Raw genomic sequence first — 57,671 nt, 5'->3', positions numbered from 1 at the left:
ACCCCGGGAACTTGGATCGTCAAAACTCTAAAAGGCTTGGATCTGCCCTTTTTTACACCCAGGCCGTGTCTTTTTGAATGACCCCCTCGGTCGTACCGATCCACAGTTCCTCATCAATCAGTCGCATGACACTTGCTGGCCCATAGGGGAGTCCGTGTGCACCGCTCCAAGCCTCGTGTTGCCCGTTTTGGCGGATCACCCCGATGGAATGGGGGGCACCGTAGTACAGCGCATCCCCCGTTGTGTTTAGGGCCAGGGAATGGTAATAGCGCTCATTACCAACCGCCATCAGCGTTTCGTCCAGGTTGATCCATTGCTTTTTTTTCGTTGCCAGAGACCGTCAGAGGTGGCAACCCACAGGGTACTATCGGCGTCCTGGACTAGTGCGTGGATAAGCCTTCCTTTTAGGGGGGTGATTGGCTGCCAGGTGTCAGCCATCCAGTATAACCCGTCGGTCGTGGCAGCATAAAGTTGGTTTTCTAAATCCCAAAAGAATTGGGTGACCGGGTCGGCGAGGGCCGATAAATCGATCACTTGCCGGTTATCCGTAGTAAATAGGTTTTTGGAGTTGGAAAGCCAAAGCGTTCCGCTTGGGTCGTAGACGGCTTGCTCTACCGGTACCCGCATGGAGTCACTACGCCAAACGCCGTCATGATAGGGGAACACGCCGTTTCGGGTGATGACGACGACACCCTCGTCGCTGGGCAGGATTCGCAAGACAGCCTTACCGGCTGACGGAGGTAGATCGATTATCCGGCTTCGTTTTTGCTGAAACGTTTTAGCAGGGGTGCTATTTTGAGGTCGGCAGCCGCATCCAACGGCCAACCAGAACAAGATTAGAAGCCTTGCGCTCATGCATTTGGGGTTTAAGGCGGATTGATCCTTAGGCTGTCCGCAGGTATAGTAGCTCCCAAATGGAAAATCGGGCTATTAACTGGCTACGAAAAAAAGCAGTAAGGAGTCTTCTCCGGGAGGGAAAGCAGGGGTAGGGTAAATCTTCCTGCTAGGATATGAGGTATGTCGAAAATGACGGAAGTAAACGAACTTATTGTTTATAAAATTACGAGTTCTTTTCATAGTTCATTGGGCTCTGGTAAGCAAAAGCAGAATGCCTCCTTTTGGTCTTGTAGTACATCTCAAGGTACTGCTAAGGCAACCCTGTCCAGGCGACCCTGTCAAAGATTTCTATCTGGGCATCCTGCCTGTTTTCAAAAGCACCGTCTTCGAGCAGCTCCACCTTGAAGCGGCCGCGAGCAGGACTCCATGCAGGCGTTGTCCTATTCCATAAGAGCATGAATCAAAATATCCGTTTCGAACTAGATTCCTTGGGGCTTATCGTGCATTTCGGTAGCCAGATCGGAAAGAGTTAGCTTCGAATCCACCTTAAAGAACTTCATGGTTTCCGGTGGTCCTCCATTTTCAGGAAGATTCTGGCAAATAGCCGGTTGTGGCTCCACCGCTTCCATGGTGATTATTACTTCCGGGTGGCCAAACATTGCCCGCACGGATTGGATAAAATGTGTATTGAGATGGCCCGTATGAAGCGGGAAGGTCTGTCGCAGGAAATTAACCTCCGTAGCAGCGGGCTACGGTACCCGCCACCTGCATTAGCCGGTTATTTTGATCATTCATAAAGCTAAAGTAGCCTGGTTGAACCGGCTGGGGATAGGCCGGTTATGCACGTAGCGGAGGATACCCAACGCGCATAAAGTACATAGCCCGGGTCGTGCAAAGAAAAGCCGGGAGCGGACAGCCCCCGGCCGGTGAACCGACTAGTGTGTAATGATAATAAGCCCATCATCGACGGTCACGGTGACCTGGTCCCCTACCCGGAAACCCGCCTTTGCCATCCAGGAACCGCTCAACAGCAGCGCCGGATTAAAGACCAGACCTTGGTAGGCCTTAACGCGTTTTTCGGCCTTAGATTGCAGTTTTCTGCTTAGCTGGAAAGGGAGCGGATTTTTGCTTTCCAACTGGTAGCAAGTGCGTACATACGTACCCTCGGTGTACTCCCGAACAATGTAGAGGATTGCGCCCGAAGGAAGTTCCAGGCGGCTGGTTTGAAATGCTTCCATGTTCGTAACTGGTTAAGAGACCCTGCTCCGTGCAGGGCTGGCAGCCTCCCCTCGTGGCAGAAACGACACGGGCCAGGGTTTGCCCGGCTAAAAATACAACCCGGAGGGTGGAGATTTTTAGCCAGGGATGGCCGATCGGCCACCCTGGCGGGTGTCGTTTCTGCCACGTACCTTTCGAAAGCCGTGTCGGGTCAGGGTCATAGCGCTACGGCCAACGGGGCGCGCCGCGGCCCCATGAAGGGCGGGCCTTTCCGGCCTTACCCGGCGGGAGTACCGGCCAAACGACCTGCCGAGGCTGCGTAGACCCAAAGGCAATCAGCCTACACAGCCGGAAAACGATACACCCGCCTTAAAAACAAATGGTCACAAGACAATTTAATGGTGGAGGGTTTGATAAGATTCAGAACTTTCCGTTGAATTGGCAATCCAATCCACTAACGTTGAACTGTATAAGTTAAAGCCAGCAAATTTGTTTTACGTAGCAAAAATTTTCTTATTGGTACTATATCTACTGATACCAAGTTTAGAATGAGCCCAGAGAATGATTACCTATTAAGCCGCTTAGCCGTCCGGGTAGAAGAGTCCGATACTCGTTTGCCGATCAGCAGTGGAATACTGTTTAGCAGCCCTCTCCTAATCGATTCTATTTATCTACTTACCGCAGCGCACTGCCTGTACGAGGATCAAGAAACGTTCGAACGCCCGAGGCCTGAAGTATTGATTAGTTTGTTTAATCCTGCACTTGCGAGCTATCAATCAATACACGTTGCAGTCAGTCACGACCTGGTTTCAAAAACAACTGCAAAAGATGTGGCCGTAATCAAACTTGAAAAGGTTCAGGTAGAAGCAATAACTGGTTTCTTGCCAGAAGTGCAGGCTATCAAAGAGCGGCACTCAATCACCACTTTTGCCTTGAAAGGCTTCCCAAGCGCCACCAAAGGCCAAGAACTCGTATTGACGAAGCCTGAATTTATGCAGGAAATGGCGGGCCAAAGCACATTTCAGTTGCGTTTGACGGATGACTTTACCACCGACACTAGCGCTGAATCCAAGGTAGATGGCTTTTCAGGCAGCGGTGTTTTTTTAGAGAGCTATAATAAACTCTATCTCTTCGGCCTTTTTACCCGCTTCCGGGAAGCGCAAAAAATCATCTATTGCCAGTACATTGAAGCTATCAACGAACTACTTACAGCGGCCTTTCTACCCAACATTCCCTTCTCGTATATCGGGGAGTACGGTTTGACGCCGGATTTTTTTGCAAAGCACAGTGCGAACATGATCAAAAATCTTGGTCCACGCTTTAGCGAACAATTGAATTTGCGATTGCCAATCGTCTCTAATTTTCACGACGCGGCGAGAAATGATACGTTTAAGCGTCGGCTATTGAGGTGCATTGATAGTTGGTTACAACGTAGCAACTCAAGCCATGATAAAAAGAAGGGGCTTCTCGCTGAGATTGCTGATGAACATGGCGCACTCAGGCAATCGACCATTGCTTGGGTTTCTGCTATTCAATGGGAAGCGGATAAACCCATTGACTTGGCTCCAATATGTGAGGGGCTGAACACTTTGGAAAAGCACCTTGATGAAAAGCAAAGTGAACTGTATGAACTGAGAAGGCAGGAACGACAAAGGAAAAGCGAGCTAGGAGAGGGAAAAAGGCATAATCACGGGAAAGAACGAGAACCGTACGAAAGCGAGCTACAGTGGTTGCGAGAAACGGAACGTGCCCTCTCGGCGCTCCAGGGAGCGTTAAGGGAAATATCCTTTACGCTCGCTAATTCACCAGTCCTCCTGATCAAAGGGGAGCCCGGAAGCGGGAAATCCCACCTGCTGGGTGATATGGCGAATGAGGCCACGAAGGCAGGAGTCGCAACGCTATTATTTCTAGGACAACTTTTTCAACGCGGCCAAACCATCTGGCAAAACATTCTGAACCAGCTTGGCTTAACATGCACCCAGTATGAGTTATTGACCTCCCTCAATAGCATCGGCAGACAGCAGGGGTCAAGGGTACTAATCATGATTGACGCACTTAATGAAGGGCCGGGCCGAGCGCTTTGGAAAGATGCGTTAGCAGGCTTTATTGAAGAAGTAAAGTCCTTTCCTTTTGTTGGCTTGGTACTGAGTGTACGAACTACCTATTTCAATGCCATCATTCCAAAGAACCTGCAAAAGGATGGACCAATTACCTACCGAGTTCATGCGGGTTTCCAAGGAAATGAATATGCGGCACTCCGGTTATTCTGTGAGCACTACGGATTGCAGACGCCAAACTTTCCGATGCTGGCCCCTGAATTTACCAATCCCCTCTTTTTACAACTGCTTTGCCAAGGAATGAAAGCCTCTGGTAAAAAGGTATTTCCGCAAGGTTTCCAGGGAGTCACCAACGTATTCAATCATTATGTGGATGCGGTTTATGAGAAGTTAGCCGAGAAAAGAGAAGATTATACGAACCGGAAGCACATCGTTCGCGAGGCAATACAGGCTGTGGCGAAAGCCTGCTTTGAGAAAGAAGGGCCACGAATGCTCACGATTGAGGAAGCTGATACGCTATTCCAAGAACGGTTCGATCGCTATCCTCATCTGTTGAATGACCTGATCCACGAGTACCTATTGATCCAAACCACGCAGACGGATTACCGAACTGAGACAGAATTCGAGATGCTCTATTTTGCCTTTGAGCGCTTGGGAGACTTTTTTATTACGGAACAATTGCTGGGTGAGTACACCACTACGGCCCAGGTCAGGCAAGCCTTCCAGAAAGACGGCCAACTGGGTCAATTACTCGAGGGTTATTCGTGGTCAAACAGCGGTATTCTGGATGCCATGGCTGTTCGTTTGCCCGAAAAATACGAGCTGGAGATAGTGGAGGCATGTGATTGGGCCTTTGGCTTAACCGATGACCCGCACCACGACGATGTTGGGGACTGCCTGACGCGGTGCTTGTGGGATAGTCTGAAATGGCGGCTCCCCTCACACATTGATGACAAGAAGATTACGGCTTGGCTACGAAGCGACCAATGCAGCCTTGATGACGACTCATACCTATTGCGATTGGTCGAGTTGACCACTGTGCACGCACACCCTTTCAACAGTGATCGGCTCTTCAAATTTATGAATCAATACTCCATGCCGGAGCGCGATGGCTTTTGGCAAGTGCATATGCATCATTTTTGTCACTACGGCGAGGATAGAAACGCTTTCCCAATCCGAAGACTCATCGATTGGGCTTGGCAAAAAGGTGTTTCTGCTTCCATTGACTCCGAGACGGCGCGATTGGCAGGACAAACCTTAGCCTGGCTTCTTTCCAGCACCGATAGACAGCTTCGTGATCAGACGACGAAAGCGATGGTTAACCTATTGGAGGAGCAACCCGATGCGCTGATTAGGATCATGCAGGCTTTTATTAACATTGATGACGCCTATATTGCGGAAAGGCTGTATGCCGTAGCCTATGGCTGCGCGCTTCGTACCAGTACCGATACCAAGCTGGAGCAGATAGCCTCGTACATCTATACCAGCACGTTTAAGGACGGCAACCCACCTGTTCACGTATTGCTGCGCGATTACGCCAGGAATATTGTGGAGTATGCTCACTATAAAGGACGGGCAACATCCATGGATATGGCGGTGGTACGCCCGCCCTACCAAAGCGAATTTCCCACTGTATTGCCTTCCGATGAGGAGGTGAGGCAGTACCAAAATAAGTCCATTGCTACGGATAGCAGGGGAGAAAAGGAAAAGAACCGAATTGATGGACAGATATACTTTTCCACGATCACTTGGGATTTTGGCCGTTATACGGTTGAAAGTGCGGTAAGGAACTTTGCCCCCGTAAGCTTTACCACGGAATCACGCTTCAAAGATTTTCAAAAGACGCTGAAAGGGGAGAGAAAATATAGGATGCGAATCATTGTAGCCCATGTTAAGCTAAAAGCCTTGTTGGAAGCAAGAAAAGCAGGTGGCACAAAAGTGCTTGCAGGCAAAGCTATTGAGGATAGGATTATTGAGTTAGACCATGATAATCAGCGCTATCTCCGCTCTCTGGTAGAGTTATTTGATGCTGAAGAAATCGCGGAGATAAACCAAAAGTTCCTACCTTTTCTCCAAGCGAAACATGCGGATAAAAAATACCCGCAGGATTCATTAGAATACGCGCCGATCAAGTATTGGATCGTTCAACGTGCCTTTGAACTAGGCTACGCGATTGAAAAGCATTATGAGTATGACAGTCTGGCAGAGCGCCATAGTGATCACTTCGCCGCCCACGGAAATAAAATTGAACGAATCGGCAAAAAGTACCAATGGATAGCGTTGCACGAAATTTTAGCCCGGCTGGGGGACAACTATTATTACAAGGAAGACAGATGGAACTCCCGTGCCCAATACTCGTTTTACCAAGGGCCTTGGCAACAGTACTTAAGGGACATCGATCCCATCTTCACGATCAAAAATCCCGAAGGAAAAGTCGACGAGGCAGGGAGCAGTACGCGCGTTCCCCTCCAAAAAGGCTGGTATTTTGATACAGAATACGCTTATTGGAATCAAGCCCCTTCCCAATGGGTGAACAACAAAAAGGATTTACCTGCGCCCGAAAATATCATTCTTCGCCAGGATGAACATGGGGAAGCCTGGGTTTATTTGAAAATGAGCACAACGTGGGAGGAACCCAAAGGAATTGGACAGGACCGGCACAACCGTCCTCGTAAAGCAATCCGGTACCTGATCAATGCTTACCTCGTCCGCAAAGGCAACACGAAGAAAATAACGGAATGGCTCTCCGGCAAGGATTTTTCTGACATACATATGCCGGAGACCCAAAGAACGAATGCGAGCCTATTCAACCGAGAAAATTACTGGTCGCCTACCGCCAGGCTAGAGGCCAAGCAACGGAAGACCTGGGAAGCGATTCCTGCTTCTACGCATAAAGTGAGCGTTACCACGCAGGAAGCGGTCGGCGAAATGAGCGGAGATAAATCCGGGGCCCATTTTCACTACGACATGCCTTCGAAAATCCTCTTCGAAGGCATGGGACTACAATACGCCCCGGAAGATGGTAGTTTTAAAAATAGCATGGGTCAGATGATAGTGACCCACATTAACGGCCGTGGGATTTTGATGAGGAAGAAAGAGCTTTTCATTTTTCTTGAACGAAGCAATTTTGATATTTTTTGGTCGCTAGAAGGCGAAAAGATTGCTACCACTGGGTTGTCTAACTCTGAGAACGATCAATATAGCGCTATTAGCGGCGTGTATCAAATTAGCGAAAACAAAGTTATGGGTAACTTATTCATTACTAAAAGGGAGTAAACACCATGCGCGTTCGGTTTTACCAAGTTGAGTGCGGCGATGCGGCAAGCATCAGCTACGAAGGTGACGACGGTAACGTACATTATCTATTCTTAGATGCCGGTTACGAAAGGACTTACCGGGATATTCTCGCGGATGAAGTTAAAACCATCGGTGCGGCTGGAGGCCAGATTGATATTTGGGTGATCTCACACATTCACGATGACCACATTGGTGGAATTATCGCTTACCTCAAGGCCATAGAAAAGGGCGAAGCCGAAGATATTGTTTCAAAATGGTGGTACAATCATCCCCATGTGCAAGTCAAGAACGCAGGGTTGAGAAAGTGTATTAATGCCATCAGCGAAGCCAAAAGTTTTGCCAAGGGCGAGCAGCTCACTTCCTACCTTGTCCGTACTGGACACCTTCCCCAGATGGATATGGTGCAACTGCATACGACGACAGGGCCTGCCGGACTAAAAGTTACCGTCCTTTCGCCCACGGCTAGGGCTCTACAACAATTGAGAGAAAAGTATAGAAATACAAGCCTTCGGGCTTTGGATTATCATGAGTTGACAGCCATCAGCGAGCCAACAGCATCCAAAGCCAGCGACTACCACCAAAAGGTGGATAGCTTTGTTTTGGATGCGTTCACCGAAGATACTTCTATAGAAAACGGCAGCAGTATCGCCGTGCTTATTGAGCAGGAAAAGAAAAAAGTGCTTTGGTTGGCCGATGCGTTGCCCAGCACGATTATGGACGCCCTAAGAGATTTAGGATATTCGGCGGACCATCCCTTGGAAGTTGACTTGGTGAAGGTTTCGCATCATGGCAGCTGTGGAAATAACAGCAGTGCATTATACAGCTTGATTCGCTGTAATACTTATGTCTTTTGTGCCAGCGGTGACAACAAGCATCAGCTCCCTACCAAGGAATGCCTGGTGCGAATTCTGAAAAACCAGCATAGACCTGAGCATAGTGAGTATGCATTCCTGTTTACCCATGATAATGCTACGCTTCGTAGTATTTTTGATGTGGATGGCAGCGCAATTTTTAAGAGCTTACGCTTCAAAATGAGCTTTTCTGCTTCAAAATGTTTGGAAGTGCATTGTTAGATAAAGCAACAATGATGCCCGTTGTACGTATCCAGGCTAACGGTCGCATTTCTAACAACGCCTTGCAGCATCCCTACAAGAACCAGGGCCGGCCTGCCACCCGCACGTCTCCCCTGGTACCACGCTCTCAAATTCGTTTAAGCCAACCGAGGCCCCGCCAATGGCAGCATTTCCACGGCGCTGGTGGTTCTCAACCGCCCGCGGCAGCACTACACCTTCGATTTCCGGCACCACGTGGCGGAGGGAGGAAGGTCAGGGGAACTGAGGTGCGGCGATCCTGAGACCGTTCGGTGAATGATTGGCCCTTTGCCCGCGCGGGTGTAAGAACCATCGCGGGGAGCCCGGCTTAGGTCAAGTCTCCGTGGATGCCCTTTAGCCTTGGAAACCCTGAAGCTGGAATACCGCAACCAGTTCCTCCGCCACATACAGAAATTTTGGGTGGATCGGGTTCGCGATTACCACAATTGGTAGACAGTCAGGCCGACCTACTATCTTACTTTTTCCACCTGGCACGTGGTTCATACCCTGCTGATCACCGCCACTCAGGAAGGGAAAGTTGGGACTAATTTACCGCTACAATCAGCGGGTCGAGGCGGTTGAAACGGATCAATCACTCAGGCGGAGGGACTCGTCTTCCCCCTGAATAGGCGGAAACCGAACGCTCCCTCGTCGCGCCACCAATACAGGGTCCCCCATTGTCAGACCGATCAATCCCCCTCCTTTTACCGATGGTGACCGTCGCGGGCGAGGAACGTATAGTTGCTACCGCCGAAAATCCTCCCCTAAACCAGGCCACGCAAAGGCCACACGCTTTCCAGTATCCATTATTTTACGGGCTAGCGTACTACCGACCGTCCACCCCTCCGCTCGTAATCAACTAGTTACCCAAAACGAACGGGGCCACTTTTTCGCTCCCTTAACCCGAATTTTCCATTTTTGTATTTTTTTACACTTTTAATGCGCTAACTACCAGGCATTTGCAGTGATTTAAAAGGGAGTGCCGCTGGGGGGCACCCATTTTGGCCCTTTTGGGGTGAGCAGCTTCCCTTTTACTTTGCCAACACAAGTTTAAAAAAGGAGAAGCCAAAAGGAAGCGGGGATGGAAGCAACGGAATTCTGGAGCGGGTACCTGAAACTGGTCATTCCGCTGCTCGTGGGATACTACGGATTGATCGTTTACTGGTTCTACCGGCAGGAGCTCAAGGTTTTCTGGGCCGGTACCCGCGGCCGGGCCCCGACCGATGCGGGTACCGCCGCCCCGCCGGTACCAACCGAGGGGGCCGGGGTGGAAAACGGGCCGGTTATCGCGTCGTCCCTGGCGGCGGCACCGGGTGGCGACCCACGGGAGGAGACCCTCCTACAGGTGGAAGAACTGGCCGCTTACCTCCGGCAAGCCATCGCCGAAGCCCACGAAAAAGCGTATGATCGTCAGGAACTGATCCTCCTGATCGAGCTGACTCTGAAAGAGTATCCGGGCCTGGTGGGCACCTCCTTCCGCCACGCGATCAACCACCTCATCGAGACCGAGTGCGCGAAATACGGCCGCATCCACCTGGAGGCAGAGGTAGTGGCTCAGATGTGGGAACAGGTGAACTGATGGGACCGGATCCGGCAGGGCTTCCCCCGGGAAGTTCCTGTCGAAACATGCACGAAAAATCATCCGAAGTAGATCGAACAAGGCTATGAAAACAAAGCAAATCCATCAAACCTCCCAGCGGGGCATGGCGCTGGCCGGTGTGCTGGCCCTCCTCGCACGGTTCGGGGCCCGGGCCCAGGACGTGGCCGCCGGCATCAACGAAGCCGACTCCCAGGTACGCTCCTACTTTGAGCCCGGCACCAACCTCATGTATGCCATCGGCGCGGTGCTGGGGTTGGTGGGGGCGGTAAAAGTCTTCCAGAAATGGAACGCGGGGGACCAGGACACCAGCAAAGTGGCGGCCGCCTGGTTTGGCAGCTGCATATTCCTGATCGTGGTAGCCACGGTCCTGAAATCGTTCTTCGGGCTCTAATGCCCCAAGAAACCAGGCAGGCGGCGGCGAAAGAAGGGCACTTGGGAGGCCTCTTCCAGCACCGTCCCGCGTTTTTTCGGCGCACAAAACGAGGGTCACCGCGCGGGGGCGGATCGGGGCGTGGACCCAAGACCGCCGGAAAGCGATTCGGGAAGGTAAACGGCCCTAGCACGCCCAGCCGCTCTGCGTGGAGGAACGGGTGGGGGTCCCAGGCCCCCTCCCGGTTCCCCTTGCCAACGGGCAAGCCATTAACCGCCCAGACCCGCCCCTCCGAGCAGGGCTGGCCTTGGCACCGAAAGGGGTAAGACCCCGAACCAGGAGTGCAACCTAGCTAAGAAAAACGGTACAAAAAGTAGGATTGACGTGGCGAACCAAAAGTATCCGATCAACAAGTCCATCAACCGGAGCATCGAATTCCATGGACTGAAGGCCCAGTACATCGGGTACATGGGCGGGAGCATGGGCACCCTGTTCGTGCTGTACGTGCTGCTCTATTCGGTGCTGGGTCTGTCCTCCTACCTGTGCATCGGGGTAGTACTGGTAGCCGGAACCGCGCTAACCCTTACGCTCTACAGCCTAAGTAACCGGTACGGGGAACACGGTCTGGTCAAAGTCCTGGTCCGTCGACGCGTTCCCGACCACCTCAGGGCCCGCGGTCGAAAGGCCTTTTTCTTTCCCCGTAAACGAGGAAATGGCCGGAGTCAGGCAGCCAACCGCGGGCGCCCCCAAGGAAAACCGGAGCGTCTCTAGCCACGGGCGCGGAACGAGTAGCCCCGCCGCGAAAGAGCCCGCCGAATCCCGCGCACGGGGAAGGGAACGGCTCACCCGGCCAACGAACCAAGACCATCAAAAAATAACCAGCCATGGAAAAAATATGGGACGAAATCTTACCGATCCTCGACGTGGAGCATGATTGCATCCTCAGCGCCTTTGGGGACCTGACCGTGGTTTTTCAGGCCGACCTACCCGAAATTTTCACGCTCGCCGACGAGGATTACGAGGCCTTTCACCAGGCCTGGGTCAAGGCCATCCGGGTGCTGCCCAAGCACAGTGTGCTTCTGAAGCAGGACTGGTTTCTGGAAAGCCACCACCAGGCCGATTTTAGCCCGGAGGAAACCAGCTTTCTGGGCCGCAGCAGCGAGCGTTTTTTCAACGAACGTCCCTTCCTGGATCACCGCTGTTACCTGCTACTGACCAAGAAACCGGAGGACCGCAAACCGGCACGGTCGCTGTTCTCGAATCTGCGCGGGGCCAGCCTGGTGCCAGAGCAAACGATCCAGTCGCAACGCCTGCAGGACTTTCTGGAAAGCGTCGGCCAATGCCAACGAATCCTCGAGGACAGCGGCTTTATGCGGCTTCGGCGGCTCACCAACGACGAGTTGGGGAGTCGGCCGCGGGCAGCGGGGCTCATCGAGCGTTACTGCTTCCTGGCCGAAAAGCCCGAACATCCCCTCCTCCGAGACATCAGCTTTCGGGAGGGCCTCACGGTGGGGGATCGCCACGCCCTGGTGTATACCCTCGGGGACGCGGCCGACCTGCCTTCCCTGTGCAGTAGCCGGATCGACTACCCCCGCTACAGTACGGACCGAACCAAATTCAGCGTGGGTTTTGCCGCCAGCCTGGGGCAGCTCCTGCCCTGTAACCACATCTACCACCAGTACGTCGTGGTGGAGGATGCCCAGAAGACCCTGCAAAAACTCGAAAGCAAACGGTTGCGCCTGCAATCGCTGTCGGCCTACTCCCGCGAGAACAGCATCGCCCGGGAGGCGACGAACGATTTCCTCAACGAAGCCATCAGCCAGCAGCGGTTGCCCGTCAAGGCGCACTTCAATATCCTGGCGTGGGCAGACAGTCCGGCCGGGTTGAAAGAAATCCGGAATCAGGTCTCTTCCGCCCTGGCGCAAATGGACGCGGTAGCCAAGCAGGAAACGGTGGGAGCCCCGCCCCTTTTTTGGGCGGGCATCCCCGGCAACCAAGGTGCGCTGCCCGCCTACGAGACCTTCGATACCTTTGCCGAGCAGGCGGCCTGCTTTTTCAACCTGGAAACCAGCTACCAATCTTCCCGCAGCCCGGTGGGACTGCGGCTGGGGGACCGGTTGACGGGGAAGCCGGTGCACGTCGACCTTTCCGACGAACCCGTCCAACGGGGGATCTGCACCAACCGGAACAAATTTATTTTAGGGCCTTCCGGTTCGGGAAAATCCTTTTTTACCAACCACCTGGTCCGAAGCTACTACGAACAAGGGACCCACATCGTCCTGGTGGACGTGGGGCACAGCTACCGGGGGCTGTGCGACCTGGTGCAGGGGTACTATTTTACTTATAGCGAAGACAACCCCATCCGTTTCAACCCCTTTTACCGGCCGGAAGGGGACGCGTTGGATACCGAAAAAAAGGAAAGCCTCAAGACGTTACTGCTGGCTTTGTGGAAAAAAGACGATGAGGTATACAAGCGCAGCGAATACGTCGCCTTGTCCAACGCCATCACGGGTTACTACGCTTTTTTGGATACCCACCCGGACGTATTTGCCAGCTTCGACAGTTTTTACACCTTTTTGCGGGACGAGTACGCGCCGGTGTTGGCCAGGGACCGCGTCAAGGAAAAGGATTTCGACATGGGCAATTTCTTGTACGTGCTTAAACCCTTTTACGCGGGCGGGGAGTTTGATTACCTCCTCAACGCCCGGGAAAACCTCAACCTGCTAGAGGAACGATTCATTGTCTTCGAACTGGACAACATCAAGGATCACCCCATCCTATTTCCGGTGGTAACCATCATCATCATGGAGGTATTCATCAACAAGATGCGCAAACTCAAGGGGGTACGCAAAATGATCCTGATCGAGGAAGCCTGGAAAGCCATTGCCAAGGAAGGCATGGCCGAGTACATCCGGTACCTGTTTAAAACCGTGCGTAAATTTTTCGGCGAAGCCATTGTCGTCACCCAGGAAGTGGAAGACATCCTTTCGTCCCCCGTCGTCAAACAGGCCATCCTCCACAATTCGGATTGCAAAATCTTGCTCGATCAGTCGAAATACCGCAACAATTTCGATCCGATTCAGGAACTACTGGGGCTTACGGAAAAGGAAAAGACGCTCGTCCTGTCGGTGAACCGGGCCAACGATCCGCTCCGGAAGTACAAGGAGGTCTTCATCAGCCTGGGCGGCACCCTCAGCCGGGTGTACCGGACCGAGGTAAGCCCGGAAGAATACCTCACCTACACGACCGAGGAGACGGAGAAGCTACAGGTAGCCGCCTACGCGACCCGTTACGGCAGCCTGGAAAAAGGGATCCGGGCGCTGGCGGAAGCCATGCGGACGAAGCAAAAGTACTAAACCAAAGACCGGTGTAATGAAAAAAGGCATCCGTATTCTATGGCTGTTCCTGGGTGGGCTCCTCCCCCTGCCAACGGCCGACGCTACGCCCCCCGCCGACCCCCTCACCGCCCTCATCCAGGAGGCAATCCGGCGGGTGGTCCGCCAGGTAGACCTGTCGATCCAGCGTCGCCAAAACGCGGTGATCCGCCTGCAAAATGCGCAGAAGGTCCTCGAAAACACGATGACCCGACTGCACCTGGACGAGATTGCCGACTGGGTCCGCCAGCAGCGCGACCTCTACCAGGAATACTACGAAGAGCTCAAAAAGGTCAAGGCGGTGATCGCCTCCTACTACCGCATCAAGGAAATTGCCGACAAGCAGGCACGGATCGTCACCCAGTACCGAACGGCCTGGGCCCGTTTCCAGCGGGACGACCATTTTAGCCCGGACGAACGGGCCTACCTGTTACGGGTATACACCGGCATGCTGGAGGAAACCGCCCGCAGCGTGGACCTGCTCACGCGGGTTGTGCGGTCGTTCACCACCCAGATGAGCGACGCCCAACGCCTGGCCCTCATCGACCAGGTGGCCCGGCAAGTAAATCGGATCGACGGTGAGCTGTCGAACTTCAACCGGGAGAACCAATCCCTGAGCCTTTCGCGGGCGAAGGAGGCCTCGGATGCGAAACAAACGCGGGCGCTATACGGCCTGGACGATGCGTAAGCGGATCATGAAACGAATGATCCGCCTGGGGCTCCTGCTGGGGCTGGGACCCGGCTGCTGGGGGCAGGAGGTCCCGCCGCAACTGATTGAGCAAATCGCCCAGTACCGGGCCTACCTGGCCTTGGTCCAAAAGGGCTACGAAATCGCCCGGGTGGGGCTGGATCGGATTTCCGACCTCAAAAACGGCGAATACCGGCTGCATAAAAATCACTTTGATTCGTTGGCCATCGTCAAACCGACCCTGCGCAACGCGCCGATGGCTCAGGCCATCGTGGGTCAAGCCCGGGGTACGATCCTGCTGTACTGGCAACTGGACGGCATTTTAAGCCCCGTCCCGTACTTATCGGCGGCGGAAAAGACCCACCTCAAGGGCGTGTTTGATCGGCTGGCCTGGGAGGCGGTGGACCTACTCAAACGCCACGAGGCTGTCCTCACAAACGGGGCGCTTAGGCTGTCCGACGACGCCAGGATACGCATCCTGGAACAGCTACACCAGGCTACATCGGCCAACTACCGCCGGGCCCGGCAAGTGCTGGAAAGCAGCCGCCTGCTCGCCGCGCAGCGGCAGGGCGAACAAACGGAAACACTAAATGGCCGGATCTGGTACGGCCTCCATTAAATCCAACCGAACCCATGAAAAAACGACCCAAACCCCTGGCCCTACTGCTCCTGGCGATCGCCCTGGCGGGGCCGGTCCAGGCCCAGGAAACCGAGATTGCCCAACTGGTCCTGAACCTCGAAAAACTCAACCAGCTCCGGCAGATTCTGGATGAGCTCCGGAAAGGCTACGAAATCCTGTTCAAGGGCTATACCACGATCCGGGACCTGACGCAGGGCAACTTCAAGCTGCACGAAACCTTCCTGAACGGGCTGTTGAAAGTAAACCCGGCCGTTAAAAATGACCCGCGGGTGTACGACATCATCGACTGCCAGCTAGCCCTGGTCCGGGAGTATCGGACCGCCTTCACCCGCTTTTCGGCCCGGGGCTCCTTGACGGAAGAGGAACTCCGGTACCTCAGGCGCGTGTACGACCGCTTACTCGCAGAAAGTATCCAAAATCTGGAGGCCCTGACCCTGGTTATCACCGACCAAACGATGCGGGCCTCGGACGATGAGCGGCTCGCCGCGATCGACGGGATCTACCAAGACCTGGCAGACAAGCTGGTATTCCTGCGGCATTTCAACGGAAACGCGGCGGTGCTGGCCGCCCAGCGGGAACACGAACGGGTTAACCAGGAAGTCATCACCGGCCTGTTTGGCCTCCATCCCTAAACCCGGCGACCATGAACCGTTGGACGAAAACGGCCCCCGGGCTGGGGGCCACGCTCCTGGTACCCGGCCTGGCCTCGGCCCAAGGGTACGGCGAACAGATCCGGGGCCTTAATGCCGTGCTTGACGCGCTCTACTGGGACATGATGCCCCTTTGCGGCCAATTGATCAACGTGGGCCGGGGGATTGCCGGCTTTGCGGCCATCTGGTACATCAGCCACCGGGTGTGGCGTCACCTGGCCAACGCGGAAGCCATCGATTTCTACCCCCTTTTTCGGCCTTTTGTCCTGGGGTTCGTCATTCTGCTGTTTCCCCGGGTGATTGCCCTCATCAACGGCGTGATGGCCCCCACCGTGTCCGGTACCTCCGGGATGGTCACGGACTCGGATCAGGCCATCGCCCGGCTATTGAAGGCCCGGGAAGAAGCCGTCCGGAACTCCGGGTTCTGGGAGATGTACGTGGGAGATGATCAAAAGGGAAACCGGGAAAAATGGCTACGCTACACCTACGGAGAGGACTATTCGGAAGGGTTTGGGGACGGTCTGGCCAACGACCTCAAGTTTTACCTGGCCAAGCAGTCTTACAACTTTCGGAACGCGATCAAGGCGGCCTTGAGTGAAATCCTGCGGGTTGTCTACGAGTCGGCCGCGCTCTGCCTGAACACCATTCGCACCTTTTACCTGATCGTGCTGGCCATCGTGGGGCCCCTGGCCTTTGGCATCGCCGTTTTCGACGGCTTTCAGCATACGCTCACGGCCTGGATCGCGCGCTACCTGAACATCTTCCTCTGGCTCCCGGTGGCGAACCTTTTCGGGGCGATTCTCGGCAAGATTCAGGAAAAAATGATCGCCCTGGACATCCGGCAGATCGAAGGCAACGGGGATACGTTTTTCTCTCCGCACGACACGGCCTACCTGATCTTTCTCATCATCGGAATCGTCGGCTACTTTTCCGTGCCCTCGGTGGCCAACTACATCATCCACGCCGGGGGCGGCAATACCCTGCTGTACAAAGTAACGACGCTCATGGCCCACACGGCGACCGGACTGGGGAACCGGGCGTTTCCCGCCCGGGGAGGTTTTGGGAGCCTGCCCGACCGTGCGCGAACGCAACCCTAAAACCTGTTGGCCCATGTTCACCCAAGCAAAACGAATTGACACGGCCTTCCGACACGTCCGGGCCTTCACGATGCTGGTCGTTGTGGGTAGCGTGACCGTGGCCAGCTTAGCCGTTTACCAAAGCTACCAATTGGCCCGGCAGCACCAACAAACGGTCTATATCCTGGCGGGTGGGAAGGTACTGGAGGCTTACGCCTCCGAACGCGGAGAAAACATTCCCGTGGAAGCCCGGGACCACGTGGCCACCTTCCACCGGCTGTTCTTTACGCTTTCCCCCGACGACAAGGCCATCCAGGCCAACCTGTCCCGGGCGCTCTACCTGGCCGACGGCTCGGCCAAAAGCCAGTACGACGCCCTGAAGGAATCAGGATTTTATACCGGGATCATCGCTGGCAACATCAGCCAGGAAATCGTCCTTGACTCGGTGGTGGTGGACCTGAACCGCTCCCCCTACTATTTCCGGTGCAACGCCTTGCAACGGATCATTCGTCCGACGAGCCTGGTCAGCCGAAAATTGGTCACGGAAGGGTACCTGCGCCCCCTGGCCCGAAGCGACCGCAATCCCCACGGATTTCTCATCGAGAAATGGAAAATACTGGAAAACCAAGACTTGCACATTCAAACCCGTTAAACGTATGTTCTACGATTTCAAACCAACCAAAGGGAAGCCGGGCGAGGCTTCCTCCGACCCGCTGGCCGCATCGATGGCCCGAAGGCTGCTCCGGTACCAACGCCGCGGGGCCGACCACCTGGGTTGCCTCTTCGAAAAACTCCCAACCGCCTGGATCAAAGTCGGCGGGGTGGGCGTGGCCTTGACGGCGGGCGCGTATAGCACTTACCTGTTGGCGACGGGCCTGTACAGCCGAGAAAACATCCCTCTGACCCCTTCCCTGGCCCAAGTCCACACCTGGCTGGGCATCCCATTCGGTCTGCCGCCGGTGGAACCCCGGCGGCAGACCGACAGCCTGGCCCGGGAAGCGGTTGCGGACAGCCTCCCGCCTCGCCCTCCTTTTTCCTTTTCAACCCTCCCAACCCCACCCAAGCCATGGAAACCCTAAGCCATTCCCCCACCTTTTTACGCCAGCGGCGGTTGTATACCGTGCTGCCGGTACTGGTTCTGCCGTTTCTGACCTTGCTGTTTTGGTCGGCCCGCCCCTACCTCAGCCCCCAAGCCGCCGTAGCCCCCCCCGGGGGGCTCAACCCCCACCTGCCCGAGGCCTTCCTGAAAGAAAAGGACATGGACAAGCTGGCCTACTACCGAAAAGCCACCGAGGACTCCCTAAAACGGCTCGAACTCCTCAGGAAGGATCCCTACCGACAGCTGCCGGTCGCCACTCCGGCCAGAGCGGAAAAGGTCCTGCAGGGGCTGGATGGGGGTAGTAAGCCGGAAAAACCCGTGATTTACCGGGGGCAGGTGTACACCGATCCCGGCGAGGCCAAGGTCTACGCCAAGTTGAATGAGCTGGAAGCGGCCCTGGCCACCAGCGCCGAACCCCGTTTCCGCACGTCCGCGCGCGCCCGGGGCGACGCCTCGCCCGGCGTACAGCCGTCCCCGGAGAAGCTGGTCCCACTCTCCCCACCGGCCATCCAGCCCCTTCCGGTCAACCCGGAGCTCCTCCCATGGGAGACGCGGATGGCGGGCCTCAATCCGGAACCCGATCCGGAAATTCAGGAATTACAAGCCCTGCTGGATAAGATTATTTCCATCCAGCATCCGCAGCCCCCGGGGGACTCCCTCCGTCCGGGAGACGAATTGCCCCTTCAGCCCGAATGTACGGTAACCCTAGCCCGGGATCAGGTGCCGGTGGCGCGGCTGGAAGCGGCTCCCAACGCACGGCCCGAGCACGACCGGCTGGGGCCTGCCTCGCCGCAACATGGTTTCTTTTCCCTGGACGACGAAAAGCCGGAACCGCTTCAGAATGCCCTGCCGGCCGTCGTGCACCAGGACCAGACGCTCGTCTCCGGGGCTACCGTCAAATTACGGCTGACGGCCGATGTCTACCTGAGTGGGCAGCTCGTTCCGGAAGGAAGCTTCCTGTACGGCACGGCTTCGATTCGCGGAGAGCGGCTGCGGGTGGAGGTCGGTTCCATCCGGCGGGACAACGCCCTGTTCCCCGTTAAACTATCCGTCTACGACCTGGACGGAATGGAAGGGATTTACGTACCCGGTGCCCTGGGCCGAACGGTGGCCAAACAATCCCTCAGCCAGGACCTTCAGGGACTCAACCTAGAGGTTCTGAACCCCTCCCTGGGGGCCCAGGCGGTGCAGGCCGGCCTGCAGACCGCCCGTACCTTCTTGGGGCGCAAGACCCGCCTGGTTCAGGTAACGGTCAAGGCCGGGTACCAGGTTTTGCTCCGGGACCATCACGCGAGCGCCCTTTGATTTCCCCTCTTCAATCCCTAGTACGATGAAGCTACATCCTTGGTTCCACATCCTCATCGCGGCTTGGATCATCTCGAGTGACACGGCGACCGCGCAGGTACAACTGCTGCCCATTCCACCCGAAACCCTCCACATTGCCGACGACCAAACCGTTAGCCTGCTATTTCCGTACCCAATCCAAAGCGTCGACCTGGGAACGCGGGACCTGTTGGTCCAGATGCCCCCGGGCATGAAGAACCTCCTGCACATCAAGGCAGCCCGCAAGGATTTTACCCCGACCAGCCTCACCGTGGTGACGGCCGAGGGGACCCTGTTTACCTTTGCGGTTTCCTGGGCCGAAAAACCCGTGCTGGCCCTCCAGGTGGTGAAGGATGGCAAGGTAGCCAGCGCCCAATTCAGTACCCGTAGGCAGGCCTGGGAAGCCGAAGCGACGGCCGCCTGGATTGCGGAGCGGGAAAAACCCAGGCGCCTGGCCCAAAAAAGACAGGATGGTCTGGTGCTGAGGCTGACGGGCCTCTACCTAAAAAACGACCTGTTGTACTACCGCCTGCGGGTGGTCAACCGCAGCCCGGTCGGTTTCGATTTCGGCGGGCTCCGCTTCTTGGTCCGCGCGAAACGAAAGGTTCGCCGCGGGGCCGTTCAGGAAGAGGAACTGATTCCCGTGTATACCCACGGAAATACCCAAACCCTAGCCGGAAATAGTGAAAGCGTGCTGGTATACGCCCTACCCAAGCACCATTTGCCGAAGCAAAAGTACCTGGCCGTGGACCTGACTGAAGCGCTCCGGGGGGATCGGCAGGTTCCGCTTAGGCTGCGGGCCAGGACCCTCCGACGGGTCCTCCCGATAACCGGCACCTTTGAGTTAGCGAGATAAAAAACCAGCACGAAGATGAACCAGAAAAATTTTGAATTCCTACGGGACCAGCTTAAGTATACCGGTTTCGGAGAAGGACTGGCAGAACCGCTCCGGGCTAACCTGCAACGCCAGGAGCCGACGTTCACCCTGGAGCACCGCACCGCTTACGGGACGGACGAGATGCACACGACCCTCTACTTCAAAAAATCGCCGGAAACGGATCGGTATTTTTTCAACAAGTACGCCGTATCCCTCCAAGAGGGGCCACAGGGCACCCCGTTGCGCCACACCTTTTACGTCCACCGCGACCAGGCTTTTACCCACAAGGAATCCTACAACCTGTTGAAAGGGCGGGCGGTTAACAAGGACCTGGTCAGTAAAGAAGGGAAGCCCTACAATGCCTGGGTCGAAATGGATCTCAACCCCGCCGACAATGGCTCCTTTACCTTCAGGAAGTATTCGGGCAACTACGGGTTTGACCCCGAAAAAGCCCTGGGGAAGCTACCCCTTAGGGGGCTTTCGGAGGAAACCGAGCAGCAGCGGCTCCTGCAGGGGCTTCGGAAGGGGAACGTCGTGCCGGTAACCTACACGGCTGAGGACGGCTCGGAAAGGAAGGGATTTATCCAGACCCATCCCCGGTTTAAGCAGGTTCACCTCTACGATCAGAACTGGCAGCGGGTCCGGCTCGGCCCGCGGGAAGCCACTAGACCCGTGGATGCCGACACCCCGCAAAAATCCGCACGACGGGGGGCCGTCGAAGCGGATGCGGAGCACGAACCGGCTATAACCCAGGCCAGAAAAAAAAAGGGGATAGCAAGGACCTAGACCAAGGGTCGACCCTGGCGTATTTAGAAGAATTCTTGAAGGAGGCGGAGAAGGATCCCCGAATCGGGCCGACGCACATCGGCCTGTACGCAGTCCTGGTTGGGCGGTGGGCCAACCTACCGGCCCCCGGGCCGTTGAAGGTCTTTGCCCGGGACGTTTCGAGTCGGGCCAAAATGGGATGCTCTACCTACTACCGACTGGTGCGGGAACTGGCCGTCGGGGGCTACCTAAAGTACGAACCTTCCTACGACCCTAAGCGCCCGAGCCGGATCTATTTCCGCTCGGACTACTAGTAAAGCTCCCTTAATGTTCGGAAGCAGCTCTTCCTCGAAACGATGGAAGGCCATCATCTTGGCTCAGGGGGCGCTCAGAAGTTCCTTGGGAGAATCAGGCGCTTGGCATTTCTACGGAACCGCCTTTGAGAAGGTTGCTGTTGCCATCCGTTCCGGTTGGGCAGGTGGCTAACCGTGTCGTGAGGCTCCTCCGCGATTTACAATCTCTTTTTCTTTGATACTGGCTTCGCCTTCCGGTTGCCCCCCTGCGCTGGGGTAGTTTTTTACCGGTAAAGCTGCCATCCCTGTCCCAACTCATCGGCACTGCTGATGTTTTAGAGCCACCGGCAAAGGACGCGGTTGAACAAATAGGGTTAAGGGCAAACAGGAAAGAGAGCTCAAGCAAGTTCTATGCAGGTTGTGCCAAACGGAATATTTTTAGGGAATTAATCTGGAAAAAGGTGGGCGCGCAACCCTTTTAGCTGACAGTCCAACCGACCCCGGCTTACCGTATAGAAAGCCTGGTTCCGCGGTGAACGGACGAATCATCGTAGGGATATCTAATGGCATAGGGATACGAACCCGCAGGTACGTAAGCATTGCGGAAGTTTCCGTCCCAAGCCTTACCGCCTCCCTGGTTGTAGAATACAAGTTCGCCCCAGCAGTTGTAGATAAACGGCTCCGAGGCCGGAAAAGCCGCCACGTTTTTAAGGTCCAGGGTATCATTCAGCCCATCCTAATTGGGGTAAAGGCCGAGGCGATGTGAAGCTCGGCAAACCACCTCCACCCGAATAGAGTCTTTACCTATCCCGACACCTCCCACCATAAAACGGATGCGTTTTTCGGCCAGCAAATGCTCGCTCCACCCATGGAGGCTACCGTAACGGCAGGAGCCGTCAACGGCATAGACCTGCCTTTGAACCGTATGTCCGAAGGCCACGACCACTTAGCCATCAATCCGATTTAGCCCACGGCCCTACGGCGGTAAGCCCCTACCGGCGAAGAGCAGTTCGTTGCAATCCTCTTTCCGACAAATAGCACTCCGGTAATTTCTGAATAGCCAAAAGAGAAATAAGGCAAGACCCATTTGTCTTACTCATGGCACCATAAGCATCACAGATCCGCCTGTTTAATAATCTCAGTAAACAGTAAAACCTTATTCCGATCTGGCTTGTAAAATAAAAACGCTTCCACATCCTTCGCCATATCATTCATATCCAATGCTTCACAATGGGCCAGCAGTCGTTCTTTTAAACCCATAGCCTCTTGAATAGCTACTTTCTGAGATAGGTAATCATAGTTCGGCCGAATGCCGCGTCCCAGCAGAAAGACCACATCAAAAAAATCACGCCCCTTGTTGCGTGGACGATTTAAAATGGCATAAAATTTCTGGGATAGAATAAGGGAAGCCGGTGTTATAAAGATACGGACCAGCGTGTCGAAGCGATTGAGCAGAACCGTTTCCGGCTTGAAGGCGAATTGCTGGGCCTCGGTATCCAGCTGAATCAGGATTTTCTCCTGCTCATAACCGGATAAACCATGCTGAAACAGCATATTCGGAAAGCGGATATAGCAATGGTAGGCGCCTTTGCTAACGGTTTTAAATTCGACTTCATATCCTTGTAACTCCAGTCCTTCGGCAATTAGAACGGAAACCTGATCAAACTGCTCGGCGGTGAGGTTGAAATTATCGAAGTCCAGATCCTCAGAAAACCGCTGATTGTCATGAATCAGCCGCAGGCAGGTCCCGCCTAAAAAAGCAAACTGGCTCCGAAAATCGCTGTTAAATAGAATTTCCAGGATTCGACACTGTAGGTATTCCCTTAGCATGAAGCGATGTGCCTGTTGTACATGCCGGGGAAACGAACGCTGAATATGTTGCAGGTTAATCATGAGAGGTCTTTAGCTGCTGGATGAGGAGGTTGGCCAGACGTGTGACACGTGCATTTTGATAAAAGGCAGCATATTCTTCAAAGATTGCTGGCTGTGTGATGTCGGCTAAGGTTAGCCAGTTCAACCGCAAGCCATCCAGGTCAACCTGGTCCCGGAACTGAGGATTCAGGTAAAACGTATCCAACAGGGCTTTTTCGGGTTCAGCCAGTAAGACCGGCTTATTCTCCCATCGCTGAATACGATAGCCGAAAAAAAGTGCTGGTTTGATGTGTTGATAAACGAACGTACCAATGGGCGTATCAAACGATTTGGTTTTATGAGTTGAAACCGAATAGGTTTGATAAACGCCTTCTGGGATCAGTCCATAGTAGCTCAGAGCGGTCCAGAGCGAAACATACGAATCCCGGTAGATACGGTTGGCCGTATAATAGGTGAGCTGTTCCGTAAGCGGTTGATCCGTCCAGCCGTAGAAACGGTTGATAATTTTCTGAATATAGTTTTTCTCCTGCCAGTCCGCCAGTCGTCGGCTCTGGAAGCGAGGAAAAACTTTTAGCACTTCGTGGAGCTCAATGAGGCCGCTATCCCGAAAAGCTTTTTGAAAGGTGATAAAATCCATTCGTTTCCCTTTTTTGCGAAAAATAGCATAAAAAAGAAATATATACTAATTCTGCATTCTTGCTAAGCCATTACTGTCGTTAAAAGAGATGCGGATGTTCCCTCTGTACACTACCCAGTCTCAGTGCGTCGGTTGGTCTATCTTCGTGGTCTCGACTCGTGCGGCCCGCAAGTAGTTCGAGTAGGTGTCCGTCGTTGCCTTTGCCAAAAAAATTGAACAGAATAGTCTTTTAGTAAAATCCTTAACTTACAGACTGGAATATTCAAGGGAAGATGGCGAGGTTTAGTAAGACTGGACAACCAGCCCGACGGGTTGGCGGGTAATACTCAGCTGTGTAATCGGCCAAAAGAGCTGGTTAGGAAGCCTCTTAATGAGCTAATGGGCAAAACGAAATTAGCTACTTTTACCACGATTTACACCTTTTTCACAAACTCCACAGCCTGAGCCTGCCTACTAGAAAGGTGAAGTCAATCCCTTCCAATGGCTCAAATTTGCTTTGGAAAACATCATGACCCTCCAGCACACAAACCTCCCTAATCTGCTCCCGCAGAATTTAAAAACCTACGCTGCAAACACATCATTCATTCGGGCGGATAGCTGTATTCAACCGTTTAGCAAGCGCTCCTATTTGCAATATATAGTTATCCTTCAACCAGGTGCGCCAAGCGCTTCAAATCCAGGAGGAAAAGGTTCGAGATTTGTACTTTATAGTCCGCCCAAACGGTACAAGTCGAGAAATTCGTCACTTGTACCGTTTTTTTTTATTTGTAAATCCCTCTTCATCAAGTAGATAAAACGCACCGCTTCGTTAAGGCGGGCGGTTCGATAACCACTTCCGTTAGATACGAGATTTCCCGGAGCAGGTTTGCCACTCTCCCTTCCAGTCATCCCAATCCATCCGGATCGTACCGAAAACCCGCCTTGGAAGAACCAGGTTCATGCTTCTTTGAGGAGGAAAAGTTGTTTCAACGGTTCCGCTACGGTTCTGACGTCCTAGTCAAAATACCCATAATACCGCCCCATCCAATAGGCGAACAAAAAGTAGGTACCGGTTTCTTCCGTTTTCCCCCCGTTGCCTGAATCCAACCGCTTGGGGTTCGTATTCCATCGCGATACACTGCTCTGCGCAGATGGGATTGGCTTTAGGGCCTGCGGCTGTCCGGATCGGTCAACCAGGGGATCACGTTGCAGGTCCCAGCGATGATGGTTTTGCATGGTCCAGTCGATCTGATCCAGCGGATAGTCCATAAGCTCCTGGCGGGCTGCCTCCAGGTCACACGCTTGTTGCAGGAAAGCACTCGCCATGACATTCCAGACGGGCATCCGGTCGCCGCGGACCGCCTCCCAGCTTCTAAGCAGACTTTGTTCATATAACCTCCGGTTCGGATCGCCATCACTAAACTGAAACAGTCCATAGTAAGGAAAAAACGTCAGAATGTCGTCGGAATGACTGGTCTCGAAAGGGCCAAATTGCTTGGCCTGAACGGCATTGACGGCATAGCCGTGTTCTTGCACCAGTTTTTGGTAAACCGTTTCGTATTTTAGATTCCCCGTGAAGTGAAGGGCGGTTTTGAGGTGCGATAAAATCTGTAGGGAATTTAGCCCCTTTTCATAGAGCCAGCGGGGAGCGTGGTTGAGCGAGTCCGGATTCCAGACCCCCCAACGGGTGGGCTTCCCGTCCAAGTCTACCAGATGGTAATTGTTCTCCACGATGTGGGTCATGATACGATCGATCAACCCCACGATCCGCTTCTTCTGACCCGCATCGGCTACCAGGTCATGGAACAGAGAAAGGGTGAAAAAATGCCCGGCAATTTCATCCGAACTCGTATCGTCTAACCAAACCCATTGCCCATCCGGCGATGGGTGCCACTGCTTGGGATGCGGCGAGGCGGACTGCTTGACGCTGTCGGTGGCCAGCGCGTACGAGCGGGCAGGATAACCGGGAATCCCGGTCACGGTCTCCAGCCGTTCGAGTGCTTCGAAGGTCCGAATGGCGCGTTGCTTGGCTTCTTCTGATCCGGTTGCCGCATACCGATAGCATTCCGCAGCCAGGAAACAGGAGGTCCACAGCCCGTCATTGTCTTCGTTTTCCATATAGCTGGTCGCCAGGTCTCCCACGTTGGCTAACTTCGACACGTTGATAATCCCCCTACGGTTGTGCCGCTTTTCAATGAGGTCAGCAAAGTGAGCCGCTTTTTCTTCAAGGGTCATGGTCTGTTGGCTGATCTCACCGATTCCCTGGTCAGTTGCGACCCAAATAGTGCCGGGGGCGATTTCGCAAATGTCCGTTACCCGGTTGCCGGGTAGCCATCGTTTTCCCCAATAGTAGTGCCAGGCCGTGTCTTTTTGAATGACCCCCTCGGTCGTACCGATCCACAGTTCCTCGCCGATCAGTCGCATGACACGGGCCGGCCCATAGGGGAGTCCGTGGGCACCGCTCCAAGCCTCGTGTTGACCGTTTTGGCGGATTACCCCGATGGAATGGGGGGCCCCGTAGTAAAGCGCATCCCCCGCCGTGTTTAGAGCCAGGGAATGGTAATAGCGCTCGTTGCCAACCGCCATCAGCGTTTCGTCCAGGTTGATCCATTGCTTTTTTTTTCGTTGCCAGAGACCCTCAGAGGTGGCCACCCACAGGGTACTATCGGCATCCTGGACTAGTGCGTGGACACCCCTTCCTTTTAGGGGGTGGATTGGTTGCCAGGTGTCAGCCATCCAGTATAACCCGTCGGTCGTGGCAGCATAAAGTTGGTTTTCTGAATCCCAAAAGAATTGGGTGACCGGGTCGGCGAGGGCCGATAAATCGATCACCTGCCGATTATCCTTCGTAAACAGGCTTTTGGAGTTGGAAAGCCAAAGCGTTCCGCTTGGGTCGTAAACGGCTTGCTCTACCGGTACCCGCAGGGAGTCACTACGCCAAGCACCGTTGTGGTAGGGGAACACGCCGTTTCGGGTGATGACAACAACGCCCTCGTCGCTGGGCAGGATTCGCAGAACAGCCTTACCGGCTGACGGAGGTAGATCGATTATCCGGCTTCGTTTTTGCTGAAACGTTTTAGCAGGGGTGCTATTTTGAGGTCGGCAGCCGTATCCAACGGCCAACCAGAACAAGATTAGAAGCCTTGCGCTCATGCATTTGGGGTTTAGGGAGATTGATCCTTAGGCTGTCCGCAGGTATAGTAGCTCCCAAATGGAAAATCAGGCTATTAAATGGCTACGAAAAAAACAGTAAGGAATCTTCTCCGGGAGGTAGCGCAGGGGTAGGGTAAATTTTCCTGCTAGTGCAGCCTTTAGAGCATGCTGTTTTCGACCTAAATTTTTACAAGTACCCCCAACGTACTTTAAGGCAATTATCGAGTCTAAACTAAATACTAACGCACCGAAAAATCTGTTTTCAAGCGGAACAATAAACGATCTGTACCCTTTTTCATCTAAGAAGCTGTTTGCGTTCGTTTCTTTAAGCTGCAACATTGTCTTTTCGGCTGCAACCGCTCGGCGGTCCGATTCGTTATTTTTTCAGCTCGTAGCTTCCGGCTGAAAAAATGCCTCGTTTCGCTCGAAAAAAAGGTACTTTACAAAATTTTTCATGTACCCTTATTTTCGAACGGACTGTTGCTTATTTCAAAATCCTTTTTAACTTTGCATCACAAAGTACTTTGATCGAAGAGAGAGACAAAGAAATGAGTGCAAGTGCGGGTCCCGGCCTTTAGCAAAACCCTGCCCTTGCTCGTAGCAGGCCCGAGAGAAAAATCAGGGTTATTTTTTTAGCCATCTACTTTGAAAAACAAAGTACTTTATAACAATGCAAAGTGCTTTGTTTCGCCGGAAAACCGGCTCGTGGATGAATCCGTGTATTACCAACTTATAGTTAAACATAAAAACAAAAAATCAGTATGAGAACCATGAACAGCACTTCCCTCTTTACGAACTCCATCAGCTGGCTATTTGGCATTGTGGTGGTCGCCATCGGCACGATCAACGTTTTCTGGGGCAACGACCCCGGCTTTGGCATTTTTCTGCTTCTGCTTTCGTGGGTGTACGCTCCCCCGCTCGCTACCCTATTCAGGGAAAAAACCGGTTGGCCGCTTCCGGGCGCGGTGAAAATCGTACTGGGCCTATTTATACTCTGGGCCGCCCTGGGCGTTGGTGAACTCTTCGACAAAATTGAGCTGATGCGGGGTACTTTCTGATCCGTAATCCATTCCTCCGTTAACCCTTAGATCATGCTGACGTTCCATAAAAACTACTTTGGATGGGCCCTCTTGCTCTTGGCGATGGAAGTGCTCATCGCGCTTTTTGTCCGGGACCCTTTGGTACGTCCGTATCTGGGGGATGTTCTCGTGGTTATCCTACTCTATTGCTTTTTCAAAGCGTTTCTCAGGGTACCTGTCTATCCGCTGGCTTGGTGCGTTTTGTTTTTCGCAGGTACCCTGGAATTTCTCCAGTACCTCCGGCTGGTGGAGAAGCTGGGCTTGGAAAAATCAACCCTGGCCCGAACCCTCCTGGGTACTTCCTTTGCCTGGCTGGATTTGCTGGCTTATCTGGCGGGTACTTTTCTTATTCTGCTAGTCGAAAAATGGCGGGAAAACGTTAGGCATAAAGGTACCCTAAGTACCCCTATGTAACACTAAATCAGGTAAAAGGTAATGATTGCAGATTTCAATACGCCCACGCTTCGCGAAAGTAGCGTCCATTTTGTGAAGGAGGGCTCCATCGTGCGGCAGATTTGGGGGAACGCCGACACCATTCTGGTTATTTTTGCGGGTGCCGCCGCGGAGTTTGCCCTCAACAAGGCCGTGGACTGGCTATACTTTACGGGCCGCCTCCCGGCCGATCCGCTCGGTCGGCTTTTCTCCACCGTTTCCTACGCCCGGGCCATCGTGTTTTCGGAGAGGAAGGCCGCCCTGCGCGCCATCGAGGCCATAGCGGCCATTCATGCCGACGTAGAAGCCAAACGCGGTACCCGCATTCCCGACTGGGCGTACCGCGACGTTCTCTTCATGCTGATCGACTACTCCATCCGGGCCTACGAGTTGCTGGATCGGAAACTCAGCCGAGACGAAAAGCAGGAAGTCTTCGACGTATTTTATGAAGTCGGCAGTCGGATGGGGGTACCTGGCCTGCCCGAAACCCTGGAAGCCTGGGAAGCAATGCGGCAAGAACACCTCCTACAGGATCTCCAGCGCAGCCCCTACACGCAGGACCTGTTCCGGCAGTACCGCAAGCACCTGGGCCCGCTGCGGTACCGCATTCTGCTGGAGACGCAGAAGCTGGTAGCGCCCTCAAGGGTACTTTCGTTGCTGGGTTTCCACCGACAATCCTTCCTGAAGCCTTTGCTGGGGCTTTACAAGTTGAGCCGTATCTTCAAAGTCGATTGGCTTCTGAAAGAACTCATCCTGCCAGCCGAGTATAAAAAGCAAATCAATGCACTGGATCAGGTACCTGCGGGGAAGCACCGATAGATTCGAAGGGCCTATGGTTAAAGCAAGCTAATAGACTCTTTTCCTCCAAAAGACCACCAAGCCCAGCCCCACCAAGATCAGGAAACCCTTCCAGAGGTATGAAATACCCGAAAAGCGTACGGCTCCCTGGGGCGTAACGGTATAATACAACCCATACTGCTCGGCAGTGGCATATTCTTTCTCAAAGGGCTCCGCCAGGGTGAACTTCCGGTCGGTAATGGGCCTGCCCTCTGTATCGAGGTACCTATACTTTCCGTTTTGCCGTACCAGGGCCGCGCCGTGGTTAAAGTACGACGCAAACTCGTAATGCAAAGGGGTAGTTTGACGCCCCGTGGTGTCGATATGCCCGAACCGCCCCGCAATGGCCACGCTAGCGCGGTTATCATTGGTAAAAGGAGCCGCCGCGTCGTACTTAAAAGGGATTACCGTTTCGCCCCGGCGGTTGATACACCCCCACTTCCCGTCTTTCTTGACCCAAAACAAGCCCAACGTAGGTTTATGGGTACTTTCATACAAAAAGGGAATAACTACTTCCCCGGTAGTTTGATCCACAAAACCGTAGCGGTCGCCGTAGCGCACGCGTTCCAGTCCCTCGCCGGAAAAGGTACCCGCGGGATCGATCTCGTCCAATACCACCGGGGTACGTACGAAGTACCTTTTGTCGATAAACCCAAACTTTCCCTTGTAATGCAGCGTGTACCGACCCCGGCTTTTTTTGATCTCTTCCTCCGTATAGCGACTTGGCACCCAATAAAGGGTCCAAAGATGCCCGTCTTTCGGCCACATCAAATCTTCATCGCAGTCGTAATTACAAGCGTGCGAAGGAATCGCTTTATCAATCTGAAAATCATGAGCGAATAGCTCCACGGGTACTTTATAGATCTCCTTGCCCGTGGTGTCTAGGTACTTAAGCCCGTACTGCATTTCGCCCTTGTAGATCACCCAAGCCATCCCATCCCGAAAACGGCTGGCGGCGTAGTAGATCGGGGGAATCACTATCTCTCCTCTTTTATTGATATATCCATGTACATTGAGCAGTCCGTTACTATTCTCAAAAGGGACAAACTCGGCCAAGCCGTTGGAGAAGCGGCCAATGTCGCGGTAAGCCGGAGTAAGGGCTTTGCCGTTTTTATCCAGCAGGTAGGTTTGGTACGTATTACAAAAATCGTTGGTGATTTTTACGATATAGACCTCCCCTTGCTGGTAGTAGTCACGGTAGTTTTTTAGCCATTGAGGCTTATCCGTCTTTTCATTGGCCTGAGCGAGGACAGGGTACTTATGGGCGAAGATCCACAATAAAATCAGAGGGAGAAATGTACGCATAGGTAGGTACTGGCGTGAAAAATAAAGTTCGCTGGGGCTTCCGTAGGGTACCTGGCTCACAATTCTCCTTAAAACTACATATTTTCTTTCTATAATTCAAGTACTTCTACAACCATTTCCCACGCAAAACTACCTTCGCGTACGGCAAAGCGGGTACCTGACTGCACCAGGGCACTTTTTGGAGCGCCGTCCGGTTATGAAAAGCAAAAAAGGTACTTTAATCATGGAATTAGGAATAAGCTCTTTTGGCGATCTGGTACCTGACGGCGTAGCGGGTCGGGCCGTCAACGCTCACCAGCGCATGCAGGAACTGTTGGAAGAAATAAAACTGGCCGACGAAGTGGGGCTGGACGTCTTTGCCCTGGGCGAGCACCACCGCCCCGACTTCGTGATCTCGGTACCGGAGGTGATCCTGGCCGCGGCCGCCAGTGTGACCAAAAACATCCGGCTGTCCAGCGCCGTGACGGTACTTAGCTCCGCCGATCCGGTGCGGGTGTTTCAGCAATTTGCCACGCTGGATCTGATCTCCAGCGGCCGGGCCGAGATCATGGCCGGGCGGGGTTCGTTCGTGGAGTCCTTTCCGCTTTTTGGCTACGACCTCAAAGACTACGACGAGCTCTTTTCCGAAAAACTGGAGCTGCTCCTGAACATCAACCAGCACGAAGTAGTGAGCTGGCGGGGCAAGCACCGCGCGGCCATCCCCAACCGCGGCGTGTACCCCCGCCCCTACCAGTCCGAGCTGCCCATCTGGATTGCCGTGGGAGGTACCCCCGCCTCGGCCGTACGGGCCGGAAAACTCAATCTACCCATGACGGTCGCGATTCTGGGGGGTACTTTCGAACGCTTTGTGCCCTTCACCGACCTCTTTCGGCAGTCGGCCACGGAAGCTGGGCATGATGCCAGCCAACTACCCCTGGCCATCAATACGCACTTTTACGTGGCGGATACCTCGCAGCGGGCATCGGACGAAATTTTCCCGTCGTACTCGGCCCTGATGAACCGCGTCGGGCGCGAGCGGGGCTGGTCGCCGCTGGGCAGGGAGCAGTTTGAGTACCTGCGGCAAGACGGTCCGCTGATGGTAGGAAGCGTGCAGCAGGTCATCGACAAGATCCTGTACCAGCACGAGCTCTTCAAAAGTACCCGCTACCTGGCGCAACTCGTAACGGGCCACATTCCGCACCAGCAGGTACTGCGGGCCATTGAGCTCTATGGTACCCAGGTAGCTCCGGCGGTACGCAAGGCCCTGGGCGTGGAAGTGGTGTAGCGATAGCAAGGTAAAGGTACTTGTACAAACCAAGTACCTTTACCTTCTGGCTAGTCCTGGGTGTGTCCTGCCTCGAAGATAAATAGCTATTTAGGTCATTACCCCTTATATTTAAGTACCTTTACGTAGAAGTTGATTGGCCAGATTCGCAAACAACCGACTACAGGCAGTCTGCCTGATGCTCGCGTAGAGGATGTGATTGTCTGCATTTTGGGCCTCGCCTTCAATACTAAAAACACGGCCCAGTTTCTCCCTAGCTTGCCAACGCCACCCAAGTACTTGTCGTTTCAAAGTTGACGAACTTAGTAAGCTGAGTATCATCCCAATCAGATCGCTTATGAAACTATACATTAAGTACATGGTCAGCCTGAGGTGTAAAATGCTGGTAAAGGAAGAGCTACATAAGCTGGGGTTGGACAAGGTCATTGTAGAGCTGGGCATGGTGGAAGTCCTGGAAGAGATTACACCCCAGCAGCAAGCCCAGCTTAAACAAAACCTACTTCAGTCGGGCCTGGAGCTACTCGACGACAAAAAGAGCATCCTGATCGAGAAGATAAAAAACGTGATTGTAGAAATGATTCATTACTCGGAGGACTTACCCAAAATGAATTTTTCCGACTACCTCAGCACCACGTTGGGCTACGATTACACCTACCTCTCGAATATCTTTTCGGAGGTAAAAGGCATCACCATTCAGCAATACATCATAATGCACAAAATTGAGCGGGTCAAAGAGCTACTCCTCTACGACGAACTCAACCTTACGGAGATTTCTTATAAACTGCATTACAGCAGCGTAGCTCACTTATCCAACCAGTTCAAAAAAGTTACCGGGCTGACTCCTTCCTACTACAAACAACTAAAACAGATGCGCAACAGCAACCTGGAAAACATGTGATTTATGTAATACACCGCGCCAGAACTGTAAGGTTTGGTTTTACCGAAAACCCTACCTTTACACATTATAGCACCAATGCTCATCAACTTCTAAATAGTCTTACCAATGAAAGGAAATAAGCCACCAATTAAAAGTGAAGAGGATTTCAAAATCACCGGAAATTGGGATACGCAGGCGAGGGTACTCCAGGAAAAATTCTTGCAGCTCACGGATGCCGATGTTCAGTTCGAAACGGGTAAAGAAAATGAATTATTGACCCGAGTAGAAACCCGGCTTAACAAAAAGCGGGAAGAAGTAATCAACATCATTCGAAAAGGCCAATAATTGAATCCGAAATTTGCCATAGGTAGTTACTACCACTAGCGTCCATTTATCTATTGGCCACCAAAAGACAGGTACCCAAAACCTGTCTTTATTTTTTTTATAGCTACTTAAACCAGCCCATTTGTCATGGAAAATTCAGATCATGAAAAATCTCAGGTTTTCATCATTGTCGAAATATTAGAATATATCCCCAACTCGGTAGTGATCAAAACCATTCTTAGAAAAACAACGGGCAATGTCAGCGTGGTATCCTTTGACTCGGGCGAAGCCATGACCGAGAAAATATCTCCATTTGACACCTTTATTCAGGTCATAGACGGCAAGGCAGAGATCGTCATTGACGGCAAGTCTCACTTGCTTGATACCGGTCAATCCATTATCATTCCGGCCCACTCCCGAAACACCATTAAAGCCAACATAAGATTCAAAATGATTTCGACCATCATAAAAAGTGGCTACGAAGAAGTGTCTTGACCCAGATCGCCCGCTACCTCCCTACCCAGGAAGGTCGCCTCTCCAACGTGTGATTTATGTAAAAATCGAACTATTAACTATAACACATCGGTGGGTGAATAACGCACCTTTGTACTTAGCTATACCATTGGTTTATAGCGATAAAACTTGATTTACCGCTGGCAGATGACTTAACTGAAAAAAGCGAGGAGATCTAGATCTACCTCTTTACTTATTTTGATCCACTAACATGTAAGTAAAATGGACCCTCTTAAAATTTCGTTCACCGCCGACATCATCCCGGATTTCTCCATAGCGTATGCTCATGAGATTCGTAATCCTTTAGCCAACATCAACCTTTCGGTTGAAATGATCGAGTTGGAACATAAAACAGGTGATGTCCAGCCATATCTTGACATCATTAAACGAAACTCGCTCCGAATTAAAGATTTGGTCAATGAGCTACTCGCCTACCATTATAAACAAGAAAAGCCCAAGGAAAAACATTCTATTCACCAGCTGCTTGATGAGGTACTTGAGCTCGCCGAAGACCGGATTCAGCTAAAAAAAATCAAGGTATTCAAAGGGTACGAGGGGGATGATATTTTCCTGAATATGGACGCACCAAAGATAAAAATTGCTTTGACAAACATCGTTACCAACGCGATCGAGGCTATGGTTGCGGGTAATGGAAAATTAAAGGTTCTTGTAAGGTCGGTGGATGGTCGGTGCCAGCTACGTATCGAAGACAACGGCTGCGGAATAAGCGAAGCAAATTTAAAAAATATCTCTAAAATATACTTTACTAATAAGCCGGATGGCTTGGGCATTGGGCTGGCAACTACGTATACTATACTACGTTCAAATAACGTAGGCATCAAGGTTGAGTCTCAGGAGGGGGTAGGTACCCAATTTATCCTTTCCTTTGAACTACCAAGCCCGGATACTGTTTTTTCCTGAAGCAGACCTAGACTTCTGGTACTTTTCTAGCAGGCTTACCCCTTTTCCTTGGCGACTTCTACTTTCCTCTTTTTACCGACCAGCGAGGTAGGTTTGGCAGCAAGTACTGCCTGATTCAAGGTACCTTGCTAGTCTTTACTCCTCCCCGGCCGATCTCCAGGGGCGGCTTTCTCTCGTTCGGCTCCTGGCGGTAGCACTTATTCACAAGTACGCCTCTCTTGCCCAGGCCGTTTTTCCTTCTAGACTAGCCCCCCAAGTAGTTAAAGTTACCTGTAATTCAGTAATCCATAAATAGTATTATTCTAATATTAAATCATTTTAAACATAGTTTTTAAACATTCGTTTAAAATATTTACTTAAAAGCTTGTGAATTCAAAAAATAGGCACCAGTTTTGTTCTGCCAAATAAACTACAAAGCCCTGTGAAGTGCATTAATTCGTCCAGTGAGGAGAAAATAAAGGAAGCGGCGAAGTCTGTTTTTTTGAAAAAGGGATTTGCGGGAACCACCGCCCGAGACATTGCGGATGCCGCCGGGATGAACATTGCCTTGACCAACTACTACTTTCGGAGCAAGGAAAGACTGTTCGTGGAGATTTTCCAGGATCTGCTCGCCTTGTACTGCACCAGTACGCTCCACATCCTGGATCAGCCGATTGGCTTGCGGGAGAAGATCATCGCCATTATTGAGGAGGACTACCGCCTGATGAAACAGGAGCCAAGTCTGGTGCTTTTTATCATGACCGAAATTCATCGGGATTGTGAAAAACTGTTGCCGGAGATGTCCAGGTACAAAGAAGCCATGACAAAAAAACTGGCGGAGCAACTCCGGGAAGAGGCTTCGCACGGAACGATACGCGCTCTGGGGGTTGAGCACCTGCTGCCCATGATCCTGGGTAGCCTTCAGTTTATTTTCATGAGCAAAAACATGCATATGAAGTTACACGGCTTAAACGAGGCTCAGTTTGAAGAATATACCGAAAAACACAAAAACCATGTGATTGAACTGGTGACAAACTACCTTTTCCCCAGTTCATCCTGAGAGTACCCCTTGGCTGGCATTTTTGAAAATAACTAAATAAAAATAGACGCTTGGGAACGGATATTTTAATAAATTAGATAACCTTTTTCTCTTAGAGAATTTGTTTTCTAACCATGGACACTGACACTAGTAATCTGTATGAGAAGTAGACTACACAAAAAAGTAGCCGAATTTAAAGAAGCCGCCCAGGCGCGGGAAAAGGGAGTATACCCCTATTTTAGGCCCATCCAATCGGCTCAGGATACGGAGGTTGTGATTGGTGGCAAGCCCGTACTGATGTTTGGCTCCAACTCGTACCTGGGGCTCACCACGCACCCTCACGTGATGGAAGCCGCCCAAAAGGCGGTCGAAAAGTACGGCAGTGGTTGTGCCGGATCACGGTTCCTGAACGGGACTCTGGACATACACGAACAATTAGAGAACAGGTTAGCAAAGTTTACGGGCAAGCAAGCCGCGGTACTTTTTAGTACCGGCTACCAGGCCAACCTCGGGGCTATTTCGTGCCTGACCGGCCGCAACGACTACCTTCTGCTCGATGAGCGGGATCACGCCTCCATCATCGACGGCAGTCGGTTGTCTTTTTCCAAGGTGATCAAGTACGCCCACAACGACATGGCGGATCTGCGAAAAAAGCTGAATCTGCTGCCCGAGGAAGCCGTGAAGCTGATCGTGACGGATGGTATTTTCAGCATGGAAGGGGACATTGTGAAGCTTCCGGAACTAAATAGGGTGGCGGAAGATTTTGGCGCTTCGATCCTGGTCGATGATGCGCACAGCCTGGGCGTCATAGGTACCTTGGGAGCCGGGACGGCCTCTCACTTTGGGCTTATCGACTCGGTGGACCTGATCATGGGTACTTTTAGTAAATCCTTTGCTTCCCTGGGCGGCTTTATTGCGAGCGACGAAGCCACCATTGATTACCTTAAACACCGCGCCCGGTCGCTTATCTTCAGCGCCAGCATGACACCCGCCAGCGTGGGAAGTACCCTGGCGGCGCTGGATATCATCGAGACCGAGCCCTTTCACATGGAGCGGCTCTGGGCCAATACCCGCTACGCCAAAGAATTGCTGCTGGTCAACGGCTTCGACCTGGGCCATACCGAGAGCCCGATTCTTCCCATTTATATTCGGGATAACGAAAAAACGTTCCTGATGACCAAGCTACTGCTCGAAGAGGGCGTTTTTGTGAACCCGGTGGTTTCACCCGCCGTGCGCTCCGACGAAACCCTGATTCGCTTTTCGTTGATGGCCACCCATAGCTTTAGTCAGATCGAAGAAGCCATTGATAAAATGGCGCGTATCTACCGCCAGCTATCTCCGGAGTCAATATCGCTAAAAGTATGACCCGGATCGTCTCCCCCTCCTCGGCTAAAGAACTAGGCCGCTTTATTGATTTTCCGCACGACCTCTACCGGGACGACAGCCGGTATGTACCTGAGCTCTTCATAGCACAGCGGGATATGCTCACACCGGGCAAGCATCCTTTTTATGAGCATTCGGAAGTCAAGCTTTTCCTGACGTATAGTGAAGACCGTGTAACGGGAAGAGTGGCCGCCATCTGGAACCGCAACCACAATGCTTTCACGGGACGGAAGGATGGTTTCTTTGGTTTTTTTGATTGCATTGACGACCCAAAAACGGCCAGCATGCTATTGGAAAGCGCTTCGGCCTGGCTAAAAGAACAAGGTGCTGATACGCTGGTAGGTCCGGTTAATCTTTCCACCAACGATACCTGCGGGCTCTTGGTAGAGGGCTTTGACCGCCCCCCGATGGCCATGATGCCTTACAACGCGCCCTACTACGAGAAGCTGCTGCTGGGCCAGGGGCTGGTTAAGAAGACGGACCTGCTAGCCTACGAAATCAACGTGAGTGCGGCCAACGACCGCTCCATCAAGCTGTTGGATGCCCTCCAGAACCGGCTCAAACGCAGCGGCATCACCATTCGGAAGGTTAACATGAAGGATTTCAAAAACGAGGCCCGAAAGATCCGTGAAGTGTACAACACGGCCTGGGACAAGAACCTGGGCTTTGTGCCGATGACCGACCGGGAGTTTGACTACCTGGCCAAAGACCTCAAAATGATCCTCGACCCGAATTTCTGTTTAGTGGCCGAAAAAGGGGATAAACTGGTGGGTTTTGCGCTGGGTATTCCGGATATCAACCAAATCCTGATCAACATCAAGCGCGGCCGCTTGCTGCCGACGGGGATTTTTAAGTTGCTCTTGAATAAGAAAAACATCACCCGCATCCGGGTACTGACGCTGGGGGTCATTGAGGGCTACCGCAAGCTGGGAATCGAAGCCTGCCTGTACGGAAGCATTATTAAAAATACCTACGGCACCAAGATCACCGGCGGGGAATGTTCGTGGATGCTGGAAGACAACTACCTGATGAATCACGCCATCGAGCAGATCAACGGGACGTTGTACAAGCGTTACCGATTGTTTGAAAAGCCCCTATGAGCGACAAGGTACTTATAACCGGAGCCAGTGGCTTCATTGGCCAGCATCTGGTGCGGGCGGCGCTGCAAGAAGGTTATGACGTGCACGCGGCCGTCCGGCCATCCAGCGAGCTTGGCGGATTGCGGCAGCTAGGTACCTTGGCCCAAGGGGGTGGCTCTTTGACGTTGGTTTACCCGGATTATCGCTCGGCGGCCTCACTCGTCCCGCTGCTGCAGGAAGGTACCTACGCGTACATCATTCATGCCGCCGGGGCCACGCGGGCCAAAGACTTGGCTGCTTATAACCAGGTGAACGCCACCTATACGCTTCACCTGGCCCAGGCGGCCCTGGCCGCGGGCATTCCGCTGAAACGCTTTGTGTTCATGAGTAGCCTGGCGGCCCTGGGCCCCGCTGAATACGCCGCGCAACAGCCCCTTACCGAAGCCACCCGGCCCAATCCGGTGACCTGGTACGGAGCCAGTAAGCTACGCGCCGAAAGGTACCTGATGGAATTGAAGGCGCTGCCGCTCACGATTATCCGCCCCACGGCAGTGTATGGGCCCGGCGAGAAGGATCTTTTCATTCTTTTTAAAACCCTGAGCCGGGGGCTGGATCTTTACATAGGCCGCCAGCCGCAACGGCTAAGCTTTGTGTACGTGCAAGACCTGGTTGCGGCCACAATGGCGGCCCTGAAGGCCCCCGCGAAGCCGGGAAGTACCTATAATATCTCAGACGGAAGGGCCTACGACCGCTACGCCCTGGCCCAGGTATACCGGGAGCTGAGTGGCAAAAGCCCCTACCGCCTGCACGTACCGCTACCGCTGATTGCCCTTACGGCTACGCTGCTGGAGGCCAGTACGATAGTGTCAAAAAGCACCCCGGTGCTCAACAAAGAAAAAATAAAGGAGCTGACCGCCGCTAACTGGTACTGTAGCATTGAAACCGCCCAAAAGGAACTGAACTACCGGCCCAGCCATGACTTGCGCTCCGGCATGGCCGAAACCCTGGCCTGGTACCAGGAGCACCACTGGCTGTAAGTGATGGCACTCGAATAAACAGACGTACGGCCCTGGCCGTGGAAGTACTTAGCTAACAACGAAGATCGTGGAGAAGAACCCTCAATTATTAAAACGTGCATCATGCTGACATCAAGGCACTTCCCACTGGTGCTCTTGCTCAGTATACTGATGCAGGGCTATACAGCCAGCCACGCGCAAACAACCACCGTTCGGGGCGTTATATCGGACGAAAAAACGGGCGAAACCCTCCCCTACGTAAGTATCATTATTCCGGGAACTACCCTGGGTACTTCGGCCGACGCCGATGGCCGCTATGCGCTTACCATCCCGGCGAGCTACGCGCGCATTACGTTTAGCTATATTGGCTACGAGAGCGTGCAGAAGGAGCTAGCCGTGGGAAAGGCGCAGGTCATTGACGTGAAGATGAAGGTAGATGCCGCCCTCCTTAAGGAAGTCACCATCCGGGGCAAGGCCGCCCGCTACCGCAACCGTGACAACCCGGCGGTGCAGCTGATCCGGCAGGTGATTGAGCACAAAGCCGAAAACCAAATGGCTCACCATGCGTACCTCGAGTACGAGCAGTACGAGAAAATATCTTTTGGGCTGAGCCACCTTACAGACCGATTCAAAGATAAGCGCATCTTCCGCAACTACCAGTTTTTGTTTCAAGAGCAGGACTCCACCGCCATCGGCGGGGCTATCACGCTCCCCGCCTACCTTCAGGAAAAGCTTTCGCAGGTTTATTTCCGCAAAAACCCCTACGTAAAAAAACAGTGGGTCAAGGCCAGCCAACGGGCGGAGTTCGACTCGAAGTTTGTCGACAACGACGGGTTGAGTGCTTACTTTAACCGGATTTACGAAGACATCAATCTTTATGACAACAACATCTCCGTAGCGACTAACCTGCTTCTGAGCCCCATAGCCACCACCGCCCCGACTTTTTATAAGTACTTCATCCGGGATACCCTCAAAACCCAGGTACCCTGGCTGGTGGAGCTGGGCTTTGTGCCCCGCAACAAAACGGACCTGCTCTTTGAAGGCCGACTCTTCGTTACGCTGGACGGAAACTATGCCGTCCAGCATGCCTACCTCACGGTTAACAAAGACATTAACCTCAATTTCATGCGGGATCTTGAGGCCAGCCTGGAGTTTGACAAGCACGATGACGGCCGCTACTACCCCAGCAAAACGACCCTCCGGATGGAGTTTGCGGTGGGTGAAAAGGGCCCCGGCTTGCTGGGCCAGCGGGTAGTGAGCTACACGCACTACGCCACGGACCAACCCCGCCCCGACAGCCTGTACCGGGGGCCGGCCGAGCAGCTGCTGTACAACCCGAAAGATAAGCCAAGTACCTTTGACTGGCAGGCCCAGCGCCCGATCCCGCTCGAAAGAACCGAACTGGCCATTTACCAGCACGTCGATACCCTCCAAACCATTCCTTCTTTCCGCCGCACGATGGACATCGCCTCGCTTTTCCTGGCGGGCTACAAGTCGCTGGGCTTGGTGGAGGTGGGGCCGGTCAATACGTTCTACAGCTTCAATCCGGTGGAAGGCTTCCGGCTGCGCTTTGGAGGGCGTACCACCACGGAGCTAAGTACCCGGTACTTTTTTGAAACCTATGCCGCCTACGGGTTTACGGATCAGCGCTGGAAGTACTTCCTGAGTGGTACCTATTCCCTGAACCAAAAGTCGGTCTACCATTTTCCGTTGCACTACGTGAAGATGAGCTACCAGCACGACACCAAGATACCCGGCCAGGACCTGCAATTTGTTCAGGAAGATAATTTTCTTTTGTCTTTCAAAAGAGGCGCCAACAACCGCTGGCTCTACAACGACGTCCTGCGCCTGGAGTACGTCCGGGAGTTTCAAAGCCGCCTGTCGTATAAGGTAGGCTTCACCAACTGGACCCAGCACCCGGCGGGTATCCTGGCTTACCTGCCCAGCACCACGGAAGATGAACCCTCTTTGCCTGTGGCCAGCCTGACCAACACGGAGCTGAACCTGGAGCTTCGGTACGCCCCCAAGGAGCAGTTTTATCAGGGCAAGCTGTACCGGACGCCCATCGTCAATAAGTATCCGGTTTTTACGTTCCGCTACAACGCCGGGCTCAAAGGCATCTTAGGCGGTGGTACCAGCTACCATCAGTTTACGGGTACCGTTGCCAAGCGGGTGTACCTCTCGCAGCTGGGCTACATGGACCTGACCGCCGAGGGAGGGTTCATCCGGGGCGGGGGCATCCCGTTTCCTTTGCTGACGATCCACCGCGCCAACCAGACCTACGCCTACCAGCTCAACTCCTACAACCTGATGAATTTTCTGGAATTTGTGAGCGACCACCACGCCAGCCTGGACGTACAGTACTACCTGAACGGCTTTCTGTTCAACAAAGTACCCCTGCTGAAACAATTGAAACTACGCGAGGTAGTTAGCCTAAAAGCGCTCATCGGCGGCCTGCGCGACGAAAACAACCCGGAAAAAACAACCCTTGGGGTCTATCAGTTTCCAAAGGATGAGCAGGGGCGGCCCATCAGCTACGCCCTGGGCTCACAACCCTACCTGGAAGGCAGCGTGGGCGTAGCCAACATTTTTAAACTACTGCGGGTCGACCTGGTGAAACGCTTCGGCTACCTCGACCATCCGCAGGTAACGGAGTGGGGCATCCGGGCCCGGTTCAGGCTTGATTTTTAAATAGGTACCTTCGAAAGTACCATTCACGATTATCGCTATGCATTACGCCATCATTGCCGCGGGAGAAGGTTCCCGGTTAGCCCAGGAAGGTTTTACGTTGCCCAAGCCGCTGGTAAGCCTGCACGGAGAAACGCTGATCGACCGGCTGATCCGCGTCTTTAGCCAGAATAACGCGCACACCATTCACATCATCATCAACGAAGAGTCCGAGCTTCTGCACGAACACCTGCGGGCGGCCTCGGCGTCCTGGCCCATCCGGCTGGTACGCCAAACCACGCCCAGCTCGTTTCACAGCTTTCAGGAGCTTCTCAAAACCATGCCGCCCGTGGAGGCCCTGTGCCTCACCACCACCGATACCGTATTTCAGGAAGCCGAGTTCGAGGCCTTCATCGCGGCCTTTGCCCAGCAGCCCGAGCTCGACGGCCTGATGGCCGTAACTACCTTCGTGGATGACGAAAGTCCCCTCTTTGTGGAGGTGGATCAGGACCGTGCCATCCGCGGTTTTACCGACGAAAATACCTCCCAAACGCCCTACATTTCCGGCGGCATCTACTGCCTGCGCGGAAAGGCCCTGGCGGCGGTGGGCGCGTCCGCCGCGCTGGGTACCAACCGAATGCGGAATTTCCAAAGGTACCTGCTGGCCCGTGGCCTTAAGCTGAAAGCCCATCCGTTCTCCAAAATCGTGGACGTAGACCACGTGGCGGACATCCAAACGGCCGCGCGCTTCCTGACCGAAACCAGGGAAGCCCAGGAACTGACTGAACGAGAAACCACCAAAATTGAATCTTGACACCGATCCAAACGAGCCTGGGCCCGAAGCGCCGAAAGCCGCATTACTTGCTATGAATATCCTTGGAGTACCCCGAAACCGGACGTTTTCACCCAATCACATCGGCAACGACGATGCCATTTTTACCCTCACGGCCCAGGCCCTGGAACACAGGGGCTGCCGCGTTCGGATTTGCGGGGAAGACGATTTTTTGAAAGCGGAATCCCTGCCCGAAAAGTACCTTTTCACCATGGCCCGGCAAAAGCCGGTGGTCAAAAAACTACAGCAACTGGAAGAGGCAGGAGCCGTGGTGGTGAATTCGGGCTTCGGGATTGAAAATTGCTTCCGGACCAACATGACCAATGCCTTGATCAAGCATCAGGTACCTTACCCCAGAAGCTTTGCGGTACCTACGTCCTACACCGGCGACGAGGTATTTGAAGCACTACCGGGAAAGGGCTTTTGGATCAAACGGGGCGATTTTCACGCCATTCATAAAGAGGACGTCACCTTTGCCTACTCCCGCCGGGAGGCCCAGGAGGTACTTCGGGAGTACTCGTTCCGAAACATCCCCGACGCCGTTATTTCGGAACATCTGGTGGGCGATCTGGTTAAGTTCTACGGGGTGTACGGAACTGATTTTTTCTTTTGGTTTTATCCGTACGACTCCAACCACCACAAATTCTCGGCCTACGAAAGCATTAACGGGAAGTCCATGTACCACGCTTTTGACGAAAATAGGCTCAAACAGGTGGCCAGTACCTCGGCCGAAGTACTGGGCGTAGACGTTTACGGCGGAGATGCCATCATTAGCCCGGAGGGCGATTTCCACATCATTGATCTGAATGACTGGCCCAGCTTCGCTCCCTGCCGGGACGAGGCCGCAGCCCACATTGCCGACCGCATTTTTCAACGATTTACCGAAAAAACGAATGGATAATCTGCTCAACGAACCCCGGCCGCAGGTACCTGCCCCCAGTGCCTTTGAACATTCGCTAAAATCAAACGACACCGAGGAGCGCCTGGACATTTGGTTTTACCGCCCCATCGGCTTTCAGATCGCGTTGTTTTGCGCCAAAATCGGGATGACGCCCAATACGGTCACGATCATCAGTATCTTTTTTGGCGTGGCCGCCGGTATCTTGTTTTACAGCCAGGAGCTCTGGATCAATGTGATCGGTATGCTGTCGCTGGTGTTTGCCAATTCGTTAGACAGCGCCGACGGCCAGCTGGCCCGCATGACCAACAACAAAAGCCGACTGGGACGCATCCTGGACGGGGCCGCCGGTGACTTTTGGTTTATCTCCATCCACGTGGCGCTGTGCCTGCGCAGCATGAACGAAGGCTGGACGGCCCTGATCTGGGTACCGGGCGTGGTGGCGGGCTTTTCGCACGTGGTGCAGTCGGCCATGGCCGACTACTACCGCAACGTCCACCTGTTTTTTATCAAGGGTACTTCGGGCAGCGAGCTGGACAACAGCCGGGATTTGCAGCGGGAGTACGATCAGCTGAGCTGGAAAAGGGATTTTGGCATGAAACTCGTAGCCCGTACGTACCTGAATTACACCAACTTGCAGGAGAGTTTTTCTCCCAGGCTACAAAAACTACTGGCCGTGATTCGTACCAAGTACCCCCACGGACTTCCCCAAACCCTCATCACGGATTTTCGGGCCCAAAACCGGCCTTTGATGAAGTACACCAACATCGTACAGTTCAATACCCGGGTACTTTTTCTGTTCCTGTGGCTCTTCCTGGATCAGGCCTGGCTGTACTTTATCTTCGACATCTTCGTGCTGAACCCCATCCTGATTTACATGTGCGTGCGCCAGGAAAAAGTAAGCGGGTACTTTTACCAGAAGATCATAACCGGCGACGACTATGGGCAAAAAAGTATATAAGGCCATTTTTCTGGCTCTCGGCGTAGGTACCTTGGGGGTGATGATCTACAGCATCGGGCTGGCCAACATCTGGTTGAACATTCAGAAAACGGGCGTGTGGTTTGTGCCCGTGATCGGGAGCTGGCTGCTGATCTACGTGCTCAATGCCTTTGCGTTCAAAGCCATCATTCAGGAGCCCGACCTCCCCGCCACGCAGCTGTCGTTTGGGGCGGTGCTGCGGCTGACCATCACGGGCTACGCCATCAATTACATCACGCCCTTTGTGGGCCTGGGCGGAGAGCCCTACCGCATCATGGAGCTCAAGCCGAAAGTGGGTATTCACAAAGCGTCGTCGTCGGTGCTGCTGTACAGCCTCATGCACATGTTTTCGCACAGCCTCTTCTGGCTGGCTTCCGTGGGCCTAATCCTGGCCTTCGTGCCGGTTAGTCGGCTACTCCTGGCTGGCTGCGCGTTCATGGTTCTGATCAGTGTGCTCTTAGGTACCTGGTTTATCCGGGTATACCGGAAGGGCTTCATCGTAAGTACCCTCACCCTCCTAAAAAAGCTGCCGCTGGTGAAAGCCTGGGCGCACGGATTTGCCCAGGAAAAGGAAGGTACTTTGCACGAAATTGATAACCAGATCCGGATTTTGTACGCCGACCGCAAGCCTCGCTTTTATTCGTCCCTGATCCTGGAATTTGTGGCGCGCGGGGTAGGTTGCGTGGAAATTTACTGCACGGCCCTGGCCATCGGGCTAAAGATGTCGTGGGTGGAAGCGCTCGTGATTAGCTCCGCATCCTCCCTCTTTGCCAACCTCGTCTTCTTTTTTCCCATGCAGCTAGGTACCCGCGAGGGCGGCCTGGCGTTGGCACTGCGGAGCATTGGCCTGCCCGCCGCCAGCGGTATATTCATTGGCGTGGTGACGCGCATCCGGGAAGTATTCTGGATCATGGTGGGCCTGGCGCTGATGAACCGAAACCGAACGAAAACGCCAGACAACCCCATGAAAGAATCAGGATTATCCTACGCCGCGCCCACCGAGGCCCAAAACAAAAATAACGCATGGTAAAGGGAGTATTGATCGATTACGGAGGTACCATCGACACCAACGGGCTGCATTGGGGTGCCGTGCTGTGGGATAGCTACCAACGCCACCAGCTGCCGGTAGAGAAGGCCGATTTCGCCCTGGCCTATGCCTTCGGGGAGCGGTCGCTGGCGCTCCACCCGATCATCCAGCCCCAGCATACCTTTTACGACACCCTGTACCTGAAAACGGACCGGCAGTTTGCCTTCCTGCGGGAAAAGGGATACACCCTGGACGACGCCTTCGTCGGGGCCATTGCCCGGGATTGCGATCGTTTTGCCCAGGAAACGGTAGCGCAGGCCCGGCCCACGCTGGCGGCCCTCGCCGACCGCTACCCCCTGGTGCTGGTGTCCAATTTCTACGGCAATATCAACACCGTACTGGAGGTGTTCGAAATACGTTCCTTGTTCCGGCATGTGGTGGAGTCGGCTGTGGTCGGGATTCGTAAACCCAATCCGGCCATTTACCGGCTTGGCGCGGATTTAGTAGGTCTTCCCCCCCAGGAATGCGTGGTCATCGGCGATTCTTTCGCCAAGGACATCGTACCGGCCAAGGAGCTGGGCTGCCGTACCTTATGGCTCAAGGTGCAGGGCTGGGAAGAGCCCGCTGCCCAGCCGGGTTTGGCCCAGTCGGCCGACGTAGAGCTTACGGATTTTAGCCAAAGTATTGAAGCCATCAGAAACTTGAATCAATAAACTAGTTGACACATCCCATGTACGACATATGCACGATTGGTCACATTACGCTGGATAAAGTAGTGACCTCCCAGTCCGTCACTTACATGCCGGGGGGTACTTCCTTTTATTTTTCGAAGGCCATCCAGCCTTTTAACCTCCGCTACACGTTGGTGACGGCCCTGGGCACGCAGGAGAGCTACATTGTGGACGACCTCCGGGCGGCCTCCATTCCCGTACACGTACTGCCCAGCGCGTTTACGGTCCATTTTGAAAATATCTACAGCCACAACCAGGACCACCGGGAGCAAAACGTGCTGCACAAGGCCGCGCCCTTTGCGGTAGACCACATGCCGGAGCTGTCAGCCAGGGTATTTCACCTGGGCCCGCTGCTCTCGGACGACATTCCGGTAGCACTCATCACGAAGCTAGCGGCGCAGGCCGAGGTATCGCTGGACATTCAGGGGTACCTCAGGTACGTCCAAGACCAAAAGGTGTACCACCGCGACTGGGCCGATAAAGAAGAAGCGCTGCCGTACATTACGTACCTGAAAGCCAACGAGTTTGAGATGCAGGCCGTCACGGGCCACCAGAACGTGCAGGCGGGTGCCAGGTACCTGGCCGAGCGGGGCGTTCGGGAGGTGATCATTACGCTGGGCAGCAAGGGTTCCGTCATTTATTCCAACGGCACGTTTCACGAAATTCCGGCCTACCGGCCCGAGGCCATCGTGGATGCCACCGGCTGCGGCGACACCTACATGGCGGGCTATTTACTCCAGCGAATCAACGGCCAGTCCATCCGCGAAGCCGGTGAGTTTGGAGCGGCAATGGCCACGCTAAAAATTGAATCATCGGGGCCCTTCACGGGCCAGCCCGATCAGGTTGAACACGTAATCCGGCACGGTACTTTTACCCCCGATACCAGCGCCCCCGTTTTTGAGTAGCAAGCGTATTTAGTTTTTATGAAATATCTTCTGATCAGTTTAGTCGCCATCATTCCGCTTTTTTCGTCTTTTACACGTTTTGAACGAATCGAGAAAGGCCGGGCTACCCCCGTCAGCAATCCGGACACGTTTCCGGTTCCAACCCAGGTACCCAGGCTATTATTTTATATTCAGCGAGACCCAAACACCAATACCATCGTGTACGAGCTCAACACCGACGCCCAGGGGCGGATCAGTCCGAGCCAGCCGGTACACCCGTTTTGGATTCGCTACCCGGAAGGGGGCATTCGCCAGGACCTGAACTACCTACAGCGTAAATTTGCGTACGGGATCAACGCCAAAGCCCTCGGGAACGAGGAGTACGAGCTGCGCTCGGTGGCTTACTCCAAACTACCCCTGTACCTGCGCCGGGATATGAAAAACCAGTACCACGTTTACACCGAAATCGGCGCTAAAAAGTGCATCCTCAACCGGGTCTTTATCCGGATCGAAGGCGGCACGTTCTGGTCGCCGAATGTCCTGTACATTGAGCTGAAAGGCACGGAGGTCGCCACCGGAAAAACCGTGGTGCAGCGCCTCAAACCCTCCTGAAGTACCCAGGATAGGTACCTTGAATCATTGGTAAAAAACCAGTGGTATTCCTAAAAATAAAACAACCCACGGGGCATGGAAGAGCAGCGACTAGAAGCGAAAAACAAACAACGGGAGAACAGAAAAGTACGCCACGCGGAGAAGAAAAAGCTCTTTACAGACCGAAAAAGAACCAATATCCTGAAAGCCAGTGAGCAGCAGGCGCTGGCCTACCTGGTCAAAAGAATCCCCGCCTTCGTCACGTCCAACGTACTTTCGGGCCTTGGCCTGGCGGGCTGCGTGCTGGTACTGGTGGCCTTCCTGCTGGCTACCTACCAGGACCGTACTTTCCTGCTACTGGGAGTGGTGGGCCTTTTTATTAATTGGTTCGGCGACTCCCTCGATGGCCGCCTGGCCTACTACCGCGGTACGCCCCGGAAATGGTACGGCTTCTCACTGGACATCGTCATCGACTGGATCGGGACGGCCTTCATTGCGCTGGGCTATTTGGTTTATTCCAAAGGTACCTCCGAGTTCTCGGCCTTTTTCATCCTATTTCTGTACGGCTGGGCCATGATCATCTCCCAGCTCCGCTACAAAGTAACAGATACCTACAGCATTGACTCCGGTGCCATGGGCCCTACCGAGATCCGGCTGGTGATCGCCTCGGTACTGGTGCTGGAGGTACTTTTCCTCAACAGCATGATGTATCTGGTGTGGATCCTGTGCGCCGGATTTTTGGTGGTCAACTACCTGGATACCCAAAAACTCCTCAAACTGGGCGATGCGCGGGACGAACTGGAAAGAAAAGCCACAGCGGTAAACCGCGACTAGGGTACTTTCCTGAGGTACTTTTCAATTTTCTTCAAGCCCTTCCTGCCCGGCCGGTTGCTTTTTCTGCCGTAGCCGGGCTCTTGTTTTTTATGGAAGTCATTAAAAGGTACTTAAGTACCCCTAGCGCGGCTCAGGGGGTACTTGGGCTTTCCCTGGGGTACTTCTCTGGCACGAATATTTAAGGAACGCTGTCTGAATTCGGAACGCCTACCGCAGGTACCTACCAGAAGTACCTCCCGTAGTTTCTCATACTTCAGCTATACCCTATGGAACAAAAAGATAACAAGCATTTTTGGTGGCAAGATGGCATCATTTACCAAATCTACCCCCGCTCGTATCAGGATAGCAACGGCGACGGCGTCGGGGATTTACCGGGGATCATCCGTCGGCTCGACTACCTGCAGGAACTTGGCGTAAGTGCCGTGTGGCTGTCGCCCATTTACCCCTCGCCCATGGCGGATTACGGCTACGATATTTCTGACTACCAGGATATTGACCCGCTCTTTGGTACCCTTTCTGACTTTGATACGCTGCTGCACGAAGTACACAGCCGCGGCATGAAGCTCATCCTGGACCTGGTCCCGAACCATACCTCCGACCAGCACGCCTGGTTTCAGGAGTCGCGCTCCTCGCGCAGCAATCCCAAGCGCGACTGGTACCTGTGGCACGACGGCCGCCCGGACGGTAGTCCGCCCAACAACTGGCTTTCGGTGTTTGGCGGCAGCGCCTGGGAGTGGGACGAAACTACCCAACAATACTACTACCACGCTTTTTTGAAAGAGCAACCTGACCTCAACTGGCGCAACCCGGAAGTACAGGAGGCCATGCTGAACGTGATGCGCTTCTGGCTGGACAAAGGCGTGGATGGCTTCCGGGTGGACGTGATGTGGCACATGATCAAGGACGAGCAGCTGCGGAACAATCCTACCAACCCCAATTACGAACCGCACATGTCTACCCACGAGCAGCTGCTACCTACCTACTCGACAGACCAGGCCGAAGTACACGACATTGTCCAAAAAATGCGGGCCGTCCTGGACGAATACGACGAGCGGATGATGATCGGGGAAATTTACCTGCCCATCCAGCAGCTGATGGTGTATTACGGCATCGACAACAAGGGCGCTCACTTACCCTTCAACTTCCTGCTTTTATCCCTACCCTGGGAGGCTCAGACCATAGCGCGGGCCATTGACGAATACGAAGGAGCGCTGCCTTCGGGTGGCTGGCCAAACTGGGTACTGGGCAACCACGACCAGCCGCGCATTACCAGCCGGGTGGGCCTCCAGCAGGCCAAAATAGCCGCCCTGCTGTTGCTTACGCTGCGAGGAACACCCACGATCTATTACGGCGAGGAAATCGGGATGCGGGATGTACCCATTCCCTTTGGTGAAGTGCAGGACCCCCAGGGCCTCAACATGCCCGACAAGAACCTGAGCCGCGACCCGGCCCGCACGCCCATGCAGTGGGATGATAGCGAAAACGCCGGGTTTACGGATCAAAAGCCGTGGCTGCGGCTAGCCCGGAGCTACCGCCGCTTCAACGTAGCGACCCAGCAGGCCGACTCCCATTCCATGCTGGCGCTTTACAAGCGGCTGATCCGCCTGCGCCAGTCGGAGCCTTCGCTCATGACCGGCCACTACGTGCCCGTCTACTCCGACCACCAGCTCTTTGCGTACCTGCGCCATCAGGAGGGCCACGACCGTTTTTTGATTCTGCTCAACATGAGTCCCCGCCCCTGCTACTTTAACGTACCCAACGTGACCATCAAAGGTACCGTCGAGATTGCCACGCACCAGGAAATTGAAGGAGAAAAAATCCAAGAACCCATTAGCCTGTACGGGGACGAAGGCCTGATCATCCGGCTGGACCCTGACGCAACCCTATAATTTCATGAAAACCATCGGTGCTTGTTTTTCAGCAGATACTCATCAATGTACCTTTACGGTATGGGCTCCGGAGAAGAAAAAAATGGCGCTGCACCTCCTGGCACCGGTCGAGCAGCAGCTCGACATGCCTAAGGGAGAAATGGGGTACTTTAGCCTTACGTTGGACGACATCCCCCCCGGTACCCGCTACTACTTCGCTCCGGACGAAGCCGAAAAGTACCCCGATCCCGCCTCGCACTACCAGCCCGAAGGCGTACATGGCCCCTCGGAGGTAGTTGATCACGCGGTCTACGCCTGGCAGGACAAAGACTGGCGCGGGCTGCCTTTTAAAGATCTCATCATGTACGAGTTACACATAGGTACTTTTACGGAGGAAGGTACTTGCGAGGCCATCATCCCCTACCTGGACGACCTCGTAGCCACGGGCATCAACGCCCTGGAGCTCATGCCGGTGGCGCAGTTTCCCGGCAGCCGCAACTGGGGCTACGATGGCGTATATCCGTATGCGGTACAAAATTCGTACGGAGGGCCGGAGGGGCTGAAAAAGCTAGTGGATGCCTGCCATGCCCGAGGCATTGCCGTGTTTCTGGACGTGGTGTATAATCACCTGGGGCCGGAGGGAAACTACTTTGGCCAGTACGGTCCGTACTTTACCGAAAAATACGCCACACCCTGGGGCACCGCCATCAACTTCGACGGCGACTGGTCCGACGGCGTGCGCGACTACTTTGCGCTCAACGTGATCCACTGGTTTGAGACCTACCACCTCGACGGCCTCCGCCTGGACGCCGTGCACACCATCTATGACACCGGCGCGGTGAGTTTTTGGGAATTTTTGCACCACAAAATAAGGTCATTGCAGCAACGCGTCGGGCGCACGTTTTACCTCATTGCCGAAAGCGATCTCAACAGTCCGCGCGTGGTCAAATCGCCGGAAGTAGGGGGTATGGGCTTTGAAGCCCAATGGCTCGACGACTTTCACCACAGCCTGTACGTGCTGCTGGACCCGGCGGGCCGGGAACGCTACGCAGATTTCGGGCATCTGGAACAGCTCGCCAAAGCCTACACCGACGGTTTTGTGCACAGCGGCGAGTACGTGAAGTTCCGCAAGCGAAAACACGGGGCGTCGTCGGTGGGGATACCGGGGGATCAGTTTGTGGTTTTTAACCAAAACCACGACCAGATCGGCAACCGGGTTGGGGGCGAGCGTTTGTGCATGTTAGTTGATTTTGAACGGCAGAAACTGGCGGCAGCGGCCATCCTGTTGTCGCCTTATGTACCTATGCTGTTTATGGGAGAAGAATACGGCGACCAATCGCCTTTCTTCTATTTTGTGAGCCACTCGGAGCCCGCGCTCATCGAGGCCGTACGTGAAGGCCGTAAAAAAGAGTTTGAGAGCTACCAGTGGGACACCGAACCACCCAGCCCCGACGACGAGGATACCTTCCGGCGCTCCCGAATCGACTGGCAGAAGCGCGGCCACGGCAAGCACCAGAAGCTGCTTCGCTGGCACCAAACGCTCATTAGCCTGCGCCGCACCGAACCGGCCCTACAGAACGTCTGTAAAAACGAGGTACGGGTGCATATCCTGGGACAAAGGGGCTTTGTGTTGCATCGGATCAGCGAAAACGAAGAGGAGCACCTGCTGTGTCTTTTCAACCTCAGCGATGAGGGCATTCCCTATACTTTCCCCAGCTGGACCGGTACCTGGAAAAAAATCCTGGATTCAAAGGAACCCGAGTGGGTGGAATCTCCGCCCCAGGACGGTCAGGCGTATGCCACAGAGATCAGCTCCGAAAGTACCCTTGAGCTCGCCCCGGCTTCGGTGGTAGTATTTAAATTCCAACGGGATGGAGGTACTTCCTGAAAGGGTACTTAGTCCCTTTTTAAATTAATCCCCAACATTCCTACATCTCACCTAAAGTACCTACCCATGATGAAAGCCGCCGTTCTCGAAAAATACGGTTCCAGCAACCAGTTTAAAATAAAAGTGATGGAATCGCCTCAGCTCAAAGACGGCCAGATCCTGGTCCGGAACCGGGCCTCTTCGGTGAATCCGGTGGATACCCTCGTTCGCCGGGGTACCTTGAAGCTCGTCAGCGGCCTGCTGGGCGACCAGATCATCGGGGCCGATTTCAGTGGGACGGTCATTGCCTCCCGCAGTAGCCGCTTCCAGATCGGAGACGAGGTGTTTGGCTTCAACAGCGCCATAAAAGGCGGTGCCTACGCCGAAGAAGTAGCCGTGGATGAAGAGCACGCCGCCCTCAAACCCACCAATTGTAGTTTTACGGAAGCGGCCGTGTTGCCGCTGGTAGCGCTCACCGCCTGGCAGGGCCTGGTGGATGAAGGCCACCTCAAGGCTGGAAACCGGGTGCTCATTCATGGCTGCACTGGCGGCGTGGGGAGCGCGGCGGTGCAAGTGGCTAAAAGTCTCGGCGCGGTGGTGACGGGTACTTGCAGTACTCCGCACGTGGCCTTTGCCCAGGCCCTGGGCTGCGACAAGGTATTTGATTACAAAAAAGAGAAAGTACCCCCTACGTTGCTTTTTGACCTTATCTTTGACGCCACGGGTCAGCTTGCCCCAACGGAAATCAAGGACAACCTGGCCCAGGAAGCGCTGTTTATTTCCACGCGCGGGGGCGTCAAGGACGTAGTCAGTGCCGTGGATGCAGCCCTGAACCTGATCCGGCAGCGGATGAAGGTAGTAGTAGTAAAACCCAAAGCCTCAGATTTGATGATCCTGAAAGAACTGGTAGAAAGCGGAAAAGTGAAGCCCTACATTGCCCGTACTTTTCCGCTGGAAGAAGTAGGCCGGGCGCACGACATGCTTGAGAACGAAAGCTTTACGGGGAAAATCGCTATTTCGATCTAGGCAAAGCTAGTCCGCAGGTACTTCTACGGCTTCTTTTTTTGCTTCAACGGCATCTACCCAGTGGGTAGCCTGGCAATTTTCACAGGGCTCCTGTAAGTGTTCGTTTGTGGGGTGGGCATTGCCACAGTGGAAACAAACCCTTTGGCCACTGGGCTTAAGCGAAAGAACGGCAAACTCCGGATCTAAGTCAGGCAGAACGGATAGTCCAGGTACCTCTTCTTCATTTTTGATGAGAGTAAACGAGCCGTTGGCCTCGATGTACAAACGCTTTACTTCGCCCAGGTGCCGGATTCCGCTGGAGCGTAGCTGAGAAAAAACCCTCGCCCGCGATAGGCGCGTTTTTTCCATGTTCTTAAGATTCATAGTCGAATCTTTGACGAGCGTATCAATGTTATCCTGCGTGATTTTCTCAAACGTTTCGTTGGTCGTGGCTATTTTGGCAATGTACTGTTGCACAAAAACCACGATCACGGCGATAATCACCGCCGGAAGCAAGCCGCGGTCGGCCGACTGCAAAGGTACCCCAATGGCCGCCGCCAGGGAGGTCATGGCGGCCAGCTCGTTTCGTCCGAGCTGAGAGGCCATCCGTTTGCCCATCATGCGCATGGATACCATTAAGATCAGGTACACAAAGGCCGTCCGAACAACTACCTCAATAAAAAAGCTGGCGGGGACGTTCCCAAACAAAATCCGCGCCCAGTCATCAATTCGTATTTCGTAAGCACTCATGATATATTGTAATGGCTTGGGTTCTTGAAAAAATTACAGGAAGAGCCTAGCTATTTTTGGCTTTCGTCCAGGCGTCCTTCCCGCAGCGGTCACAGGTAGTTTTGGTAGTGGTCGCCAGGTTTCCGCAGTTGTTACACACAAAAACATCTTCTTCAATTTCTACGAGCAGGGATTGAATTCCTTCGTCGGCCGGAGGCAAAAGCGAGAGCCCGGCCTTGGGCTTGGCGGCGTCGCCTTTATCGTACTTGTAGATGCTAAATAGCCCGCAGGCTTCCAGGTACACCCGTTCTACTTCGGCCAGGTTAAAAATAGCTTTGTTTCGAAGCACGGCGTAGAGCTGCTGCTTGGAGATTTTGGCTTTCTCCATTTCCTCCATCTGCATTCTTCCATCCTTGATCAACACGCTTACTTCTCCTTGTAGCAGGCTTTCTACCTTGCTGCTCTTGACGGCCCAAAAATTGACGCCCCGTTGAAAAATAAAGGCACAAAGCAGTACCAGTAAACCCTGCAACATGCCTTTATCCGGGATCTGCATGGGCGGGGCAATGATGGCCCCCAGGGTAATCATGACGGCCATTTCCATGATGGTTAGCTGGCCACTCATGCGCTTGCCCATAAACCGCATGACCACAATTAAGATCACGTAAAAGATAAGTGAGCGAAAAAAAACTTCGATCATAAATTCCGCCGGAGCCTCGCCAAAAAGAATCCGTCGCCAGTCGCCTAAATAAATGAGTTGTTTCTCCATATCTTTCTACACCTACTCATACAGGTACTTAATCACGGTTATACAGCCAAGTCCACTCCTGAAGTTGCTTTTCGCCAGCCGTCGTAAGCTGCCCCGGCCGCAGCCGCCAGGCCCAGTTGGCCTCGGTGGACGCCGGGATGTTCATGCGGGCCGTTTCGTCCAGCCCCAGCACGTCCTGGATGGGCAAAATGGCTATTTTGGCTACCGAAGCGTAGGCCAGTCGGGCCATTACCCGGTGTACATCCTCCTCACTCACCGAGTGCCCCACGTACAGCTCCAGCCGTCGGCGGGTCGCTTCGTCGGCTTCCTGGCGGTACCAGCCGCGCGTGGTGTTGTTGTCGTGGGTACCCGTGTAAGCAATGAAGTTATAGCTGTACTGGTGCGGGATGTACTCGTTACGCGGCATGTTGTCGGAAAAAGCAAAGTGAAGTACCTTCATACCGGGCAGGTTGAATTGGTCCCGCAGCCGCAGCACGGCGGCATCAATGTCCCCCAGGTCTTCGGCCACAAAGGGTAGCTCGCCCAGCTCGGCCTGTACGGCCTCGAAGAAGTCGGCCCCCGGACCAGGTACCCAAAGCCCGTTCACGGCGGTTTCTTCCCCGCCCGGTACCTCCCAGTAGGCCGCAAAGCCACGGAAATGGTCCAGACGCACGAGGTCAAAGAGCTCCATGTTTCGTTTGAGGCGGTCGACCCACCAGGCGTAGCCCTGCTCTTTAAGTACCTCCCACTGGTACACGGGCATTCCCCACAGCTGACCGGTGGTGCTAAAAGCATCGGGAGGTACCCCCGCAATGCCCGTTAGCTTCCCGTCTTCGTCGAGGTGAAAGAGATCCCGATCGGCCCACACGTCGGCAGAGTCGTAACTCACGTAAATGGGCAAGTCGCCCAGGAGCTCAATGGATTTGTCGTTGCAGTAGGCCCGGAGGTCTTTCCATTGCTTGATAAAAACATACTGTTGCCATTTTACTTCCCGAACCTTATCGGCCTCCTGGCGGGCCAGCTCTTCGAGGGCCTTGGGGTCACGTAGCTTCAAGGCCTCGGGCCACTCAAACCACGCTTGGCCCTGGTGTTGTTCTTTCAGGACCATGTACAGGGCAAAGTCATGCAGCCAGCTGGCATTTTGCTCACAAAAAGCCTCAAAGGAGTGGTCGGTGGAGGTACCTTGGGCCGTTTTGTAGGCAACGTAAGCCTTCCGAAGCAGCTCGCCTTTCACCCGTTCTACGTCGGCATAGTTGGTTTGACCGGTCTGCGGCAGGTGGTACTTGGATAGCTCGTTTTTGGGAAGCAGCCCTTCCCTGGCCAGTAGCTCCGGGCTGATCAACAAAGGATTTCCGGCGCGGCTCGAGGTAGCGCTATAGGGCGAGTGGCCCTGCTTGGCCTCGGTGGGGTTTAGGGGCAGTAGCTGCCAGTAACGCTGGTTCCCGCGCTGCAAAAATTGGGCAAAAGCCCGGGCTTCGGGCCCCAGATCACCGATACCGAAGGGAGACGCCAGTGAGCTGATGTGCAGCAAAATTCCGGCGCTACGCACGTTATCCGCTTGTTTTCCCTTGAGGACAGCAAAGGGTAGTTGCTCAAAAAGAGACTGCACCGGGATCTCCCCCGCGTAGGTAGCTTTGCCATCCAGCATAAGTAGCTCCCACTCCTCGGAGGTACCTTCCGGCAGCAGGATTCGGGTGTCCTTCCAGTTTAGGTCAAGCAGCTCACGGCCCTGCTCTTCCACCAGTCGGGCTGTGTGGAGCGGCAACGCAACGAGGTACCAATGCCGGTGGTACTTGCGCGCAAAGGCTATCACGTGCTCCTGATATGCCCCCTTCACCTCCAGGGGCAGGTACTCACCCTGAGCAAAAACATCCGGTTGCTGACGACGCAAGGCAAAGAGCTGTTGGGTAAGCCACAGCTTGATGCGCCCGTCGTGGCGGTGCTGCCACAGCTCCCGGGCCGGATTTTCCTCCGCTTCGAGCAGCTCATCGAGCCACTGTTGTCGCTTGGCGTAGTCGACCGCCCGGCGGTTGTCAGGATCAACCAGGCTCAAATCCCACAGCTCACAGCCCTGGTATACGTCTGGGGTACCGGGGGCCGTAAATTTAAGAAGTACCTGGCCCAGGGAGTTCACGATGCCGTAGTCCGCCACTTTTTGGTGAAAGTCCTGAAAACTCTTCCAGAAGGGCCTGCTTTGATCCAGCAGCCCGCTCGCAAAGGCTTTGGTAGCGGCTTCGTACTCTTCGTCGGGCTCGGTCCAGTTGGAATTCAGCTTGGCTTCGCGCATCGCTTTCTGAAGGTACTCCTCCAGCCGATTGGCAAAATCATCCTCATCTTCGCCCGGCATGGGGTAGGCCCCCACCAAGGTCTGGTAGATGAAGTACTCCTCGTTGGCGTCGGGGCCCACGTCATCCTTCAAAACCTGATTCATTTCCTGCCACTCCTCTACCTTCGCCATCCATGCTTCGGGTAGTTCGGTGAGTACGTTCAGGCGTGCGCGCACGTCCTCGCCGCGCTTGGTATCGTGGGTCGAGGTGGCATTAAGCGAAAGCGGCCATTGCTCCTGCCGCGCCCGCATGAGCTGATGGAACTCATCGATGGTACAGCCAAAGGACTCGGGCGAATCGCCTACTTCGTTGTGCCCAATGAAACGGTGGTAGGTATACATGAGTGTATCTTCTACCCCCTTGGCCATCAGCGGGCCCGTAAACTGCATACAACGCTGGTAAAAGTGCAGCGTGCGTTCGTTTCGTTCTTGATTGCCTTCATGGGGCTTCCGGAGTAGTACATCCTCCAGCAAGCCTACTGCCTGGCGAAGCTCGGGGTCGTAACGCCGCACCCGGTTGATGATTTGCTGCACGGCCGCGGCTTCCTCGTCTTGCAACGGATACTGATTGCCGTAGTAGCGATACACCGGACATTGGATCAGAAACTCGCCGATGGCGTTTTTCATGTCCTCTTTATGGATCGAGGCGAAAATCCGTTTATCAATTAGGTTTAATTTGATAAAGAGCTGGTACAGATTCTCCAGCTCTCCGGCCATGCTTTCGTAGAGGATATAGGCCTT

The 57,671-nt window shown here is 54.0% G+C and carries 50 protein-coding genes (1 of these 50 running past the window's edge); 40 read left to right on the top strand and 10 right to left on the bottom strand.

Annotated elements, in window-relative coordinates; all coding sequences use genetic code 11:
- Positions 1 to 288: 288 nt before the first annotated feature.
- Both HNQ92_RS29090 and HNQ92_RS23560 read right to left on the bottom strand, forming a co-directional pair.
- Positions 289 to 666 (bottom strand): two-component regulator propeller domain-containing protein, encoded by a 378-nt coding sequence (locus HNQ92_RS29090; RefSeq protein WP_184178026.1) that lies wholly within the window; start codon positions 664 to 666, stop codon positions 289 to 291.
- Positions 667 to 1,772: 1,106 nt separating this feature from the next.
- Positions 1,773 to 2,075, bottom strand: a complete 303-nt coding sequence (locus HNQ92_RS23560) for a SymE family type I addiction module toxin (protein WP_184178024.1) — start codon at positions 2,073 to 2,075, stop codon at positions 1,773 to 1,775.
- A gap of 528 nt (positions 2,076 to 2,603) precedes the next feature.
- Here HNQ92_RS23560 and avs2 point away from each other — a divergent pair.
- The 16 genes from avs2 (at position 2,604) to HNQ92_RS23480 (ending at position 21,276) form a co-directional block, all read left to right on the top strand.
- A complete protein-coding gene (gene avs2 / locus HNQ92_RS23555) occupies positions 2,604 to 7,388 on the top strand; it encodes an AVAST type 2 anti-phage system protein Avs2 (RefSeq protein WP_184178022.1) in 4,785 nt (1,594 codons plus the stop codon).
- A 5-nt stretch (positions 7,389 to 7,393) separates the two neighbouring features.
- Entirely contained in the window at positions 7,394 to 8,482 is a 1,089-nt protein-coding gene (locus HNQ92_RS23550; RefSeq protein WP_184178020.1) for an MBL fold metallo-hydrolase, read from the top strand.
- A gap of 1,099 nt (positions 8,483 to 9,581) precedes the next feature.
- Positions 9,582 to 10,079 (top strand): hypothetical protein, encoded by a 498-nt coding sequence (locus HNQ92_RS23545; protein WP_184178018.1) that lies wholly within the window; start codon positions 9,582 to 9,584, stop codon positions 10,077 to 10,079.
- A 124-nt stretch (positions 10,080 to 10,203) separates the two neighbouring features.
- Positions 10,204 to 10,491, top strand: coding sequence for a DUF4134 domain-containing protein (locus HNQ92_RS23540; RefSeq protein ID WP_246440733.1), 288 nt, complete (start codon positions 10,204 to 10,206; stop codon positions 10,489 to 10,491).
- 363 nt (positions 10,492 to 10,854) lie between these two features.
- Positions 10,855 to 11,241 (top strand): DUF4133 domain-containing protein, encoded by a 387-nt coding sequence (locus HNQ92_RS23535; RefSeq protein WP_184178014.1) that lies wholly within the window; start codon positions 10,855 to 10,857, stop codon positions 11,239 to 11,241.
- Positions 11,242 to 11,354: 113 nt separating this feature from the next.
- Positions 11,355 to 13,826: a TraG family conjugative transposon ATPase gene (locus tag HNQ92_RS23530; protein WP_184178012.1), complete on the top strand. Its 2,472-nt coding sequence runs from the start codon at positions 11,355 to 11,357 to the stop codon at positions 13,824 to 13,826.
- A 16-nt stretch (positions 13,827 to 13,842) separates the two neighbouring features.
- Positions 13,843 to 14,532: a conjugal transfer protein TraI gene (locus HNQ92_RS23525; RefSeq protein ID WP_184178010.1), complete on the top strand. Its 690-nt coding sequence runs from the start codon at positions 13,843 to 13,845 to the stop codon at positions 14,530 to 14,532.
- Positions 14,489 to 15,151: a hypothetical protein gene (locus HNQ92_RS23520; RefSeq protein WP_184178008.1), complete on the top strand. Its 663-nt coding sequence runs from the start codon at positions 14,489 to 14,491 to the stop codon at positions 15,149 to 15,151. The genes HNQ92_RS23525 and HNQ92_RS23520 overlap by 44 nt, the downstream gene beginning before the upstream one ends.
- A 14-nt stretch (positions 15,152 to 15,165) precedes the next feature.
- A complete protein-coding gene (locus HNQ92_RS23515; protein WP_221307530.1) occupies positions 15,166 to 15,804 on the top strand; it encodes a TerB family tellurite resistance protein in 639 nt (212 codons plus the stop codon).
- Between the two features lie 11 nt (positions 15,805 to 15,815).
- Positions 15,816 to 16,919, top strand: coding sequence for a conjugative transposon protein TraJ (gene traJ, locus HNQ92_RS23510; protein ID WP_184178006.1), 1,104 nt, complete (start codon positions 15,816 to 15,818; stop codon positions 16,917 to 16,919).
- 13 nt (positions 16,920 to 16,932) lie between these two features.
- Positions 16,933 to 17,550 carry a conjugative transposon protein TraK gene (gene traK / locus HNQ92_RS23505; RefSeq protein ID WP_184178004.1) on the top strand — a complete coding sequence of 206 codons (618 nt, stop codon included), beginning with the start codon at positions 16,933 to 16,935 and terminating at the stop codon, positions 17,548 to 17,550.
- A gap of 4 nt (positions 17,551 to 17,554) precedes the next feature.
- Entirely contained in the window at positions 17,555 to 17,977 is a 423-nt protein-coding gene (locus HNQ92_RS23500) for a hypothetical protein (protein ID WP_184178002.1), read from the top strand.
- Positions 17,965 to 19,302 (top strand): conjugative transposon protein TraM, encoded by a 1,338-nt coding sequence (gene traM / locus HNQ92_RS23495; RefSeq protein ID WP_184178000.1) that lies wholly within the window; start codon positions 17,965 to 17,967, stop codon positions 19,300 to 19,302. Before HNQ92_RS23500 ends, traM begins: the two co-directional genes overlap by 13 nt.
- Positions 19,303 to 19,327: 25 nt before the next feature.
- Positions 19,328 to 20,176, top strand: a complete 849-nt coding sequence (locus tag HNQ92_RS23490) for a DUF4138 domain-containing protein (protein ID WP_184177998.1) — start codon at positions 19,328 to 19,330, stop codon at positions 20,174 to 20,176.
- Positions 20,177 to 20,191: 15 nt separating this feature from the next.
- Positions 20,192 to 20,983, top strand: a complete 792-nt coding sequence (locus tag HNQ92_RS23485; RefSeq protein WP_184177995.1) for a hypothetical protein — start codon at positions 20,192 to 20,194, stop codon at positions 20,981 to 20,983.
- Positions 20,984 to 21,018: 35 nt separating this feature from the next.
- Complete coding sequence (locus HNQ92_RS23480) at positions 21,019 to 21,276, top strand: hypothetical protein (RefSeq protein ID WP_184177993.1); 258 nt, start codon at positions 21,019 to 21,021, stop codon at positions 21,274 to 21,276.
- Between the two features lie 484 nt (positions 21,277 to 21,760).
- Here HNQ92_RS23480 and HNQ92_RS29230 read toward each other — a convergent pair whose 3' ends face one another.
- From HNQ92_RS29230 to HNQ92_RS23460, 4 genes are all read right to left on the bottom strand, one after another.
- The gene (locus tag HNQ92_RS29230; RefSeq protein WP_425504311.1) at positions 21,761 to 21,985 is read right to left on the bottom strand and encodes a T9SS type B sorting domain-containing protein; all 225 of its coding nucleotides are present in this window, start codon (positions 21,983 to 21,985) and stop codon (positions 21,761 to 21,763) included.
- Positions 21,986 to 22,368: 383 nt separating this feature from the next.
- Positions 22,369 to 23,148 (bottom strand): nucleotidyl transferase AbiEii/AbiGii toxin family protein, encoded by a 780-nt coding sequence (locus HNQ92_RS23470; protein WP_184177990.1) that lies wholly within the window; start codon positions 23,146 to 23,148, stop codon positions 22,369 to 22,371.
- Entirely contained in the window at positions 23,141 to 23,764 is a 624-nt protein-coding gene (locus HNQ92_RS23465; RefSeq protein ID WP_184177988.1) for a type IV toxin-antitoxin system AbiEi family antitoxin domain-containing protein, read from the bottom strand. The genes HNQ92_RS23470 and HNQ92_RS23465 overlap by 8 nt, the downstream gene beginning before the upstream one ends.
- Positions 23,765 to 24,757: 993 nt before the next feature.
- Positions 24,758 to 26,896: a ligand-binding sensor domain-containing protein gene (locus HNQ92_RS23460; RefSeq protein ID WP_184177986.1), complete on the bottom strand. Its 2,139-nt coding sequence runs from the start codon at positions 26,894 to 26,896 to the stop codon at positions 24,758 to 24,760.
- A gap of 770 nt (positions 26,897 to 27,666) precedes the next feature.
- Here HNQ92_RS23460 and HNQ92_RS23455 point away from each other — a divergent pair.
- Genes HNQ92_RS23455 through HNQ92_RS23445 form a run of 3 tightly spaced genes read left to right on the top strand, consistent with a single transcriptional unit; the run spans position 27,667 to position 29,226 of the window.
- Positions 27,667 to 27,954, top strand: coding sequence for a hypothetical protein (locus HNQ92_RS23455; RefSeq protein ID WP_184177984.1), 288 nt, complete (start codon positions 27,667 to 27,669; stop codon positions 27,952 to 27,954).
- Between the two features lie 33 nt (positions 27,955 to 27,987).
- Complete coding sequence (locus tag HNQ92_RS23450; protein WP_184177983.1) at positions 27,988 to 28,389, top strand: ribosomal maturation YjgA family protein; 402 nt, start codon at positions 27,988 to 27,990, stop codon at positions 28,387 to 28,389.
- Positions 28,390 to 28,410: 21 nt separating this feature from the next.
- Positions 28,411 to 29,226 carry an oxygenase MpaB family protein gene (locus HNQ92_RS23445; RefSeq protein WP_184177980.1) on the top strand — a complete coding sequence of 272 codons (816 nt, stop codon included), beginning with the start codon at positions 28,411 to 28,413 and terminating at the stop codon, positions 29,224 to 29,226.
- A gap of 27 nt (positions 29,227 to 29,253) precedes the next feature.
- Here HNQ92_RS23445 and HNQ92_RS23440 read toward each other — a convergent pair whose 3' ends face one another.
- On the bottom strand, positions 29,254 to 30,549 hold the full coding sequence (locus HNQ92_RS23440) for a WG repeat-containing protein (protein WP_184177978.1): 1,296 nt from the start codon (positions 30,547 to 30,549) through the stop codon (positions 29,254 to 29,256).
- Between the two features lie 223 nt (positions 30,550 to 30,772).
- Here HNQ92_RS23440 and HNQ92_RS23435 point away from each other — a divergent pair, with 223 nt between their 5' ends.
- From HNQ92_RS23435 to HNQ92_RS23335, 21 genes are all read left to right on the top strand, one after another.
- Positions 30,773 to 31,813, top strand: a complete 1,041-nt coding sequence (locus HNQ92_RS23435) for an LLM class flavin-dependent oxidoreductase (protein ID WP_184177975.1) — start codon at positions 30,773 to 30,775, stop codon at positions 31,811 to 31,813.
- A 337-nt stretch (positions 31,814 to 32,150) separates the two neighbouring features.
- Positions 32,151 to 32,711, top strand: coding sequence for a helix-turn-helix domain-containing protein (locus tag HNQ92_RS23430; protein WP_184177973.1), 561 nt, complete (start codon positions 32,151 to 32,153; stop codon positions 32,709 to 32,711).
- Positions 32,712 to 32,816: 105 nt separating this feature from the next.
- Complete coding sequence (locus HNQ92_RS23425; RefSeq protein WP_184177971.1) at positions 32,817 to 33,035, top strand: hypothetical protein; 219 nt, start codon at positions 32,817 to 32,819, stop codon at positions 33,033 to 33,035.
- Between the two features lie 126 nt (positions 33,036 to 33,161).
- Complete coding sequence (locus HNQ92_RS23420; protein ID WP_184177969.1) at positions 33,162 to 33,509, top strand: cupin domain-containing protein; 348 nt, start codon at positions 33,162 to 33,164, stop codon at positions 33,507 to 33,509.
- Between the two features lie 240 nt (positions 33,510 to 33,749).
- Positions 33,750 to 34,448, top strand: coding sequence for a sensor histidine kinase (locus HNQ92_RS23415; protein WP_184177967.1), 699 nt, complete (start codon positions 33,750 to 33,752; stop codon positions 34,446 to 34,448).
- 421 nt (positions 34,449 to 34,869) lie between these two features.
- Complete coding sequence (locus tag HNQ92_RS23410) at positions 34,870 to 35,487, top strand: TetR/AcrR family transcriptional regulator (protein ID WP_343063038.1); 618 nt, start codon at positions 34,870 to 34,872, stop codon at positions 35,485 to 35,487.
- Positions 35,488 to 35,625: 138 nt separating this feature from the next.
- Positions 35,626 to 36,831 carry a serine palmitoyltransferase gene (gene spt / locus HNQ92_RS23405; protein ID WP_184177965.1) on the top strand — a complete coding sequence of 402 codons (1,206 nt, stop codon included), beginning with the start codon at positions 35,626 to 35,628 and terminating at the stop codon, positions 36,829 to 36,831.
- On the top strand, positions 36,828 to 37,949 hold the full coding sequence (locus HNQ92_RS23400) for a hypothetical protein (RefSeq protein ID WP_184177963.1): 1,122 nt from the start codon (positions 36,828 to 36,830) through the stop codon (positions 37,947 to 37,949). Before spt ends, HNQ92_RS23400 begins: the two co-directional genes overlap by 4 nt.
- On the top strand, positions 37,946 to 38,965 hold the full coding sequence (locus HNQ92_RS23395; protein ID WP_184177961.1) for an NAD-dependent epimerase/dehydratase family protein: 1,020 nt from the start codon (positions 37,946 to 37,948) through the stop codon (positions 38,963 to 38,965). Before HNQ92_RS23400 ends, HNQ92_RS23395 begins: the two co-directional genes overlap by 4 nt.
- A gap of 102 nt (positions 38,966 to 39,067) precedes the next feature.
- A complete protein-coding gene (locus HNQ92_RS23390) occupies positions 39,068 to 41,635 on the top strand; it encodes a DUF5686 and carboxypeptidase-like regulatory domain-containing protein (protein ID WP_184177959.1) in 2,568 nt (855 codons plus the stop codon).
- 37 nt (positions 41,636 to 41,672) lie between these two features.
- On the top strand, positions 41,673 to 42,425 hold the full coding sequence (locus tag HNQ92_RS23385; RefSeq protein ID WP_184177956.1) for a nucleotidyltransferase family protein: 753 nt from the start codon (positions 41,673 to 41,675) through the stop codon (positions 42,423 to 42,425).
- A 52-nt stretch (positions 42,426 to 42,477) separates the two neighbouring features.
- Positions 42,478 to 43,344, top strand: a complete 867-nt coding sequence (locus tag HNQ92_RS23380; RefSeq protein WP_184177954.1) for a hypothetical protein — start codon at positions 42,478 to 42,480, stop codon at positions 43,342 to 43,344.
- A complete protein-coding gene (locus tag HNQ92_RS23375; protein ID WP_184177952.1) occupies positions 43,337 to 44,302 on the top strand; it encodes a CDP-alcohol phosphatidyltransferase family protein in 966 nt (321 codons plus the stop codon). The genes HNQ92_RS23380 and HNQ92_RS23375 overlap by 8 nt, the downstream gene beginning before the upstream one ends.
- Positions 44,283 to 45,350 (top strand): lysylphosphatidylglycerol synthase transmembrane domain-containing protein, encoded by a 1,068-nt coding sequence (locus HNQ92_RS23370; protein ID WP_184177950.1) that lies wholly within the window; start codon positions 44,283 to 44,285, stop codon positions 45,348 to 45,350. The genes HNQ92_RS23375 and HNQ92_RS23370 overlap by 20 nt, the downstream gene beginning before the upstream one ends.
- On the top strand, positions 45,344 to 46,060 hold the full coding sequence (locus tag HNQ92_RS23365) for an HAD family hydrolase (protein WP_184177948.1): 717 nt from the start codon (positions 45,344 to 45,346) through the stop codon (positions 46,058 to 46,060). Before HNQ92_RS23370 ends, HNQ92_RS23365 begins: the two co-directional genes overlap by 7 nt.
- A 17-nt stretch (positions 46,061 to 46,077) precedes the next feature.
- The gene (locus tag HNQ92_RS23360) at positions 46,078 to 46,983 is read left to right on the top strand and encodes a PfkB family carbohydrate kinase (protein ID WP_184177946.1); all 906 of its coding nucleotides are present in this window, start codon (positions 46,078 to 46,080) and stop codon (positions 46,981 to 46,983) included.
- An 18-nt stretch (positions 46,984 to 47,001) separates the two neighbouring features.
- On the top strand, positions 47,002 to 47,574 hold the full coding sequence (locus HNQ92_RS23355; protein ID WP_184177944.1) for a DUF4833 domain-containing protein: 573 nt from the start codon (positions 47,002 to 47,004) through the stop codon (positions 47,572 to 47,574).
- Positions 47,575 to 47,649: 75 nt separating this feature from the next.
- Positions 47,650 to 48,387, top strand: coding sequence for a CDP-alcohol phosphatidyltransferase family protein (locus HNQ92_RS23350; RefSeq protein ID WP_184177942.1), 738 nt, complete (start codon positions 47,650 to 47,652; stop codon positions 48,385 to 48,387).
- A gap of 266 nt (positions 48,388 to 48,653) precedes the next feature.
- Entirely contained in the window at positions 48,654 to 50,276 is a 1,623-nt protein-coding gene (locus HNQ92_RS23345; protein WP_184177940.1) for an alpha-amylase family glycosyl hydrolase, read from the top strand.
- A 4-nt stretch (positions 50,277 to 50,280) separates the two neighbouring features.
- Complete coding sequence (gene treZ, locus HNQ92_RS23340) at positions 50,281 to 52,143, top strand: malto-oligosyltrehalose trehalohydrolase (protein WP_184177938.1); 1,863 nt, start codon at positions 50,281 to 50,283, stop codon at positions 52,141 to 52,143.
- A 66-nt stretch (positions 52,144 to 52,209) separates the two neighbouring features.
- Positions 52,210 to 53,148 (top strand): NAD(P)-dependent alcohol dehydrogenase, encoded by a 939-nt coding sequence (locus HNQ92_RS23335; RefSeq protein WP_184177936.1) that lies wholly within the window; start codon positions 52,210 to 52,212, stop codon positions 53,146 to 53,148.
- Positions 53,149 to 53,154: 6 nt separating this feature from the next.
- On the opposite strand, the gene HNQ92_RS23330 is transcribed toward HNQ92_RS23335, so the two are convergent.
- The 3 genes in view from HNQ92_RS23330 to treY are tightly spaced (at most 46 nt apart) and all read right to left on the bottom strand, a layout consistent with a single transcriptional unit that may run on beyond the window.
- Positions 53,155 to 53,877: a DUF421 domain-containing protein gene (locus tag HNQ92_RS23330; RefSeq protein WP_184177934.1), complete on the bottom strand. Its 723-nt coding sequence runs from the start codon at positions 53,875 to 53,877 to the stop codon at positions 53,155 to 53,157.
- A gap of 46 nt (positions 53,878 to 53,923) precedes the next feature.
- Positions 53,924 to 54,625 carry a DUF421 domain-containing protein gene (locus tag HNQ92_RS23325; protein ID WP_184177932.1) on the bottom strand — a complete coding sequence of 234 codons (702 nt, stop codon included), beginning with the start codon at positions 54,623 to 54,625 and terminating at the stop codon, positions 53,924 to 53,926.
- A 28-nt stretch (positions 54,626 to 54,653) separates the two neighbouring features.
- Positions 54,654 to 57,671, bottom strand: partial view of a malto-oligosyltrehalose synthase gene (gene treY, locus HNQ92_RS23320; protein WP_184177930.1) — the 3' portion only. 1,200 nt of this gene lie beyond the right edge of the window; only the last 3,018 of its 4,218 coding nucleotides appear in the window; its start codon lies beyond the right edge, outside the window; its stop codon occupies positions 54,654 to 54,656.

The organism is Rhabdobacter roseus, assembly GCF_014202275.1.
GTDB classification, from domain to species: domain Bacteria; phylum Bacteroidota; class Bacteroidia; order Cytophagales; family Spirosomataceae; genus Rhabdobacter; species Rhabdobacter roseus.
This window is presented reverse-complemented; position numbering and strand designations above follow the sequence as displayed.

What these genes read in the sequence shown, in the direction of transcription:
- treZ (WP_184177938.1), top strand. Translation starts at nt 50,281, where the DNA reads ATGAAAACCATCGGTGCTTGTTTTTCAGCAGATACTCATCAATGTACC.
- traK (WP_184178004.1), top strand. Translation starts at nt 16,933, where the DNA reads ATGTTCACCCAAGCAAAACGAATTGACACGGCCTTCCGACACGTCCGG.
- HNQ92_RS23525 (WP_184178010.1), top strand. Translation starts at nt 13,843, where the DNA reads ATGAAAAAAGGCATCCGTATTCTATGGCTGTTCCTGGGTGGGCTCCTC.
- HNQ92_RS23430 (WP_184177973.1), top strand. Translation starts at nt 32,151, where the DNA reads ATGAAACTATACATTAAGTACATGGTCAGCCTGAGGTGTAAAATGCTG.
- HNQ92_RS23530 (WP_184178012.1), top strand. Translation starts at nt 11,355, where the DNA reads ATGGAAAAAATATGGGACGAAATCTTACCGATCCTCGACGTGGAGCAT.
- HNQ92_RS23460 (WP_184177986.1), bottom strand. Translation starts at nt 26,896, where the DNA reads ATGAGCGCAAGGCTTCTAATCTTGTTCTGGTTGGCCGTTGGATACGGC.
- HNQ92_RS23545 (WP_184178018.1), top strand. Translation starts at nt 9,582, where the DNA reads ATGGAAGCAACGGAATTCTGGAGCGGGTACCTGAAACTGGTCATTCCG.
- HNQ92_RS23370 (WP_184177950.1), top strand. Translation starts at nt 44,283, where the DNA reads ATGGGCAAAAAAGTATATAAGGCCATTTTTCTGGCTCTCGGCGTAGGT.
- HNQ92_RS23360 (WP_184177946.1), top strand. Translation starts at nt 46,078, where the DNA reads ATGTACGACATATGCACGATTGGTCACATTACGCTGGATAAAGTAGTG.
- avs2 (WP_184178022.1), top strand. Translation starts at nt 2,604, where the DNA reads ATGAGCCCAGAGAATGATTACCTATTAAGCCGCTTAGCCGTCCGGGTA.
- HNQ92_RS23380 (WP_184177954.1), top strand. Translation starts at nt 42,478, where the DNA reads ATGAATATCCTTGGAGTACCCCGAAACCGGACGTTTTCACCCAATCAC.
- HNQ92_RS23455 (WP_184177984.1), top strand. Translation starts at nt 27,667, where the DNA reads ATGAACAGCACTTCCCTCTTTACGAACTCCATCAGCTGGCTATTTGGC.
- HNQ92_RS23355 (WP_184177944.1), top strand. Translation starts at nt 47,002, where the DNA reads ATGAAATATCTTCTGATCAGTTTAGTCGCCATCATTCCGCTTTTTTCG.
- HNQ92_RS23425 (WP_184177971.1), top strand. Translation starts at nt 32,817, where the DNA reads ATGAAAGGAAATAAGCCACCAATTAAAAGTGAAGAGGATTTCAAAATC.
- HNQ92_RS23450 (WP_184177983.1), top strand. Translation starts at nt 27,988, where the DNA reads ATGCTGACGTTCCATAAAAACTACTTTGGATGGGCCCTCTTGCTCTTG.
- HNQ92_RS23395 (WP_184177961.1), top strand. Translation starts at nt 37,946, where the DNA reads ATGAGCGACAAGGTACTTATAACCGGAGCCAGTGGCTTCATTGGCCAG.
- spt (WP_184177965.1), top strand. Translation starts at nt 35,626, where the DNA reads ATGAGAAGTAGACTACACAAAAAAGTAGCCGAATTTAAAGAAGCCGCC.
- HNQ92_RS23485 (WP_184177995.1), top strand. Translation starts at nt 20,192, where the DNA reads ATGAACCAGAAAAATTTTGAATTCCTACGGGACCAGCTTAAGTATACC.
- HNQ92_RS23470 (WP_184177990.1), bottom strand. Translation starts at nt 23,148, where the DNA reads ATGATTAACCTGCAACATATTCAGCGTTCGTTTCCCCGGCATGTACAA.
- HNQ92_RS23550 (WP_184178020.1), top strand. Translation starts at nt 7,394, where the DNA reads ATGCGCGTTCGGTTTTACCAAGTTGAGTGCGGCGATGCGGCAAGCATC.
- HNQ92_RS23490 (WP_184177998.1), top strand. Translation starts at nt 19,328, where the DNA reads ATGAAGCTACATCCTTGGTTCCACATCCTCATCGCGGCTTGGATCATC.
- HNQ92_RS23560 (WP_184178024.1), bottom strand. Translation starts at nt 2,075, where the DNA reads ATGGAAGCATTTCAAACCAGCCGCCTGGAACTTCCTTCGGGCGCAATC.
- HNQ92_RS23465 (WP_184177988.1), bottom strand. Translation starts at nt 23,764, where the DNA reads ATGGATTTTATCACCTTTCAAAAAGCTTTTCGGGATAGCGGCCTCATT.
- HNQ92_RS23420 (WP_184177969.1), top strand. Translation starts at nt 33,162, where the DNA reads ATGGAAAATTCAGATCATGAAAAATCTCAGGTTTTCATCATTGTCGAA.
- HNQ92_RS23445 (WP_184177980.1), top strand. Translation starts at nt 28,411, where the DNA reads ATGATTGCAGATTTCAATACGCCCACGCTTCGCGAAAGTAGCGTCCAT.
- HNQ92_RS23400 (WP_184177963.1), top strand. Translation starts at nt 36,828, where the DNA reads ATGACCCGGATCGTCTCCCCCTCCTCGGCTAAAGAACTAGGCCGCTTT.
- HNQ92_RS23415 (WP_184177967.1), top strand. Translation starts at nt 33,750, where the DNA reads ATGGACCCTCTTAAAATTTCGTTCACCGCCGACATCATCCCGGATTTC.
- HNQ92_RS23390 (WP_184177959.1), top strand. Translation starts at nt 39,068, where the DNA reads ATGCTGACATCAAGGCACTTCCCACTGGTGCTCTTGCTCAGTATACTG.
- HNQ92_RS23500 (WP_184178002.1), top strand. Translation starts at nt 17,555, where the DNA reads ATGTTCTACGATTTCAAACCAACCAAAGGGAAGCCGGGCGAGGCTTCC.
- HNQ92_RS23520 (WP_184178008.1), top strand. Translation starts at nt 14,489, where the DNA reads ATGCGAAACAAACGCGGGCGCTATACGGCCTGGACGATGCGTAAGCGG.
- HNQ92_RS23335 (WP_184177936.1), top strand. Translation starts at nt 52,210, where the DNA reads ATGATGAAAGCCGCCGTTCTCGAAAAATACGGTTCCAGCAACCAGTTT.
- HNQ92_RS23365 (WP_184177948.1), top strand. Translation starts at nt 45,344, where the DNA reads ATGGTAAAGGGAGTATTGATCGATTACGGAGGTACCATCGACACCAAC.
- traJ (WP_184178006.1), top strand. Translation starts at nt 15,816, where the DNA reads ATGAACCGTTGGACGAAAACGGCCCCCGGGCTGGGGGCCACGCTCCTG.
- HNQ92_RS23330 (WP_184177934.1), bottom strand. Translation starts at nt 53,877, where the DNA reads ATGAGTGCTTACGAAATACGAATTGATGACTGGGCGCGGATTTTGTTT.
- HNQ92_RS23515 (WP_221307530.1), top strand. Translation starts at nt 15,166, where the DNA reads ATGAAAAAACGACCCAAACCCCTGGCCCTACTGCTCCTGGCGATCGCC.
- HNQ92_RS23375 (WP_184177952.1), top strand. Translation starts at nt 43,337, where the DNA reads ATGGATAATCTGCTCAACGAACCCCGGCCGCAGGTACCTGCCCCCAGT.
- HNQ92_RS23385 (WP_184177956.1), top strand. Translation starts at nt 41,673, where the DNA reads ATGCATTACGCCATCATTGCCGCGGGAGAAGGTTCCCGGTTAGCCCAG.
- HNQ92_RS23325 (WP_184177932.1), bottom strand. Translation starts at nt 54,625, where the DNA reads ATGGAGAAACAACTCATTTATTTAGGCGACTGGCGACGGATTCTTTTT.
- HNQ92_RS23540 (WP_246440733.1), top strand. Translation starts at nt 10,204, where the DNA reads ATGGCGCTGGCCGGTGTGCTGGCCCTCCTCGCACGGTTCGGGGCCCGG.
- HNQ92_RS23345 (WP_184177940.1), top strand. Translation starts at nt 48,654, where the DNA reads ATGGAACAAAAAGATAACAAGCATTTTTGGTGGCAAGATGGCATCATT.
- HNQ92_RS23440 (WP_184177978.1), bottom strand. Translation starts at nt 30,549, where the DNA reads ATGCGTACATTTCTCCCTCTGATTTTATTGTGGATCTTCGCCCATAAG.
- HNQ92_RS23350 (WP_184177942.1), top strand. Translation starts at nt 47,650, where the DNA reads ATGGAAGAGCAGCGACTAGAAGCGAAAAACAAACAACGGGAGAACAGA.
- traM (WP_184178000.1), top strand. Translation starts at nt 17,965, where the DNA reads ATGGAAACCCTAAGCCATTCCCCCACCTTTTTACGCCAGCGGCGGTTG.
- HNQ92_RS23435 (WP_184177975.1), top strand. Translation starts at nt 30,773, where the DNA reads ATGGAATTAGGAATAAGCTCTTTTGGCGATCTGGTACCTGACGGCGTA.